Genomic DNA, 57,671 nt, shown 5'->3' with positions numbered 1-57,671 from the left:
AGCAAACAAAGGAAAACTGGCTGTAGTCAATAGGAGGGTTCAAATATGTGGTTTGGGAAGAAAGAAACGCAACTGGATCGAATAAAAAACAAGCTGCATCAAGCCAAGCGTAAAGACACAGCTTTCTCGGAGTTTGGAGCATCCTCACATCAATACAGGGTTAATAGGAAGTTTACAGCAAAAAAGCTTGCGGACTGGCAAGCCCACAATCAGGTAACACTTCCTGAGCCTTACGCACAGTTTTTAACGAAAGTCGGAAACGGAGGCGCAGGGCCCTATTATGGGATTTATTCGATCGAAAAGGCAGCTTCTTATACCGATTGCCAGGCACTCCTTGCAAAATCCGTTCTGCATCCTGGAATGACCAAAGAGGAATGGAACCTTCTGACGGAACCCCTGACCAATGATGAGGACATTCCCGCAACGGAATACGATGATGTCTGTAATAAGGTGCTGGGCGGTATGTTGTGCATAGGCACCCAGGGCTGCGAATACGATATGTATCTCGTACTTGAAGGGGAACACAGGGGGAGAATTGTGTACACCTCCGAATTCATTCCCGATCATCCCTTTTTCTTTGTCTACGAAGATAGCTTTCTGGACTGGTATGAGCGCTGGCTGGATGAAATTATTCTAGATTATGAAAGTGGTTGGTTTGGCAGCCGAATGCCGGGTGATGAGAATGCGCTGATCCAGATTTATCAGAGCGCTCCAAACGAAGAAATCCAAGTTAAAGCGCTTGATGGAATGTTCAAGTTTAAGAAAATCTCTCAGCCAACCCTCGGTTTTTTGAAAAATATTGCGGAGCAAAGCCCAAAAAATCGGACCATAGCCATTCAGCTAATCTGCAAAACTTCTTTTAACGCGGGTAGAAAATATCTTCTGAATCTGTTGCAATCGGATGGGCAGGAGGATTTTCTACAAGCTGTAAAGATTCTGCACGCTTCCAGTAAAACTGTGGATTTAACGGAATTTATTCCAGTGATCTTGCAAAGGCTTGACAGGATTGACGACCCAGAAACGTTGCATTATGCAGAGGATATCTTGAAAGAATGCGGTGCGATTACCCTATGAACTACTTTGCCAGATGACATTTCGATAAAGTTGAATCGTGAGCCGACTGGCAAAGATATAAGGGTTTAAGCTTTTTTGAGCGCCCAAAATGGAGGGAAGCAAAATGAGCCAAAAGCATGGAGAAATAGACCTGATCGAGGAGTTGCGTTCTGAACTCATCGGTTATTGTTATCGGATGATGGGATCCATTTTTGAGGCGGAAGATGCGGTGCAGGATACCATGCTCCGCGTCTGGCAGAACTGGGACCAGATCCGTCAGCATTCTTCCCGTAAAGCTTGGATGTATCGGATTGCTACCAATGTTTGTTTGGATAGGCTAAGGAATGCAAAGCGCCGGGCACTTCCGATGGATCTCTCAGAACCAGCTGCTATTATTATGGAACCAAGGGACAGTATGGCTCGAAATTCTTGGGTATGGCCCGCCCCCGATACCGCTTACGACCCGGTCAATATAGTGATAAGCAGAGAAACCATTCGATTATCTTTTATAGCGATCATGCAATTATTGCCACCTCGGCAACGCGCCGTACTGATCCTGCTTGATGTCTTCCGATGGTCTGCTAATGAGGTAGCGGATGCGATGGGGATGACCGCCGCAGCCGTCAACAGCGCTTTGCAACGAGCACGGGCGACGATCGCTCAATCGAATCTTCGGTCCGATGATTTACAAGGGGGGGATGTCCAGGCAGATCAACAACTGCTTGCACGATATATGGAAGCTTTCGAGCAGTACGACATCGAAGCGTTGTTAGCATTGTTCCACGAGAACGGCAGCTTATCGATGCCGCCATTTACGATGTGGGTTCGTGGCAGCTCGAATCTATCGTCCTTTTACAATACAACACGCAGCCATTGTCTGGATTCCCGGTTATTGCCGATCCGGGCTAACGGGAATAGTCCCGCTTTTGCTCAGTATGTACCCAACGGACGAGATGGGTTGCTGACTCCTTGGAGCATTCAGATCCTCGAGGTAAAGCATGACAAGATTGCTCATATCCATCATTTTATTGATTCTGAATTATTTGTTCGATTTGGATTGCCGACAGGTTTGGACGCAAATCAGGATTTTTTCAATATATACCGATGATTTTAAGTTGGCCGGATCGTCTATACTTATGAATCACAATCGAATCAAAACTCGAGGAGGAACAATCTTATGACGGTAAAACTTACCCCTTATATTACTTTGGAGGGACGCGTAAAGGAAGCCATTCAGTTTTATGAACAAGCCTTAGATGCAGAAATTCTCTCCATGGTTACTTACGGTGATATGCCGGACATGCCCAATACGTTCACTGATGATCTGAGGAGTCTTGTAGCGCACGCCAAGTTAAAAGTCGGTGTAACGGAACTTATGTTTTCGGATGCTCCAGGCGGATCACCTATTGAAAACGGGAAACGGGTAACCATTTGTATTACTTCGAACGAAGTAGAAAAATCAAAACGTATTTTTGAAGCTTTGCGGCAAGGAGGGCAAGTCAATATGCCGTTTAGAGAAGAACCTTTCAGCCCTGGATTTGGTGATGTAACCGATAAATTCGGCGTGACCTTTCAAATTTATACTGAGCTTGAACACTAATCACCGACAAAGAGTTGCCCATAATGTTGGTGCGACTCTTTTTTATTGCTAGCATTTCATCTGTTGAAGAAGTCAAAAAAGATGGTATGAAATAATATCATGAGAGCAGGTGGTAAATTGAATTTTCGTTTACTCACGTTAATATTACTATTCACTTCCGTATTTTTTATATCAAATGGACAAGATGCTAGCGCTTTGTCCTGTGTTGAGGTGGGAAGCCCCCAAGAAGCGTTAGAGGAATATAGTGGAGCTGTTTACGGTGAAGTGATACAAATAAGGGTCGATTTGAAGCAAGAGGGATTTACGGGGTCAAAAGAGAAAATTAGATACATATTAGTAGATGTTGAACGAAGTTGGAAGACTGAAGTTGACTCTCAAATTATACTCGCAACGGACTACACTTGGGGTTTTGATTTCAAAGAAGGCAATAAATACTTAATATACATTAGCGAAGTGGCTGGCGAATTAAGCAGTAGTCCGTGCAGTTCTACTATTGAAATGAATAACCTTAACCAAGCAACAGAACTATTCGGTGAAGGATTTCGACCAAAACAACAAGTAAACTTAGAACACAAGATGTGGTTTATGTTTGAGCAGGATATTGATTTATATATCGTAGTTGCAATAGTAATTGTGGCGATTTCCTTCTTTTTCATGAGAGCAAGCAAGAAAAAGGGCTAAGTGTAATCTCGTTGCGCTAACGGGACACGATAGTTAAATATAAAGGGACCACATATTCTAATGACAAATATGCAGAACCCTCTATCGGATACTATAGTTTTCTTGCTTTAATTACAAAAGTTACAGGAAGCATCTTTGCTTTTTTTGCAAAATCACTGTTATCGTCCCGCGATTGCATAATCTCATCATCAGATTGCTCAATCATTTGCTCAATTACAAATCCCGCTTTTGAGAGCGCATTCACATAGGTTGATAGTTTACGGTCCGATAATGTTAGCGTATCTTCATCAAGTGATACCGAATACCAAGATTCATCAAAATAACATTTTTTAAAAGCAAGTATATTATTTTCTGCAACAACACATTTGTGTATAGGATGAGACCAACTGAAGATGAATACGCCGTCTTTTTTTAGGTAAGAAGCGATCCGGCAAAAAGTACCCTCTAGATCGGTGGTCCAGCCTATGGCATAAATCGAACAAACGAAGTCAAAATAATCTTCCGGTATTCCACATTCTTCTTCCATGGGAGAACAGATCAGTGTTGCTGAAAGACCGCACGACGTCAAATGGTGTTTTGTCTTTTCGATTTGTTTTTCTGATAAATCCATACCCCATAGTTCAGATGCTTTACGGTCCCCCAGATACTGCAAGGATTGACCGCTTCCACAGCCTATTTCCAGTATCTTTTTTCCTGAGACATCGCCAAAAAGGTGGCATTTTTCTTCTGAGACAAATGCTCCATAGAGAGGCAGCGCGGTTGCTCCTAAGACTTCATTTCCTTTTGTATCCCAAAAGATGCTGTTTGTTTTATGTATAGAATTCTTGTCCATGTCGACCGAGATGGCACTGCCAACCTCGCCAGCGCCAATAATGTTTGTTCTATAATCAGAATTTTTGTCCATGCCGTTACCCTCCCCCAATATAAATAATATGAGCCTAAACATTTATCCCGACTTGCGCGTTATCCCAATAACACATATCAAACACGAACACTCTGCGCTATTTGATCCCAAAATAATGTATCATTTTCCAATGAACAAATCTACCTAAAATCTCCCATCTAGCATCCATTTGATCTTGCAGACATGACCGACCCATCCTGTTGAAATATTGTTGCAAATACAACAAAACTAAGGTACTATTTTTTTACTGCGTACGGAAAATAAAATACTAGTGAGGTTGCAAATATGAAGGATATTTTACGTGAGGTTGGAATGATTGCAAGGGCTTTGGATTCTGTAAGTAATATAGAATTTAAAAAATATGACCTTACAAAAGGTCAGTACTTATATCTCGTACGAATATGCGAAAATCCAGGGATAATTCAAGAAAAGTTAGCCGAAATGATAAAGGTAGACCGAACAACAGCTGCTCGTGCTATAAAAAAACTGGAGATTAATGGATTTATTGAAAAGAATGATGATCCATATAACCAGAAAATTAAAAAACTAATTCCTACAGAGAAAGGGATGACGGTATACCCTGATATAAAAAGGGAAAACGATTATTCTAATAGGGTCGCACTATCTGGATTTTCCGAAAGTGAAGTAGAAATGATGCTAAACCTGCTTGAAAGAGTCAGAAAAAATGTAGAAAAAGACTGGGAGTTCGTAAAAAAGGGAAACAAGAGAAATTATTGATTCGTAAAAGGAGGATGAAAAATGACTATATATATAAAAAAGTGCACATTTGAAGATCTAGAATTACTTCAAGAAATTAGTGTTGAAACATTTAATGAGACCTTTAAGAATCAAAACTCACGTAATAATATGAAAGCCTACTTGGAAAAAGCATTTAACTTACAACAATTAGAAAAAGAATTATCATATACCTCTTCAGAATTCTATTTTATTTATTTATATTCGGAAATTGCTGGGTATTTAAAGCTAAACACTAGTGAAGATCAAACTGAAATAATGGATAATGTTTCGCTTGAAATCGAGAGGATTTATATAAAGAAAAAATTTTATAAAAAGGGGCTTGGTAAATATCTAATATATAAAGCTATAGAAATAGCGATAGAACGTAATAAAGAAAAAATATGGCTAGGGGTTTGGGAAAAAAACGAAAGCGCAATTACCTTTTATAAAAAAATGGGATTTGTCCAAACAGGAGCCCACTCTTTTTATATGGGCGATGAAGAACAAATAGATTTTATTATAACCAAAACACTCATATAGAACAAACAAGAGAGGAATTGAGGAGAAAACCATGTATAATCCTTCAGACTTAAAAGAAGCAGCGGAGCGGGAATATTACCACAAGTGGAGGAAGTCATTAAGAATGCTACGGAAGATGGAGGGTTCGGCAATTAATTAAACTCCCTCAATATGATTTAGTATTCTTCCCGTTAGCGTCAACAAAGAGAACAGCCCACAGGCTGTTCTCTTTCGCTGTCTGCCTTAGAAGCACGTGAACGAGCGAATCCGTTTCAAATCGATGCCGAAGTACGCCCAGAAGAAACCGAACCATCTGAACCCTGCAATAGAATTACGCCCGACGAATACCGGGAAGAACCAAAATTGCTCGCCGTTGTTCTGCCAAATGTATGTGTTGCGGAACAGGCAGCGTCTGATCCCGCCGGGGTCGATGGCAAATGTGGTGGCCGACATTTGCGGTACGAATTGTGGTGGAGGAGCCGTCGGCGCTTGAATGCCTCCCGGTGCACCTCCCGGAGTCCCCGGAAATCCTCCGGGAAATCCACCTGGAAACCCCGGTCCTCCCGGCACGCCAGGTCCGCCCGGGAATCCCGGAAATCCTCCGCCGGTTCCCGGTGTTGGAAATAATCCCATATGTGATCGCTCCTTTCAATGAGTAGGCATAATCATCATATGCATTCGTGGAAAGGGCGCCTGGGCGAATGCCAATAAAAAATCCCCGCCCAGCCGATGCATCAAGTGGGAGCGGAATGCGTGGTGGGCTTCTAGGATTCAAACAAACCTTAGAATGCATTCTAGGAGTTCAGAAAATGTTGTAAAGTAAGGTCGGGGGGGGGACATCTTTTTGGTGCATGTCGTTTCCACATATGCCGTAGGCACATCCATCGACCGACTTTGAGATAAATTGATAAAATACATGATGTTTCCTTGTTATGGTAAAATTGCAATATACTCTTTAGTGAAGGTGATAACGTGGAAGGTACTGTTAATATATTGGGGATTCCTTTTTCCAAACTGACCCTTGATGAAACGACAAATCAACTGACTGAACATATCCAAAAAGAAACATCTAAATTGTTTCACTTGATTACAGCGAATCCCGAGATAACGATAGCTAATCAAACGGATAAACATCTTCAAGAAATCATAAGTGAGGCTGATTTGGTTACACCTGATGGAATAGGAATTGTTCTTGCTTCCAAAAGGAAAGGTGAACCTATTCAAGAAAGAGTTACAGGGTATGATCTGCTACTTCGTCTGTTAGACAAGGGGAACACACTTGGATGGAGTTTTTATTTCCTTGGGACAGATGAAGTTACAAGCAGAAAAGCTGTAGAGGTAATAGGCAAACTTTATCCTAATATAACAATCTCAGGTCGAAAAAATGGTTTCTTTACAGAAGAAGAAGAATTTAATATTCTTCATGAAATTCAGCAAACTAAGCCAAATATTCTGATTTTGGCTATGGGAGCCCCATATTCTGATAAATGGATTTATAAGCACAAACGAACACTTATCGATGTTAAGGTTGTTTTTGGAGTAGGTGGAAGTTTGGACGTAATAGCAGGGAAGGTAAAACCTACACCAACGTTTTGGAAGAAATTAAATTTAGAGTGGCTACATAGATTACTTACCGTTCCCGTTGCTAAAGGACAAAAATCAAGGTGGCGTAGACAGTCAGCCTTACCCAAATTCGTATATAGGGCAATTATTAAGCGTAATATATAAACAGACAAGATAGCAAGTTAGATAAAATAGAAGTTCTATATAAGAAACCACTCCAATGTTGAAGGAGTGGTTTTGTGATTATATGCTGATGAGCATCCGGAACGAAGCTGCCGACACGAACGGCAGCTCTATTACGTTAACGGGCTGGATAGCTGTAAAGATTGCTTGGATACGGAGGTTTCGCAGATACTTGATATTCCGAAGGATACGCTTCGGTACTATGACCGTATTGGAATCGTATCGCCGTCCCGGGAACAAAATTCTTACCGCAGGTATTCAAAGGACGACCTCGTCGATTTGATAAATATTCAAATCATGCAGTATGCGGACTTTTCTCTAGAAGAAATCAAGGGGAAGTTTCAGTTCCACAGAATGCAGAGTGTAGATCCTGCTTATTACCAGAAGGTCGCTGAATTCCTTGTTGCCAAAAAAGCAGAAATGAGCAAGAAAATTGCACATCTTGAAAAGGTCAGTCAGTTGCTCGACGTAGCAGTTGAAACGCTAAGGGACTTTAATTATGAAAGTGACCAGCGGCTGGCAGTGTTCGTTCGGGAGATTTACCGGGATCTTCACAAGAAGGATTCTGGAATAACTAAGGAGGATTGTGATGGAAATCAAAATTAAGAATTATTATTATCTGATTGCTGGCGTTCTTGCGATACTGTTTGCCGTTACACACGCTTGGAACGGGCAATCCGCTGTACTACCAATGCTCTTTGTTAATGATATAGCTATGGATACGCGGATAATAATTAGGTATGTCTGGCACATTATTACCACAGAAAATCTGGTCTTCGGTATTGTATTCATTATCCTGTCCTTTCAAAGCGACCGATCGAAGATCCAGTCTGCTGCATGGACGATCGCGTCACTTCTGCTCGTTCGTCTGATGGTCATTCTCGGCGTAACGGCTTTTTATGATGTTTCGTCACTTACGGATACGTTAATCGATTCGATTGCCATCCTAATCTATGTTGCTTTCATCATATTGGGTATAAGAATGAAGAAAAAAGAGTTCGGAGGTCAATAGCCACAAACCATTAGGAAGGTTTGAAACAATACGCTAACAGGAACGCTAGTTGAATCTATCAGTCTAAAACCTTCTAATAGAAGGTTTTAGACTGATTTTAAGCGAATCATTTAGAGTTCATTCCCCATTAGCCCTTACAAATGAGGATATGTGAGTTAGCAGTCAGAGGCTGAGAAAGATAGTTGTACTGACCGCAAGGCTTTGAACTAACAGACAGAATAGTTGAATAATCCCTCGCAAGCATACTGTGGTAAAATATACTAAATATGGTGGTGAAAATAATTGAAAAACAGCGGTTTTCAGTTATTGGCAAAAAGATCAGCAATCTTGCAAAGTTAGATACCGAAGGAAACAATTGTTGGGATTTGGGGAGCAATGAGTGATGTCAGTGGAAATTTTGATAGATGGAAAGAAGAAGGGAAATATTTAGCAGGATGCGAAGTTAAAGACAATGAAACCTCTCCTAATATTGTTCAGAGGCTTTGCGATCCCCTAGATACGGCAAGGATTGACCGCTTCCACAGCCTATTTCCAGCATCTTTTTTCCTGAGACATCGCCCAAAAGTTGCAATTTTTCTTCTGAGACAAATGCTCCATAGAGTTTTCTATTATACTTATTAAAAGGAACAAAAATTATCCTAGGAGTGTGTCATGTTTATGGAACCATACAAGCTTCTATCTGTGCTCCTATCACGAATAGAAGAAAATGTTTCTGGTACTAGGGAGACAGAATATCTGGCCGATCTCCAGATCTCCATTGTTCATTTGCGTCGACTCTTCAAGTTCGCTTTCGGCGTGCCGCTACAAAGCTATATCCGCTCACGAAAGCTGGCCGCCAGCTTGGAGAATTTGATACTAACCGAGAAACGGGTCCTCGACATTGCTATCGAATGCGGTTATGAACATGAGCAAACCTACATACGCGCGTTTAAACGGGAATATGGGCTTACGCCTGGCGAATGCAGACATTCCGGTAGAAACATTCACGTAACCCCTCCTCTTCATCTGTTTCCAAAGTACAATGTTTGCGGAAATGTGGTGTACGGGCCGCATATGGTTATGATTCCATCCTTTCATTTAATCGGGCGAATGCATCGAATTGAGATCGCTGAAGCGCTGACAAAAGCACCCGAAGCTGCCAAGCAGTTTTGGTGGAACAAGCGGCATAACGTGTCTAATCCAGTAGAACCCAATATCTATTACGGTCTAACGAGGATACCTGATCCATCTCTTAGTTGGACGTACTATCTACCCTCTATGCGCGTAAAAAATCTGAATGATATTCCTGATGGCTATACAGGCGACACCGTCCCTGCTTCCTTGTGCGTCGGCTTTCGCTATATTGGGAACCATCATTACGAAGAGATTGACGAACTACGCGCAGAGGCGCTATATAAGGCTATCGATAGGCTTTCAGAGGAGAATAAAGGGAGATATGAGCTTCTTAATAGAGAATTATTTTTAGAAAAAATCGATACGGAAGCGTATGATGGCCAATATTGTCAAATGGAATGGTTTGCCCCTATTAGAGTGAGGTACACTTAAAATGATCAAAAAAGTCCATTGAGCGTGACGCTATTGTGGTACGTTTTTATTGATAGTAACAAAAATAAATGCTGTGTGAAAAGGGGCTAGTATGAATTATAACGAGGTTGTTTCAATCGAAGATACCTATTTACTTACAGTAGTATCGGAGTTGTTCGGATTAGATGGCTATGAAATCCAGCTGATTCCGGCACATGACGGAGGGCGGAATGTCGTATATACCTGTGAGAAAGAGGGGAGCAATTCAAAAATACTTAGAATCGCTTTCTTACCTGACAGGAGCCGGGAAGATTTCCTAGGCGAGGTGGAATATATTCGGTATTTATTTGAGCATGGAGGCAGTGTCTCAAATGTAATCAGCTCCCGGAAGGGGAATCTGCTCGAGGAAATCAACTACAATAACAACACCCTTTTTATCTGCCTGTTTGAAAAGGCTAAGGGGAAAATGCTTGTAGAAAGTAATTACCGCTACCGGGAAGGAGTTCCAATTACCGAATATTATTATAATTGCGGTAAAGTCCTGGGAAAAATGCACCAAATATCGAAAGGGTATATGCCTGTCCGTCGCCGGTATAGTTTTTTTGACAAATACAATGCCGAATATATTGATAAACTGATACCCGGATCCTTATCTCTGCTAAAGGAGAAGCTGGTAGAGCTGCTTAAAACCTTAGAAGGATTGGACAGAAACCAGGAGAATTTCGGTATGATCCATTTTGATTATAATGATGGGAATTATTCGATAGATTTTGATACCGGGCAAATAACCGTATATGATTTCGATAATTCGTGTTTCGGTTGGTATATGTTTGACCTGGCAAGTCTCTGGACACACGGAGTGGGCTGGATACAATTTGAACCAGATGCCGGTAAACGCAAAAAATTTATGGATGATTATTTTGAGACAGTCCTCGCGGGATACAGATCCGAGACCAAGATCGAAAATTCGATGTTGGATAAATTGCCCTTATTTATCAAAGTAACCCTTATGGAAAATATTGTTGATGCATTCGAGGTAATGCAAAACACCGGTGAGGAACCGGACTGTGACGAGGAACTGTCGTATCTCATAAAATGTTTGGAAGACGATATCCCGTATAAGGGATTTTTCCATGAAATTTACTCTTGTAAAGAAACCTTTGAGTATGAAAAACGAGATATATAGTCTTATCGTAGCATCCTTTGACTGAACGGGCAGGTTAATTCAATAGTGAGTCTAGCATCTCTCCTGAAATTAGGATATTATTGGAACAATTATTTGTGAGGAGAGATGCAGATGTCGGACATACAGGCAATTGTATTAGACTTGGACGGAACATTGCTCTGCAGTGACAAATCCATATCACCAAGAAATTATGAGACTGTTAAAAGATGTTATGATTCTGGAATTCATATTATTGTTGCCACGGCGCGACCGCCTAGAGCGGCTAATCAATTTGTAAATAATTTTCCTTTTGTAGACTACTTGGTTTATTACAATGGTGCTCTAATAACGTGCAAGTCTAAGCAAACTCAGCGGCACATTAGTATCCCAAATGAGATTAGTCAACAGATTAACAAATTCATTGAGTTACATGCTCCTCAATCGTTAATTTCATACGAGGATAATGATTCATGGTATGCGTGTACACCAGTTCCCGACTCCCAGCGTGCTCAATTCGGTCTCCGTTCGAATGATCCGAAACCCCAGGTTAAGGATAATGATTTTATTAGTTCACTCTCCCCAACCAAAATATTGGTTCAAGGTTACAGCACATGGAGGAATATTATAGAGCAATTCGGCGACCATGTGAACGTAATCGCAACCGATGGAGGGGTATTAGTTCAAATCATGCAAAAATCAGCATCAAAGGAAGAAGCCGTACAATGGGTACTTAATGATATCGGAGTGAAGTCAGAAAATGTAATGGTATTCGGAGATGACTTTAACGATTTAGGACTATTCCAAATGTGCGGATTTCCGATCGCAATGGAGAACGCGATAATTGAACTAAAAAATTGTGCAGCCCACGTAACTGATTCAAATGATAACGATGGTGTTGCTCTTGCTCTTGAGAGATTAGTGGTGTAATCACTTGCTGATAATCATTAAGCTATCGGATACAATAGTACAATCAAATAAACCCAGTCTAACACTTTATTTTTCGTGTTCTGACTGGGTTTATTTGATTAGAGTTTACAACTTTACTTTCTCTGAGCACTACAATTTTTGCAAGCAAATGTGCGTAGGCGCATAAGGGAGTTAAATCCGGTGGTTTATGATATTTCTAGCATATTCATTTTAGGCCTTTAGGGGGTAGTGATGCTATGAAAACCAAAGGGTTTGTGATCCCACATGAACACGGCGCGTGGGCGATGGTCAGTGTTCCTTTTCTATTCGGGATGATGGCTGGGCAACCGCAATGGCTGCACTTGCCGTTATTTATGGGGTGGTTATTCCTATATTTATCTTCGTATCCATTTCTTCAATTATTAAAAAGGACTACTAACCGTGAGCATTGGTTGAGATGGGGACTGATTTACGGAGCGATTTCTCTTCTTTGCTTGATTCCGTCAGTAATTCTTAACCCGTCATTATTTTATTTCGGACCCTTGCTGCTAGGACTGCTGATGATCAATATTTGGCATACCAAACATAAGTCCGAGCGAGCGATGCTGAATAATATTTGTGCCATACTAATCTTCTCTGTTGGAGGACCGGCAGCCTACTTACTAAGTGGGGGAGGCTGGGATCGAACGATGGCTTTGATCATGTTGTTCAGTTTCTTACACTTCATGGGCAGTGTGTTTTTTGTGAAATCCGTATTTCGTGAACGAAAGAACCTGCGTTGGATTAACTATTCACGAATATATCATGTTGTTGTGCTCATCATTCCTTTTATAGTGGGACTTCCATGGTTGTTCATTGCATTTATATTCTCTACGGTACGGTCTTTCATTTTCGCGGGTGAAATCGTGAGGCCTTGGAAAGTGGGGATTATTGAAATTATCGGTGCTGTGCAGTTTTTAGTGCTTTCTGTTGCAATCATTCAACAATGATTGATATACATAAATTGATGGGCCCATGCATTTGAGCATGGGTCTTTCTGCTGTATATATAGGACTTTCCCTAATAGGAACCCACCGCGCGCTATTTGATAATGGATGTATAAGAATAGGCAATTATTTGATCCCCCAAATCCTTGTCATTCTACCGAAGGAGTGGTCATATCCAATGAAGGGAAAGTTTGGACTAAAGTTCTTTAAACCTTTAGAAAGCTATTCGGATAACTGGTCTGTGCTCGAAGAGAAAAGCAGAGATTGGGAGGATATGTACCGAAAGCGCTGGTCTCACGATAAAGTGGTGCGGACGACTCACGGAGTAAACTGCACGGGCTCGTGCAGCTGGAAGGTATTCGTGAAGAATGGAATTATAACCTGGGAAAATCAACAGATCGATTATCCCTCCTGTGGACCGGATATGCCTGAATTCGAACCCCGCGGCTGTCCTCGCGGCGCTTCATTTTCCTGGTATGAATACAGCCCTCTTCGTGTGAAATATCCATATATGCGGGGGCGGTTATGGCGGTTATGGAAACAGGCCTTAAGCGATACCGCAGACCCTATTGCAGCTTGGGCAAGTATTGTTGAAGATCCTGAGAAAGCTACCTCCTATAAAAAAGCACGCGGCAAAGGCGGTCATGTACGCGTATCCTGGCAGGATGCAAACGCATTAATTGCAGCCCAATTAATTTATACGATTCGCAAATATGGACCTGATCGGATTGCCGGTTTCACACCTATTCCTGCCATGTCTATGATTAGCTACGCGTCAGGTGCACGTTTTTTAACTCTAATAGGCGGACAGATGCTCAGTTTTTATGATTGGTATGCGGACTTACCGCCAGCCTCCCCGCAAATTTGGGGCGAGCAAACGGATGTGCCCGAATCCAGTGACTGGTATAATGCCGGTTATATCATGATGTGGGGCTCAAATGTGCCGCTAACACGTACACCGGATGCGCATTTTATGACTGAGGTTCGTTATAAGGGGACAAAGGTTGTCTCCATTGCACCGGATTATGCCGAAAACGTAAAGTTTGCGGACAATTGGCTGGCCCCGAATCCCGGGACGGATGCAGCAATTGCCCAGGCGATGACGCATGTCATTCTTAATGAATTCTATAAAGAGCGTCAGGAGCCTATGTTCCTGAACTACGCAAAACAATATACAGATATGCCTTTTCTTATCTTGTTGGAGGAATATGAGGGAGATTACAAGGCAGGTCGCTTCTTACGGGCAAGTGACCTTGGAGGTACCTCACAGCATGCAGAGTGGAAGCCCGTCATTTTTGATGAAGCAACAAGTGAGATTACGATTCCGAACGGAACGGTCGGCCAACGCTGGGAAAAGGATAAGAAATGGAATCTCATCTTGGAGCGTGAGGACGGCTCAGTAATTCAACCAGCCATGTCTGTTGAGGCCCACGATTCGGATTGGCAGACCATTATCTTTCCTTTCTTTGATAACTCTGCTAACGGAACCTTCAAACGTCCCATTCCAGCTAAAAAGGTAGTCATGGCGGACGGTTCAGAGCGACTAGTTGCCACCGTCTTTGATCTTATGATGAGCCAATACGGTGTGGCACGGACGGGTAGTGATCTGGAGGCAAAAAGCTACCAAGATGAAGCCTCTTTCTACACCCCAGCTTGGCAAGAAAAAATAACAGGTGTCAAGCCATCAATAGTCGTGCAAATCGCTCGTGAATTTGCCCAAAATGCGCTGGATACCGGCGGTCGCTCGATGATCATCATGGGTGCTGGGATCAACCACTGGTTCAACAGTGACACCATCTATCGCTCGATCCTTAACTTGGTTATCCTTACAGCTTCACAAGGGGTTAATGGCGGTGGCTGGGCGCATTATGTAGGTCAAGAAAAGTGCCGTCCGATTGAAGGCTGGTCCACAGTAGCCTTTGCCAAAGACTGGCAGGGACCGCCGCGTCAGCAGAATGCCACTTCGTTTTTCTACTTTGCTACGGATCAATGGAAGTATGAAGAGATGGGTGCCGATTCTTTGAAATCGCCAACGGGGGGGGACATTCGGTACCAACATCCGGCAGATTATAATGTGCTAGCTGCTCGCTTAGGCTGGCTCCCATCCTATCCGCAGTTTAATAAGAACAGCCTAGTTTTTGCGGAGGAAGCTGCGCAGCAAGGAAAGACGACCAACGAGGAGATTGTAAAACTTACGCTGGAGCAAATCACCTCCGGTGATACTCGCTTCGCCGTTGAAGACCCGGACGCACCGGAAAACTTCCCGCGTTCCCTATTTGTATGGCGTTCAAATCTCATATCAAGCTCTGCCAAAGGACAGGAATATTTCATGAAGCATTTGCTGGGTGCGGCAGATGGATTGTTGTCTAATCCAAACGAGGATGAAAAACCGGAGGAAATCATCTGGCGTGACAATGTCGAAGGGAAGCTGGATCTGCTGGTCGCACTGGATTTCCGGATGACCTCCACACCGATGTACGCAGATATTGTATTACCTGCGGCTACCTGGTATGAGAAAACAGATCTGTCATCTACGGATATGCACCCCTTTGTGCATCCTTTTAATCCGGCGATAGATCCTCTTTGGGAGTCACGTTCGGACTGGGATATTTATCGCGGTCTTTCACAAACCTTTTCGGAACTAGCTAAAACCTATCTTCCGGGCATTTATAAGGATCTAGTTACTACACCTTTAGGGCATGACTCTGTGAGTGAAATTTCTCAACCCTACGGCGAAGTAAAGGATTGGCGGAAGGGTGAAATAGAAGCCGTTCCCGGGAAAACAATGCCTCATTTGTCGATAGTAGAACGGGATTATACGAAAATTTACGATAAATATGTAACACTAGGCCCTCTTCTTGCTACAGGCAAGGTGGGTGCTCACGGGGTCAGCTTTTCGGTAGCAGAGGAGTATGAGGAGTTAAAGAAAATTAACGGAACCTATTTCGATGAAACGATCAAAAATGGGCTGCCAAAACTTCATACGGCTCGTCAGGTTGCCGATGCCATTCTGAATATATCCTCGGCTACGAACGGAAAGGTGTCGCAACGAGCTTGGGAATCAGCAGAACAGGACACAGGGGTGGCTCTAAAAGACATATCAGCTGACCGCGCAGCCGAAAGGATTACGTTCCAAAGCATCACTGCTCAGCCGCGTGAAGTCATACCAACACCTGTCTTTAGCGGTTCCAATAAAATGGGCAGACGTTACTCACCGTTTACCACGAATATTGAAAGGTTGGTACCTTTCCGAACCTTAACAGGTAGACAACATTTTTATGTGGATCATGAGATTTTTCTGCAATTTGGAGAAGCATTACCTGTGTACAAACCGACACTTCCACCCATGGTATTCGGGCCGCGGGACAAACAAATTATTGGAGGCCAAGATTCGCTTGTCCTTCGTTATTTAACACCGCATGGGAAGTGGAATATTCACAGTACTTATCAGGATAATCTGCATATGCTTACTCTTTTCCGCGGAGGACCAACGGTCTGGATCAATAATGACGATGCTGCAGCCCATGCTATTGAGGATAATGATTGGCTAGAGGTGTACAACCGTAATGGGGTAGTGACTGCACGAGCGGTAGTGAGTCATCGTATGCCAAAAGGAACCATGTTCATGTACCATGCGCAGGATAAGCACATTAACGTACCAGGGTCTGAGATTACGAACGATCGCGGGGGAAGCCATAACGCACCAACGAAGATCCATGTCAAGCCTACTCAGATGGTAGGGGGATATGCACAGCTTAGCTATGGATTTAACTATTACGGTCCAATCGGGAATCAACGGGATGTTTATGTAGCTGTCCGCAAAATGAAGGAGGTGAACTGGCTTGAAGATTAAAGCACAAGTAGCTATGGTAATGAATCTGGATAAATGCATCGGCTGCCATACGTGTAGTGTGACCTGTAAAAGCACATGGACCAATCGTTCGGGTGCCGAGTATATGTGGTTCAATAACGTGGAGACCAAACCGGGTATAGGATATCCAGTTCGCTGGGAGGATCAGGAGAAGTATAAAGGCGGATGGACGCTCAAAAAAGGCAAGCTGGAGTTGAAGTCGGGAACTAAGTTATCAAAAATCGCATTAGGCAAAATATTTCACAACCCGGACATGCCGGAAATGAAGGACTATTATGAGCCTTGGACTTATAACTATGAACATCTAACCCAATCCGGGGAGAAAAAACATCAGCCAGTGGCTCGTCCCAAGTCTGTCATTACGGGAGATACCATGGATTTGAAATGGGGTCCTAACTGGGAGGACGATCTGGCGGGTGGTCACGTAACCGGACCGAAAGACCCGAATATCGAGAAGATTGAAGAGGAAATCGTCTTTAATTTCGAGCAGACTTTTATGATGTATTTACCGCGTCTTTGTGAGCATTGCTTAAATCCAAGTTGTGTAGCTTCATGCCCATCAGGTGCCATGTATAAGCGTGACGAAGATGGAATCGTATTAGTGGATCAAGAGGCGTGCCGGGGCTGGCGCTATTGTATGACAGGATGTCCGTACAAAAAAGTCTATTTCAACTGGCAAACCAATAAGGCGGAGAAATGCACCTTCTGTTTCCCGCGGATTGAGGCTGGACTTCCTACCGTTTGCTCCGAAACCTGCACAGGACGCATTCGTTATCTCGGTGTGCTTTTATACGATGCTGATAAAGTATTAGAAGCTGCATCAACGCCGGATGAGAAAGATTTGTATCAAGCCCAGTTAGACCTGTTCCTTGATCCGAGTGATCCTGCTGTCATCGAGCAAGCGCGTAAGGATGGAATATCGGAGGAATGGATCGAATCCGCTCAAAACTCACCTGTCTATAAATTAGCTATTGAATATAAGCTCGCTTTCCCGCTTCATCCTGAATATCGCACACTGCCTATGGTCTGGTATGTGCCGCCGCTTAGCCCGATCATGAATTACTTCGAAGGCAAGGATTCGATCGAGAACCCGGATATGATCTTTCCGGCGATAGAAGAGATGCGTCTACCGGTTCAGTACTTAGCCAATTTACTGACCGCAGGAGACACCGTTACAGTGAAGGAAGCCCTTCAAAAAATGGCAATGATGCGTTCCTATATGCGTGCCAAATCTTCCGGGAAACCCTTTGATGCAAATCGTTTGGTAAGAGTAGGTCTAACTGCACATCAGATTGAGCAGATGTACCGTCTGTTGGCCATTGCTAAATATGAGGACCGATTTGTCATTCCAACCTCGCATAAAGAGAATCATATGGATGTTTACCGTGCACAAGGCTCTGAAGGCTTTGGACTGGAATGCAACGGCTGTGGGCCTGTAAGTCCGACGGTTGGCAAAAGCGGTCAAGAGCTTTATGAAGAAAATTTCTATGGGGGAATATGGCGTGATTAATCTCGAGAAGCTGTATGAGCGTAAACGTGTGTTCGGATTCTTCGTGCAGCACTTAACCTATCCCGACAAGCTTGACTATCACCCCTCTGTTCTGGAGGAGTATATAGATTCTTCTAACCCTGTATATGAATATATAAAAAGGTTTTGGGATCGTATGCATCAATACAGCATGGAGGAAATCGAAGAAATGTATGTGCATACCTTTGACTTTCAGAAGAAATCAACCTTGTATATGACCTATTCTAAACTGGAAGAAGCTAAGGAACGCGGGCAAATGCTTGCGAATATCAAATCAGTCTACCAAACCTATGGGCTTCATATGGCGAATGATGAGTTGTCTGACTATCTGCCGTTGATGTGCGAGTTTCTATACGCTGTGGATTGGAGAGGTGACCCACGGGCACAAGAGAGTCTGGGACTGATCCTGGCAGTCATGGAGGACGGGACCTATCATCTTCTTAAAGCTTTGCAGCAGTTTGATAGTCCTTATTATGATTTGATAAAAGCACTTCGTGAAACCTTCAAGGCTTGTGTAAGGCAGGAGGCATCTATTCATGAGCATGGTTGATCAATTCCTATGGGTGATATTCCCCTATATGTGTATGGTTGTATTTGTGGTAGGTCATATCTATCGCTATCGTGTAGATCAATTCAGCTGGACAGCTAAATCTAGCGAATTCATAGAGAAAAAACAGTTGAGAATCGGTAGCATGATGTTCCATCTAGGGGTTATGCCGGTCATCGCCGGACATATCGTCGGGCTGGGGATTCCAAAGTCGTGGATGCATGCGATAGGTGTAACGGATCATATGTATCATTTTGGAGCCCAGTATATTGGAGCTATATTTGGTTTTCTAACGCTCGGTGGTATGGTCATTCTTACGTCCCGCCGTTTCACCCATAAGGGGGTACGTAGGCTAAGCTCTGTATCGGATCGACTAGTTAATGTATTGCTGCTCTTTATCGTATTAATGGGCTTGTACAGTACTATTTTCGCCGGTAAAAGTGTAGAGCCCGCTTTTGATTATCGCTCCACCATATCGGTCTGGTTTCGTGATTTATTAATTCTACGTCCTGATCCCCTATATATGCTGCAGGTACCGATTACCTTTAAGATTCATATTTTGTCCGGGTTTCTGATCTTTGCCCTGTGGCCTTTCACCAGACTCGTACATGTATGGAGTGTTCCATTGAATTATGTGGGTAGAAGTTATATTCTGTATAGAAAGAATCGTAAACATTAAGGGTAGAAGAAGAAGGCAATGGCTGCCTTCTTTTCTTCATCCAAGGGAGCCCAGGATATGAATGATGAGCCGAGGTATAATTACCAGAAGGAGATTAACAACCTTCGAAGCCAATTTGGCTTGGACTTTGTGTCAGTTGCATTAGTGCAGCCTGCTGAGGATCGGTTTGTCCTAACTTGGCAATTCGTTTCCGGAAATATTAACAATCGATATAAACGGATTGTACTTCAATCAGGCAGAGGGATCGCCGGTGTAGTATTCAAAACGGGGAAACCCCTGCTTATGAAGAATGTAAATATGGATATCGGAGCCAAAGACTTATTTAATTACCCCATTATAGTGGCGGAACGACTTCAAAGCTTGGGAGCACTCCCCCTATGGAGCTATAACCGCGTAATGGGTGTACTGTTATTCGGCTTTCGTCAGGAGAATGCCTTAACCGAGGCTTTGTTTCATTTGATCCAAGAGGAGATTGGCCCCGAATTTGGTTCCCTGTATGCAAAGGAGAGGGTAATAGAATGATCCCACTCACCGATGATAGGTTGACTATATTGTTAGGTAAAATGTATGAAAATAGCATTGAAGCAATCTTTTTTATTGATAGGGATGGTAAGGTTCTGGCTATGAATCCGGCTGCTGAAAACATACTTGATACCGATGTAATCGAAAGGATGTACCGAAAAGAAGAAAACTCACTTTGTCAGTCCTGCCAAGGTTATATGAGCGAACAAGAGGCAATGTCCTGCTGCAATTGTTATTTGGTAAACTCGAAGGAAGACTTCTCCTCTTTCCAGGTTTATTTAAAGACACGGAATCAGGGGGTTGTTCCTTATGCAGCCAGTTGTCATATGATTGATGAGACTAGCGGAACCCGTATTTTCATGCTGCTTAATCTAACCAAGCAATTTCAGACACAGGAAAAGTTATACCAGTCGAAGATGCTGAAATATATTATTAAGGCTCAGGAAGATGAACGCAAACGCATTTCTCGGGAGCTGCATGATAGTGTGGCTCAAGAATTGCTTAGTTCACTGGTTGATTTGCGTGTCATCAAATATATGAACGTCAATGAGGATGTTCTGCGGAAAATACAGCAAACCGAGATTTCCATTACAAGGCTGCTCGATGATATCCGCCATTTGTCTGTTGAGCTGCGTCCGGCTTCGTTAGATGATCTGGGTCTAGAAGCAGCCTTCCGTTCACACTTCAAAGGTATCGAAAAGAATTACGGAGTACTCATTGATTTCTCAGCAGAACTATCAGCTGCCCGTTATAGCAGTGAAGTTGAAACAGTAGTGTACCGAGTTTGTCAGGAAGCCGTGTTGAATGCGCTTAAGTATGCAGACACAGATCAGGTCTATGTTAAATTATTTGAACAGAACGGATATCTACAGCTAATTGTACGGGATGAGGGGGGCGGCTTTATTCTGGATTCCGGTGAAGTGAAAGGTACCGGGCTGGGTCTATATGGAATGCGGGAACGGTCGGAATTAGTGAATGGCCAGTTGACTCTAATGTCTGATATCGGGAAGGGAACTACCATTCAACTATACATTCCGCTGGCAGAGGTTAGAACCCGGGAGGAAGCCCTTCAATGAGAATCGTTATTGTGGATGATCATGCTGTTGTTCGGAGCGGATTTTCAATGATACTAAACTATCAGGCGGATATGGAGGTTGTGGCGACTGCTGCGGACGGCAGGGAAGCCTACCTGATGGTAGGAAAGCACCACCCAGATATCCTGTTAATGGATTTAAGTATGCCCCCTGGTGAAAGCGGACTGATCGCTACGGGAAAAATAAGCAGTGATTATCCCGAGACCAAAATCATCATTCTAACGATGTATGATGATGAAGAGTATTTGTTTCATGTACTTAAGAGCGGCGCTTCAGGGTATGTATTGAAAAATGCACCGGACGAGGAGCTGCTTTCTGCTATACGTATGGTGTATAAAGGCGGGACTTATATTCATCCGCAAATGGCAACCTCATTGGTCAAAGATTATATCAAGAAGGATCAGGGAAGCAACGAGAACGATCCTTATAAAATTCTATCCACGCGTGAAACGGAAATTCTGCCTCTAATCGCTAAAGGTTATGGGAATAAGGAAATCGCTGAAAAGCTGTTTGTATCGGTAAAAACGGTTGAAGCACACAAAGCCAAAATTATGGAGAAGCTTCAATTGAAAAGCCGTCCAGAACTTGTAGAATATGCCCTTCGAAAAAAACTGTTTGATTTCTAAATGAGATATAGGGGTTCCCTCATGAGAATTAAGGGGGAATCCCTATTATTTTTTGGGAAGATTCATCTAAAATAGAGTTGGGGGATCCACATAGTTGTCATTCACTATACTGGGAAAAGGTGATTCTGGATGATAAGGAAGCTACAGTTACCGCTTCAAACGTTGAATCTAATCGTAGGTTTTATGGTATGGGTTATTATTTCAGCGCTGCTTCCGTTTATTCGGGAGGATATCCAAATTCCGGCGGAGAGGCTTGCGATGGTCACAGCTATTCCTGTCGTCTTAGGATCGATTTTAAGAATACCGCTTGGTTATTACGCTAACATTTTAGGGGCACGGATTATTTTTTCAGCAAGCTTTATCCTACTGCTATTTCCGGTGTTTTATATTAGCGTAGCTTCTTCCTATATGGACTTAATTATTGGCGGATTGTTTCTGGGGATTGGTGGTGCCGTATTTTCCGTTGGTGTAACTTCGCTGCCCAAATATTACCCCAAGGAAAAGCTCGGCTTAGTAAACGGGATTTACGGTATAGGCAACATTGGTACGGCGATTACGACCTTTTCTGCACCACTTATTGCTACACAAATAGGGTGGTCAACGACCGTGAAGCTTTATCTTGTACTATTGCTTATTTTTGCAGGGTTGAACATCTTTTTGGGTGACCGGCATGAGACGAAAGTTACAACACCTATTGTTGAACAAATAAAAGCCGTTTATAAAAATGATAAGCTCTGGTTCCTATCGATATTCTATTTTATTACGTTCGGATCGTTCGTAGCTTTTACTGTATATTTACCGAACTTCCTGGTCTCGCATTTTGAACTTGAAAAAGTGGATGCAGGGATTCGGACGGCTGGTTTTATAGCTGTAGCTACCTTCCTCAGGCCAATTGGCGGCTGGCTAGCCGATAAGTTGAAACCGCTATTTTTACTAATGGGTGTATTTATGGGTCTAACACTCGCGGGAATTGTGTTGGCTTTCTCACCTTCCATTGGACTGTATACGGTCGGCAGCTTAACTATTGCCATGTGTGCTGGCTTAGGAAACGGTATTATTTTCAAGCTCGTTCCTCTGTATTTAAATAAACAGGCAGGGATCGCGAATGGAATTGTCTCGATGATGGGCGGCTTGGGCGGATTTTTCCCACCTCTGATGCTAGCTTTGATTTATTCTATAACAGGCCAATATTCCATTGGTTTCATGGCATTGTCCCAAGTCTCATTTGCCAGCTTTGTGCTTGTGATATGGTTGTATTATCATGAGAAATTAGCTCTATCGTCCGAAGTCTTCCGCTCTACGGGCCAAGGGATTTTGGTGACGGATGCGAGCGGGAAAATAAATGCTGTCAATCCTGCCTTCACACAGTTAACAGGGTATTCTGAGCAAGAGATCATCGGGCAAAATCCGAGCGTACTTCAATCTGGGAAACAAGCTCAGGCCTTTTATGAAGAGATGTGGAAGGTCATTAAACAGCAAGGGAGTTGGCAGGGGGAGATCTGGAACCGTAGAAAAAGCGGGGAAGAGTACCTGGAGCTATTAACCATAAATGCTGTGAAGGATGCTACAGGAGAAGTGATAAGATATGTAGGAACCTTTAGTGATATCTCCTTCCAAAGGAGTGGAGCATAGAATCTAAAAGATGCTCAGCGTAATACCAACTGGAGGGATTAGGTCGTGGGAACAGAGATATTGAAGGATCAGCTACAGCGTCCGATTCGTGATTTGCGCATTTCAGTCACAGACCGCTGTAATTTACGCTGCCAATACTGTATGCCTAAGGAAATATTCGGGGATGATTATGCTTTTTTACCTGAAAAGGAGCAGTTGACCTTTGATGAGATTACGCGTCTGGCAGATTTATTTGCTTCACTCGGGGGGAAGAAGATTCGCCTGACTGGCGGTGAGCCTCTAATGCGTCGCAATCTGGCGGAGCTGGTGCAGAGGCTCGTTCAATTAGAAGGAATAGACGACATTGGATTAACGACCAATGGGATGCTGCTGAATGCACAAGCACAGGATTTATATTATGCAGGCTTGCGCCGGTTAAACATTAGTTTGGATGCACTGGATGCCAAAGTTTTAGCGGCAATCAATGGCCGAGGAGTTAAGCCTTCGGTCATTCTGGATAATATAGAATATGCGCGAAGCATTGGATTTCAAATTAAAGTGAATATGGTGGTACGAAGGGGGATGAACGAGCAAGAAATCCTGCCGATGGCTACCTTTTTTAAGGAGTATGGAGTCACACTCTGTTTCATTGAATTCATGGATGTTGGGAACGACAATGGATGGAACCTCGAGAGTGTAGTTTCGAAGCAAGAGATCTTTGATCATCTGCAAGCGGAATACACCCTAGAACCCGTAGAGCAGAATTATTATGGGGAAGTGGCAAAACGTTACCGCTACAAAGGCAGTAAGTCTGAGATAGGCTTCATCACGTCGGTGTCCGAATCGTTTTGTTCAACGTGTACGCGTGCTAGGTTGTCCTCTGATGGTAAGATGTTTACTTGTTTATTTGCTGAACAGGGCTTTGATTTGCGTGATTTAATTCGAGGTGGAGCCTCTGATTCGGAGGTGCTGGCAACCATTCGCCAGGTATGGGAACAACGTGCAGACCGATATTCGGATGAGCGGGCCACACACACGGATAAATCTCGCAATAAGATAGGAATGTCTTATATCGGGGGTTAACAGTATAGCTCTTCTTTTGAGTAAGACTTAGTTGTTGTGAATGGACGCTCCGCGAACGGAGCGTCCTCTTGGAAACCGACGTAATTCTTACTCTAAAAGAGAGGGGGTGTCCCAGCTGCCATTTTGTATGGCTTCTTGGACACCCCCTTATTACTTTAGTGGTGATTAAATGATTAGTTGCTGGCCGAACCTAACTGCTGATCTATGGCAGCACTCAAACTCTCGTAGGAAGAGTCCTTCAGAAGAACGCCGTTAACCATGAATTGAGGGGTGCCGTTCACACCGAATGATCCGGCGATCTTGAAATCCTCTTTCACGTCGTACATATAAGTTTGGTTCTTAAGGTCCTTCTCGAACTGAGCATAGTCGATGCCATCGATATTGTTCTTGACGAATTTCAGAATGAATTTTTCAGTTGCCCAAATTTCACTCTCATCACCCTGATTGGCATACAGCTTATGAACATAATCCCAGAACTTCTCATTGCTTTGCTTATAAATAGCCTCACCCGCACTGGCAGCCAGATAGGAGTCACGATCCAGGAAGGCGAAGTTCATGAAGAAAAACTCTACTTTACCTGTGTCTACATAATCTTTGATGAATTGATCCATATACTTCTCTGTCCATTTCTTGCAGGAAGGGCATTTGAAATCGGCAAACTCAATCACTTTTATAGTGGCGGTATTGCTGCCGAGATGAGGTTGCTTTTCATATTTCAGACCATCTACAACAATTTTACCTTCTACCTCGGTGTAATTCGGTAAATTGTCCAGGGCAGAGGTATCACTACCCGCTCTGTCTTTGATGAGGATAAGTCCACCAATCAGAATAACGACGACTAGTGCAGCTATAAGCATCGGAACAGCATATTTATTCTTGGAACTTGTCTTTGAATTAAAGCTTCTCTTCATAATATTTCCTCCTGCGCAATGATATCTACTGAACTCAAACAGTATAATCATTCAAACGCAAGATGAATATGCCATTTCTTACAAAAGTCTTATTAATTATCCGTGGTGCTTGTGCTGCTGCTGTGCAGATGACCGGATAACAGGTGGAACCTCGCTGATGGATGAAATCGTTAATACGGATTGCTGCATTTCACGTTGCAATTCGATTAAATTGTAAAGCCATTCATTTTGCTGCTTCAAATAAATGCTGTTAATCCCTGCCGTAACTGCAGGTAGTACATCGGTACGCAGGGAATTGCCGATCATCCAAGTGCGTTTACGGTCAAATTTATGACGTGTTAAAATCTCCTCAAGAGATTCTACATTTTTATGCTGGCGGATAAATATACGATCATCAAAATAGGCGTCCAGCTTCATTTGTTCAATTTTGCGCTGCTGGATCGTGTCGTCCCCACCCGTGTACAAAAATAGGTGATGACCTTCCTGCTTCAAGGTATCCAAGGTTTCTACCATGCCAGGATAAGCCTCAATTTCCTGATCGTATACACTCAGACCCAGCTTCATTAGCTGCTGCTCCTGAAAATTCTCAGCAGGACGATTATATTTAGTGCAGAAAAAGCGGTATGTCGCAATTAGAGATTTAGGGAAATTGTCACTGGCTAAGCCGCTCATACTAACGGTTTCTACATCAATCTCCACTTGCTTGCTGCGGAGTTCTGCGGTGGTTGGACCAAAATCCGCGAACCAGTCGGTCATCATCTCGAAATATTGGCCCAGAATGAGGTCAAAATATTTGTTGCAGTGGACCAATGTGTCGTCCAGGTCGAAGATTACTTGTTGAGTCAAATATTTCATATCGCTCACTCCTTATCTATATCTATAGCTGTACTTATTCATATTATAAACGAATATACGATTCGAGGAACATTTGCAACTCCGATGCCCCGTCTGGACGGATACTGAACCGTTCATTGTGTTCATCTCGCAAATGGATACGCAGCAGCCCGGCTACCCGGAGCATCATCAGATGATGCATCAGCATATCACCGGATTGATTCAGCTCCGATTGCATTTCCCATAGCGATTTCGGTTCATGGGCCACATACCGCAATAATTTGAGTCGGTTAGGGTCGGATAGCGCCTTGGTCATACGCAGTAGCACCGTTGGAGGCTCATCCTCATTCTCAACGGGGACATCAACAGGATACTGGATTAGCATTAGTGTTTTGTAGAAGCAATAGGTATTAATGGGGCGGTTATGTACGGTGGGCAACAGAACAATAGTCTGCAGGTCCGGAATATCTTCAATAACAACACCGCCTGAGGCATACTCTATCAAGGCTATTGGATCCATCTTACTTTGAAGCATCTTTTTCTCGGCTGCGTCTTCAATTAATAAGGGGAGAATCTGGTTCTCCACATGACGGAAATATTGTTCATGCCACAGTCGCAGCAGCGGGCTGTAGCTGCTCTTGATTCGATAGCATTCCTCTAACGAAAAGTCTGGCAGAAAAGGAACTAATCTCTGATACCATTCATCTATAGAAGCCGACTCCAGCTCGTCCAGGAATTCAAGCACGTTCGATGCAGGTCCGCCGCTGTATGCACAGGCATACAACACATCGTAATCATTGAAGGGCCAATCCGCTGCTTGAAGCAGTGCGGCAACCTTTTGAGGGGGAATTCGGCTCTCTACGTCACGGACCCAATCGGGTCCAATATCGAGATTAGAGATCCATTTCCTTGTTACGTATAACATGAAGCTGTCGATCAGCTCATACACCGGTGAGACATCGATTTTCAATTCGTATTTCATGAAGCATACATTCCTCCCAGGAAATCTGTCACTTCTATATATTATCTCTTGTTTTGAAGGAGGTTGTCCACTATAATGTTGGGTGTTTGCCAATAGATCTAGAGAGTCTAACCATTGTATAACCTAGGGGGATACCATTCGTGTCAGGTCTTACTTCTTCAACTACGAACCAGAATAGTAAAATGCATTATCTTATTCTTATCACCGTTATTGTATCGGCAGGTCTAAGTCAAGGACTGTTGCTTCCGGTTCTCTCCATTCTTTTGGAGCAGCAAGGGGTTTCGTCTTCTCTCAACGGCTTGAACGCCGCTTCATTATATATCGGTTCTTTCGCTATGACTCTGATTGCAGAACGTTTATTGGGTGCCATTGGTTTCAAAAAACTGATTGCCTCCGGGCTCAGCCTTGTTCTGATCTGTTTGCTGCTATTCCCGGTGCTATCCGGGATCAAAGTCTGGTTTATCCTTCGCCTGTTGGTAGGTGTTGGGGACTCAGCTATTAACTATGCTGCCCAGTTATGGGTACTGCTAATGACACCTCCGGAACATCGCGGACGTAATCTATCTTTGTATGGGATGTCTTACGGACTTGGATTCAGTCTCGGGCCGGTCGGAATTAGTCTGCTCCGCTTTGGTCAATCGGTTCCGTTTATCGTCTTAGCTTTTTTATTTCTATTAGTACTCGTGCTTACTGCAACTAAATTGCCTCATTCCCGTCCGGATAAAGTAGAAGGCGGGGAAGGACAGGCGAAGCGCTTTGGACGAAGCTACAGTCTAGCTTGGTATGCCTTAATTCCAGCACTCTTATACGGATATATGGAAGCAACCTTGAATAGCAACTTTCCTGTCTACGGACTGCGAATCGGATATAGTGAGAATCAGATTGCAGCGTTGCTGCCTTTTGCGGGAATCGGCGGTTTACTGCTGCAGCTTCCGCTTGGTTTGTGGAGTGACCGATTCGGTCGCAAAAAAATTCTGATGTTGTCTGGAGTTGTCGGAGGTCTCGCCTTCACACTGCTGCCTTTGGCTAAGGATAACTTTTCATTAACTTTTCTGCTCCTTATGTTTGCCGGAGGATTCGTGGGCTCTTTCTTCTCATTAGGACTGGCCTATGCGGCCGATATTTTGCCGCGGAACCTGCTTCCGGCAGCTAATGTGGTGTCTTCTTTTCATTATAGTGCCGGAAGTATAGTCGGTCCTGGTATCGGCGGCTTGCTGCTGGAATATGGCTGGGGCGGCGGTGTTTTTGGACTCATGGGAGTTTTATACATTATGTTCGGCTTGATGGGGTTATTATTCTCGCCACGCCTAAAGATTTGAGGTAAGATAAGAACGAGTGCTCGCATGGAATTTGATCTCACTTTCCAATACACTATATAAGTAGAGATTAGGATAGGGGAGACGAAGTAATGATTAAAGTTGAACATCTAGCAAAAGCCGTAGGAGAAGATAAAAACCCAGTTTTGAAGGATATTAGCTTTCAACTGGAAGAAGGAGAGCTTGTCGCCTTATTAGGGGGAAGTGGTAGCGGTAAGTCTACGTTGCTCCGTTGTTTGGCCCTTCGGGAGAAATGGGATAGCGGAACCTTTAAGGTGGATGGTGTGAATATTCTGGGTAAAATCATTGGAGGCAAGCGAAAGATACGCCGTGAATGGGCATATTTAGAGCAGAATGCTGAACTAAACCCAAACCGTACTGCGCTCAAAAATGTATTGGTCGGCCAATCCGCACAGACGCCGATTTGGCGTATGGTTACCGGTATGGTTCGTTCAGATGATTATATGGGTGCCATGGATGAGCTTGATGCACTAGGCCTGCTGGATAAGGCCAAGCTGAAAACAAGCCAGTTGAGCGGTGGTGAGCGGCAGCGTGTAGCCATTGCCCGTGCATTGACCCATGGAGCCAAAGTGATTTTGGCGGATGAACCAGTGACAGGTTTAGATCCGAAATCGGCTGAGAAAGTCATGGATTCGCTGCGTAACCTTTGTAAGGAAACAGGATTAACTATTGTGACAGTTCTGCCCTTGGAACTAGCTGAACGTTATGCTTCTCGTCTCTGGGTATTGGAAGACGGTAAGATCAAGCATGATGTGAAAGGCCGCCGTCTAACTTCTCAGGAACGGGTTAATCTTTAAATCTCGAACCATGGAAAAGAGGGATCAAATTGAAATTACGAGGTATGCGGCATTTACTGACAGTACTACTCGCAATGTCTGTGCTATCAGGCTGCACTTCCTTTATAAGTGATCCTGTTTCCCGGATGACAATGCCGGAACTTTCCGAGGATAAGGCAACACTTATGACCGCTATTAATACATTGAAGCCGGTAGGCTCCTTATTAATACGACCTACTAATGATGATGACAGCTCCATTTTCACCGAGGATTTGAATGACGATGGAGTACCGGAAACGATAGTCTTTTATCAGACCCCCGGGGAAGCGGTACAGATTCATGGAATGATCCTTGAGAATCAGGGAAGCACGTGGGTGAAGAAGCTTGTATTCGACGGAGAGGGAACGGTTCTGGAATCTGTCGTGTTGAAGGATTTAACTAATGATGGGAAGCTGGATATTGTGGCGGGATTTTCCCGAGGGGATGAAGGTCTTCAAAAGGGGCTAGTTGTCTATAGCTACTCAGGATCTTCACTTGGAGAAGTACTTCAGCTGTCTTACACGAAGTATGTCATAGATGATTTGAACGGGGACGGCATTGAAGATATTACTGCAGTTTCACTGAAACGCAATGAGATAGCAACGGTTACGACCTATCAATATGCTGATGGTTTCCAACAGCTCGATAAACTGGATACACTAGATCCGTATATAAATAATTATTACAACATTGTCGCAGGAAAAGTAGCTGAAGATAAAGAAGGTATCGTTCTGGATGCTGCTGTAAATGCACATTCCGCTTCAAGCTATATTGTAGTGATGGAGAATAACAAGCTGCGCGTAGTGGTTGGCGGGAATGATCGAACCTTTAGGGATCGCCGGATTCTAAGTCAGGACATTGATGGTGACGGAATTATAGAGATCGGTATTCTGGAGGCACCCAAAGGCTGGGAATATTTCGATCCGAACGTAATCCCTTACTTTACTTCGTATTACAAGTGGGATGGAAAGACCGACATCATTTTTTCAATGCAGCAGTATCGTGATCCATCTGACCGTTTTTATATCGATTTTCCTCCGGAATGGTATGGAAAGGTTACATTAGATACGAAATCCATCCAAGATGAATACCTCAAATTCATGATGTCCGATTCAGGTGAGACGGTGGCGGAGGTGTCCTTCTTCTCGCTGAATGAATGGGAACGGGTGAAGGATAAGGGTTGGGAACTATGGGGTAAGGACACCGACAAGGTTATCGGTTATCGCGGAAAGCTTGAGCAGACTATTAGCGGGGAGAAAAAAGCAAAAAATGCTGCCCCCATGGAGAGGAAGGGAATAGATGAGTAAAGTATTAATCCTGGAGGATGAGGATTCCATCCGCAGTTTTATTGTGATTAATCTTAAGCGCAACGGTTTTGAGGTGCTGGAGGCTGCTGATGGAAATGAAGCCTTGCACAAGCTTACAACAGTCCCTGATATTGATATTGCACTGTTGGATGTAATGGTTCCTGGAATCGATGGCTTCGAAGTGTGCAGACGCATACGGGAGACGAATGAACGCCTTGGCATTATTTTTCTGACAGCTAAAGTGCAAGAACAAGATAAGGTATACGCTCTTTCTGTGGGAGCAGACGATCATATCAGTAAACCGTTCAGTCCTACGGAACTAATCGCCCGTATCCAATCGCTGCTGCGCCGGGTTAATGTTCATCGAGAGCAATCGGCTAAAGTAACTTTCCAATCGGGGCCGTATACACTTGACCTTATATCCAAGCAGTTCAAGCGGAACGGGGAAGCTATAGAACTTACACCTACAGAATTTTCATTGGTTCAATATTTCCTTGAGAAAGAAAATACTCCGCTAAGTCGTGACCTGCTGCTGGATCATGTATGGGGCAAAGAATATATGGGTGATCCGAAGATCGTTGATGTGAACATTCGCCGTCTACGCCAAAAGATTGAGAACAATCCTTCAGATCCGGAGTTTTTACAAACCGTATGGGGGCACGGTTATAAGTGGAAAGGCCAAGGACAATGATTAAGAAGGGGATGCGCAGACAGATCGTCCTGCACTACATTCTTGTGGTCTTCTTGGCGCTTCTCCTGGTGGAAGTTATTTTTTTGTTGGCTATCCGTACCTATTATTACGAAAGCATATACAGTACAATAACTACCCATATCAGTACAGCAGAGGGATATTTCCATAAATATCAGCTCTCTGGGGAGAACGTTCCCTTACAAGAGGTGCTTGATAGCTTTACGCTTTCCAATACAGAACTGCAAGTGCTGACACTTGATGGGAATATGATTACCAGTTCTACAGGCTTTCAGCCAGATCGGTCTATAACTACAAGCGATGTGCCCGAAGCAGCAGGGGGCGGCATAGGTCGATGGGTAGGCAGACAGCCAGGAACCAACGAGAGTGTGATGGCGGTTTCTAAGGTACTGCAAATTCATGGCAAGGATACCTTCGTGCTGAGATATTTAACCTCTGTGGCGGGAATTAACGCTGATTTACTAAATCTCTCCTTACTGTCAGTGGGAATTGGTGGTGCTGTTCTCGCAATCGTAGTTATATTCAGTTTTGGCTTGGCAAATTCTATAGTAAAGCCTCTTAATAACATTACTGCCGTATCAGCACAGATGGCTAAAGGCAGGTTCAATACAAGAATTAAGGGGAATTACAAATACGAGATTGGCGATTTGGCCTCGACGCTCAATTACATGGCCCAAGAAATTGTCCGCAGTAACCAAATCAAAGATGATTTCATCTCGTCCATATCACATGAGCTTCGAACTCCCCTTACCAGTATAAAAGGATGGAGTGAGACTTTAATTTCCGGAGGTTATGATCCCGAAGAAACGAAGCTGGGAATGGGTATTATCTCTAAAGAGAGCGACCGGCTGATTGGTTTAGTGGAAGAGATTCTTGATTTCGCGAAACTGCAGCAGAATGAGATGAAGCTGTCCATGGGTACGGTTAACGTCAAAGAGTTACTTCAGGAGACTATTCTTAACGTGTGGGCGAAGGCCGAGAAGAGAAGGATCCATCTGCGGTTGGAGAGTGAAGAGAGCATCTTTGTAAAAGGGGATGCCAATCGGTTGAAGCAGGTTTTTCTTAACTTGGTCGATAATGCCGTGAAGTTCTCTCATGAGGATTCAATTATTGGTCTATCCGCAAAGCGATTCTCGGAGACTGAGGCCATTATGACCGTGCGAGATGCCGGAATAGGGATCAGTGAAGAGCATCTTTCGAGAGTACGGGATCGTTTTTTTCAGGTCGATGCGCTTAATGGAGGAACTGGCCTGGGGTTGGCAATTTCACAGCAGTTGGTTGAGCTCCATAATGGCCGCCTAGAAATGAACAGTGAGCTTGGTAAGGGAACAGAGGTCATCGTCATTCTCCCATTGGTGGATGTCCCACCGGTGATAACCCCAACTGAAGATTAAATGATATCTACAACTAAAAAGAGGGGGCAGTGATATGGAGTTAAATACTGCTGCTGAACTTAACCGCTTCTCTCAGAGCCCGATAACTATTGTTCGCGGTGAACCTAGCCGGGCGGGTGAAATTTTATTGCTTCTGCAGGATGCAGCGAGATGGATGGAAAGTAAAGGAATCAAACAATGGACACCCGGCCAGTTTAACGAAGCGGACATCGTCGGTTATTTTGAGGATAGAGAGGTCTACCTTGCGTTAGAGAAAGATGAGATTATCGGACTTTTTACTCTGCAGTTCACGGATCCCCAGTATTGGGGCCCAAGGAATGATGATTCGTATGCCTATTTGCATCGGTTGACCGTTGCAAGATCCTATCGGGGATCCGGGCTGGGCAGTAAAATGCTATATTTTGCAGCCGACTTGGCGATCGAAAGAGGCCTTAAAGGTCTGAGATTTGATACTGTGGCCCATAACGTGAAGCTTAACAGGTATTATCAAAGTCTGGGTTTTCATTTTATGGGTTCCAACGATATGGGCGGAGGGCGACTGGTAAACCTGTATGAGAAGTTTAAGGATACCGGTGATGCAGATGAGATTATACTTCAATATTTTGGCGAGGCTGATTTTGAGTATTTAAAAAGCTGGGCGGATTCACCAGAGTTCTTGAAGCAGTGGGCCGGCCCGTCCTTGTCATTCCCTATTGAGGATCAAGAGTTGATTAAGTACATCACTAACGCTAATCACTCAGTAGATTCTAACCTCTTAATCTATAGCGCCGTACATAAAGCTTCCGGTCAAGTGATAGGCCACATCAGTCTTGCCGCGATTGACCGAGACAACCGTTCCGCAAGGGTGGGGAGAGTTGTAATCGATCCGGAATATCGGGGCCGGGGTATAGGTCTTAGAATGATGCAGGAGATGCTGCGTATTGCGTTTCAAGCGCTGGAACTGCACAGGGTATCCCTTGGTGTATTCGACTTCAATACTTCGGCACTGAAATCCTATGAAGCAGCAGGATTTCGTCGTGAGGGCCTCCAGCGAGAGGCGGCAAGGTTCACCGGTGGTTATGTGGATTGTATCGAGTTGAGTATGCTGGATAGAGAGTGGGCACAAATTTACAAATCCTAACTATAATATACTTAACAGTGTACATCCAGACACAATGGCGGCCGCCACAGCTTTTTCCACAAGCGTTCTATCCTCTCTGCTACTTTCAGTGGATTTTATTTTAAAATATTACCAAAAAAGTAAAAAACTAGCCAGTGTCCATTAACCCGGAGACTGGCTAGTTTTTTAAATTCAACATACTGTGAACTGCAAAAGGTGTCTTACTCGTGAAAAGTAGTGAAAAGGAACGAAAGGGAAATCTGGATACAAATTTATTCAAGGGCTTCAGTTATGAAGGAAGACCTTCAGCACGCAGGCGTTCGGCTTTATCATAGATATCCTGCAATAGACGTGAAGGCTGTGTCCGAACTACAGGTTTGGCGACAACAATCTCATGAGGTCCAACAACCACTATCTGATCTGCACTACCCTTAATTATGGCACCGTCCTTAATCACTGCACCTTCACCGATAATAGCATTTTCGATTTGAACCCCGCGTCCAATGCGTACTCCCGGCATAACTACACTATGTTTGACTGTGGACATTTTCCCGATCTCAACGCCTCCGAATACAACGGAATGCTTTAGGCTTCCCTCTGAAATACAATGTTCGTTCACCAATGAACTGTTAGCCGGGCTCTGCGCTCTCGGCTTGTGAACAGCTAGTTTATCTCTTCGAGCACGACTATACATCGGCCAGCGTGCGTTATCTAACTGCCAACCATTATTTGACTGCAACAAGTCCATATGTGCTTCCCATAAGCTGCTTACGGTACCCACATCACGCCAGTAGCCCTTGAAGCGGTAAGCGAATAGGTCATCTTTGCCATCAAGCATGTATGGAATAACATCCTTGCCGAAATCATGGCTTGACTTTGAATCAGCGGCATCTCTTAACAAATGTTCCTTCAAGTAATCCCAGCGGAAAATGTATATTCCCATAGAAGCTAGGTTACTCTCCGGCACTTTAGGCTTCTCGGTGAAGTCGGAAATCTTTAGGTTACCGTCGACATTCATGACACCGAAGCGGCTGGCTTCTTCCCATGGTACCTCCAAAACGGAGATGGTGGCCTTAGCATTTTTTTGGATATGGTAATCCAGCATTTGGCGATAGTCCATATGATAGATGTGATCAGCGGACAATATAAGTACATGCTCTGGATTGCGGCTGTCAACAAATTGAATATTCTTATAAATAGCATCGGCAGTTCCCGAATAAGTTTCCTTACCTTCCATTCCGGCAGGAAGAAGGGTTACCCCTTTATTAGGATTTCCACCATGGAGACCCCAAGGCTCACCTTCACCTATGTGGCTATGAAGTGAGTCTGCTTTGTATTGAGTTAGAACGCCTACAGTGTCAATCTTTGAATTGACACAATTACTGAGAGGAAAGTCAATGATTCTATACTGACCTCCGAATGGGACTGCAGGCTTTGCCATGTTGGAAGTTAAGGGAGCTAATCTTCGTCCTTCTCCCCCTGCCAAAAGCATGGCGATGCAATCTTGTTTACTCATTTGTTGTCCCTCCCATTTTTTTGTCAATGCTTGTAAATAACCGGACTTCATCCACTTGAAACGACATAGGTGAAATATATTGATATACATCAAGAAAAATTACATTAATTATTTTCTTGATGCAAAAAAAATTTCTTTCACGTCAAATCATTTTCAAATGGGACTGTTTGGGGTAATGTAATAGGTGCATCCTATATATTAAGGTGGTGATGAATTGGCAGAGCGACTAAGTACAGGAACTATTCCGTCCCCTGATGATATTTACTTATTTCATGAGGGTACCCATTATCGCAGCTACAACCTTTTGGGAGCGCACATAGCCGTGGAAGAAGGCATCCCCGGTGTGCGCTTTACCGTGTGGGCTCCTCAGGCGACATATGTAGGACTAGCTGGTGATCATAATGGCTGGGACGGAAGTCATGAAGTGGATTCATTATATAAGATACCCGAATCAGGATTTTGGAGTCGTTTTTTTCCGGGTATGGGTGTGGGAATTTTTTACAAGTATAGAATAATTGCAGCAGACGGTTCCAGTTTTTTAAAAGCAGATCCTTATGCATTCAAGTCAGAAGTTCGTCCGGCTACTGCGTCGGTTGTGGCAAATATAAGCGGGTATCGCTGGGGTGACGGGGCGTGGCGCCGTAAGAACAAATCTCCATATAACAAACCCCTCAACATTTACGAAATGCATTTTGGAACATGGCGTCAAAAAGAGGATGGAGAGTATTATACGTATAAGGAAATGAGCGAACTGCTAATTCCTTATTTACTTGAGATGAATTATACACATGTGGAATTTATGCCTCTTGCTGAACATCCTTATGATTTGTCATGGGGTTATCAGGGAACGGGCTATTACGCTGCGACCAGTCGTTACGGTGAACCGCAGGAGCTTATGTATTTAATTGATTGCTGTCACCAGGCAGGAATCGGTGTCATTCTGGATTGGGTTCCGGCCCATTTTGCCAAGGATGCCCATGGGCTTCGTATGTTTGATGGTTCTCCCGTATACGAATATGCTGACCCTTTGCTGGCAGAGAGACCGGGATGGGGAACGCTGTCGTTTGATTTCAGTAAGCCTGAGATTGCATCTTTCTTAATTTCCAATGCTCTATTCTGGTTCGATTTGTTCCACATTGACGGAATGCGAGTGGATGCTGTCACCAGTATGCTTAGGCTGGATTTTGAGAAAAATGAAAATCAGTACCGACGTAATAATAACGGTGGGCTCGAGAATCTGGAAGCCATTACATTTCTGCAAAACCTCAACAAGACCATTTTCGAAAACTATCCGCAGGCTTTGATGATGGCAGAAGAATCCAGTGCTTGGCCAGGAGTAACCTCTCCGGTACATGAGGGTGGTCTCGGGTTCAATTACAAATGGAACATGGGCTGGATGAACGACACCCTGGGGTACATAGAACATGATTTCGGGGCGAGACCTTACCATCATAATTTGCTAACTTTCCCCATTTGCTATGCTTATTCAGAGAATTACACCCTGCCTTTGTCTCATGATGAGGTAGTTCATGGCAAGCTATCTTTACTAAATAAGATGCCGGGGAGTTACGAGCAGAAATTTGCGGGTCTTCGTCAACTGCTAGGATATCAAATCACACATCCCGGCAAAAAGCTGCTCTTTATGGGCGGTGAATTTGGTCAATTTATCGAATGGAAAGATCAGGAGGGGTTGGATTGGCTTCTCTTGAATTATGAAAGTCACCGCCAGATGCGGTCCTTTACGGCAGATCTGAATAAGCTGTATCTGTCCGAAAAAGCTTTATGGGAACTGGATCATGACTTGGGTGGATATCAATGGATTAACGCGGATGATAACGGGCAAAGTGTAGTTTCTTTTATCCGTAAAGGTAAGAAGCCTGTTGATACGCTGTTGATTATTATCAATTTCCAACCCATTGAACATGCTCAATATCGGATTGGAGTTCCAACTGCTGGAACCTATGAAGAGATTTTCACTTCTGAAAACACCGCTTATGGTGGTACTGGAATTCTCAATGCTCCGCTGAAGAGCGAAAAGTTGGAATGGCACAATCAATTGAACAGTTTGGAAATTACTCTACCGCCGCTTAGCTTTCTGGTACTGAAAAAAGTCGGGCGCAAGCGGAAAAACGAAGTTACGGAGCCGATTTAAATCATAATTTTATAGACAAGGGGGAATTTGAATGAAGGTTTTATTCGCCGCAGCTGAAGCACATCCGTTTATCAAGACGGGCGGGCTGGCGGATGTGATTGGAGCGTTGCCCAAAGCACTGAAGAGTGCGGGAGTAGACGTTAGAGTAATTTTACCGAAATATCGGGGAATTCATGAGAAATTCAAATCGCAAATGGAGCATGTAGCCGTTGTGGATGTACCGGTGGGCTGGCGCAACCAATATTGTGGAATTGAACGTATCGTCTTGGACGGGATTCCGATTTATTTTATCGATAATGAGTATTATTTTGGCGCTCGTGATGGAATTTACGGATATATGGATGACGGTGAGAGGTTTGCTTTTTACAACCGTGCTGTTCTGGAATGTTTGCCTGCTATTGATTTCCAACCGGATGTACTGCATTGCCATGACTGGCATGCTGCGGTTATTCCTATGCTGTTGCAAGGCCATTACCGCCATGACCCTTTCTACACGAACATGCGAACCGTATTCACCATTCATAATTTGCTGTATCAAGGCGTTTTTCCTTATGAAGTGCTGGACGGGCTTCTGGGCTTGGATAGCAGTTATTTTGGCGGGGTTGAATATTACGGTAACGTGAATTATATGAAGGGCGGTATCGTCCACAGCGATCACGTCACTACTGTTAGTCCAACCTATGCTGAAGAAATACGCACCCCTTACTACGGTTATGGACTTGAGGGATTGCTTAGCTCCCGATCTGATCATTTGAGCGGAATTGTGAACGGAATCGATACCAAGAGCTATAATCCGGCAAATGACTCTCAAATTTTCAGCAAATATCGTTCTAATCTGGCTAAGAAGACAGAGAACAAAATTGGACTGCAAAAGGAACTGGGACTCCCAATCGCCCCGCACATTCCTATGGTAGCGATGGTTACTCGACTTGTAGATTCCAAAGGCCTTGATCTGATTACCCGTATCCTAGACGAGCTGTTGTATTATGACGACATACAGTTTGTGCTGCTTGGAACCGGAGATGAGATTTATGAGCGCTGGTTCCGTGAAGCGGCTTGGCGTTATCCTACAAAGCTTTCTTCCCAAATTTTGTTCAATGATGCCTTATCACGCAAAATGTACGCTGCCAGCGATCTGTTCTTAATGCCCTCCAAGTTTGAGCCCTGCGGGATTAGCCAACTGCTAGCCCTGCGTTATGGTAGCATACCTGTTGTGAGGGAAACGGGAGGTTTGAACGATACCGTACAAGCCTATGACGAGCTGACAGGCGAGGGGAATGGTTTTACCTTTACCGATTATAATGCGCATGACATGATGTTTACTCTACGTCGTGCGGTTGCGTTATACCATAAACCGGAACATTGGAAGCGAGTGACCAAGAACGCTTTCTCCGGTGATTACAGCTGGAACGTATCTGCACAGCAGTATATTGATATTTACAAGAAAATTACGATTTAACACTGTTGTGAGAGGACGCTCCGCAAACGGAACGTTGCGTAAGTAGCTTGTTGTCTCCAGATGTATTGAATTACACTTAGCAGTGTACATCCGGAGACAGCTTATGCTTTCGAAGCTAGTTATCCTTCGGAAAACTTTCGGGCGAGCGCTAACGCTTTTCCGCAATCGTTCCGTCCTCTTCGCTGATTTTTGCGGAATCCATCCTTCTCAAAAAAGCATAGATACCTCTCTTTGGTAGAATGGAAGAACGAGTTACCATTCAAAAGGAGGGGTATCTTTCTGTATTTTTATGTACCAGGGACCAACTTTGCTTGCCTATGGTTACCCGTAAAATCATCGCATTCGCATCATGAGTTAAACTGTCATGGCTTCATTAAGCTAACGAGCAGGATAGTTGATAAACTTACGAATATTTAACTATTTCCACGCCTGCACGTTGTCTTATTTTGGGCTTTAATATTAAAGGATTATATAAGGGAGGATTTACGGAATGGATGAAAAAGATGTATGGGTCAAACCTGAAAGCTTTGTTTCAGCATTTCGATGCACTACTCAAAAATATGCAGAAACTTTTTATAAAAAAGGGGAAATTAAATTTGGTACACCAAGCTCTTGGGTTAAATATGCATTTGAAAAAGGTGAAGGGCGAGGAGACAAATTCGAAGGAACAATGGCAACATGCCATATATTTGATATTGATCGTTTAAAGGAATTGAATCAGAAATATAATAAATATACTGATTTTTAATTACTGATTAAGATGAGTTTGAAAAAAGAGTTATCAATGCTCTCATGGCATTAGGACTAAAAAGAGAAGAGATAATCATTGCACGCGTTACCTATTTTGATTTTGAAAAATACGGAGAAGCAGGTTGGTGGGATTTTGGACAGAGACCACCTATGGAATTAACAGTTAAGCATATTCGGTTTAAAAATCAAAGTAGAAGATATTGCTACGGTAAGTAATAAATATCTTCATGGAGGTATGTCGGTGGAAATAACTGTGGATGTGGAAAAATTATTGGATTAAAAATTATTTTTAGTCCAGTAAAACCAATTATCTATAAATCTTACGTACCAGTCCTTGAAGTTGACGAAAGTTAACTGAGAACGATAGCTCAATACAGAAGTAAATTGAGGCTGCCGCGGAATCTAACCGGAAGACTTCGATCAATTAAATGAGCAAAATAAAAGAACCCGGTCATTTAGGCCGGGTTTGGTGCTTACATAATATTTTACTGGGCCTATCAGCTTTACAGCGAATTATTTTTGCACTCTAGGTTTTCCTTGATCGTTCGGGTCATTAGACCGTGATGGGCTACTCTTTGGCTTGTTTTTCTCGGACTTTGTTTTAGTGCTCATTCTTTATTCACCTCCTGTGTTAACCATAAATAATATTTCTCCAAAACGTTATCCTTATTAAAATATGTATGTTGTCCTGGAATACTGGTGAAGTGTGGGCCTAAGTTTAATTTCAAGTTTAAACGTGTTCACTCCTGCAGCTATTTGGACGCTGGCCGGGAGACGCGCCACCATCGCGCTACAGCGGAGTCTAAGACTTTATTTATCAAGTCTTGATTCGCCACTGCTTTTATATATGGGATCAGTCTAAAACTTATTTTTGAATAGCTGAAGATTTTTCAACAAAAAACCGCGTTAAATCAATGATTCTACTCTAACACTTTATTTTCACTGAACAATAGTTCCAATTATAGTAAAATCTAATCAAATAAACCCAGAGGTGAATGAATGTTTAATCCCAAGGTCTTCTTCTATTAGTTGTGTCGAAGTGATGGCTAGGTAAGCCGAATTTATCCCGGCACAACGGGGATGAAGATTGCAAAAAAATGATTGGAAAATTCAAAAGAAACATAAAGACCCAAGGAAAGAGAAACTTAAAGAGTTTCGTAAAGGAATTAAAGCTGTTCATTATCACAAAGAAAGCACAGTAGCAAGAAAAGATGATTACCGCAAATATAGAGCACAAATGAAACAATTGATGCAAAATGAACAATATGAACTTCTACGTGACTATCAACGAACAAGCGGATGGATTACTTGGTGAGCAAACAATATACATTCAGAGAAATGGAAGCCCATTATTCAATGGGCTTCCATTTCTCAACTAGCGGGCAGATGATTAGCAATCCATAGAAACAACCCAAGTTGAATTATACTAAAATGTAGTTAATGTATAATGTAGATATCCCTCATGAATAAATAAAGGAGAACTGAAAATGAGAAAACTCGTTCTATTTCTGCACGCATCGCTTGACGGTTTTGTAGAAGGGCCGAACGGTGAAATGGATATTGGCTGGGTTTCCTACGATGCTGATTTGGAGAAACACGCGAAAGAAATTCTGAGTACTGCCGATACTGTCATTTGGGGACGTGGGACTTATCAGATGATGCACAGTTACTGGCCATCTGTACCTTCGAACCCATCAGCTTCGCAGCATGAACGGAATCATGCCGAGTGGATCGAAAAGACAGCCAAAATCGTTTTTTCCACGACGCTGGAGAAAGTCGAATGGAACAATTCCAGACTGGTGAAAGAAGATGTCGAGGAAGAGATCAAGAACCTCAAACAGCAGCCAGGCAAGGATATGGTCATACTCGGCAGTCCTAGGTTCGCACACTACCTTATGCGGCTTGATTTAATAGATGAGTATAAAATTACGGTTTCTCCCGTCCTGATCGGCAAAGGGTTACCGTTATTCCAAGGTCTCAGGGAGAAGATCAATCTTAAACTTATCGAAAACAAGACATTTGATTCTGGAGCCATAGGTCTCGTTTACCAGACGGTTAGATGCCCGTTGTCTCCTAAAGTAGATTACGCTAACGGGAAACGCTAGTTAAACAACACAGCGGTAGTCTATAACTTTACTTTCTCGTTAATAGCTGCCACCGTTTGAAATATTGAGGTCAGTCTAATACTTATTTCCCAGTACCTGAACCTTTTGAAACTCTGAAACTGCATCAGTACAACAACTGTAGTCTAATACTTTATTTTCTTGGGACAGCTAAAACAGGCCGCTGGAAATCAAAAATGAAAACTAGCCAGTCTCCAACAATCTGGAGGCTGGCTAGTTTTGTAGCTTTTACAGCTATGAATTACCGCCGAACCCAGCGGAGAGGACGGAACGATTGCGAAAAAGCGGCAGCGGTCGCCCGAAAGTTTTCCGAAGGAAAACTAGCTTCGAAAGCATAAACTGTGTCCGGATTTATACCGTTAAGGTAAAATTTAAAAAATCTGGACTGGGCAGCGATTGTAGCAACGTTCCGTTCGCGGAGCGGCCGCTCATAACACCGATCTCACCGTTCACAGAGCGTCGCTCAGAGCGTACGGCACAAAATCCGGTACCCATAGGGATCAAGCGGAATATTCATAATGCCGTCCTGAGGGATAACAGGCTCTCCGGTAAGGGAGTCTTGCCAATCATCTGTCTCCATAGGGTGGCTCAGTGTACGAGGCTCGGGTGTATTGTTCATCCAAATGGTAAAGTGGATTACCTCATCTGCGCGTTCATAGACGATACAGGAATCATCATCGTAAGCTTGAAGAATACGGAAACGGCCCTCGCGAAGCGCATTGTTCTTTTTGCGTAAGGCAATCATAATTCGGTAGAAATCGTAGAGTTCACGGTCCTGCTTATCCGGATTCCATTCCATACATTTGCGGCAGTCTGGATCTTCATACCCGGTAAGACCCATCTCATCCCCGTAGTAAATACATGGAGTTCCCATGAAGGTGAACAAAAATACAACCGCCAGCTTTAACCTCCGTTTATCTTCTCCAAGACAGGTAAGGAGGCGCGGGGTATCGTGACTGCTCAACAGGTTAAAGACCACCTCATTGGTCTGCTGCGGGTATCTCATAAGCAAAGCGCCGATACGGTTTCCAAAGGTTCCGCTGCTAATTCCGCCGTTGAAGAACTCCAGCACCGTCCCGGAGAAGGGGTAATTCATCACCGAATCAAATTGGTCACCAAGCAACCATGTAAGGGAATCACTCCATACTTCTCCGACAATATAGGCATCCGGGTTTGCGGATTTTACAACTTTTCGAAAATCGCGCCAGAAATGGTGATCCACCTCATTGGCTACATCCAGTCGCCATCCATCCACCTTTATTTCCCGAATCCAATATTCAGCAACTTCCAGAAGATAGTTTTTGACCTCTGAATTGGCGGTATTAAATTTTGGCATATTACTGAAAAAGCCAAAGGTGTCATAGGTAGGGATACCCTCGACAACTTCAGCCGGGAAAGAATTAATATGGAACCAATCCCTGTATTCCGAATTCTCTCCATTCTTCAAAACATCTTCAAAGGGTGGGAATTTATCACTGCAATGATTAAATACCGCATCGAGCATCACACGAATTCCCTTACTGTGGCATTCTTCAACTAACCGTTTCAACAGTGCATTATCGCCAAAGTGAGGATCGACCCTTTTATAGTCAACGATATCGTATTTATGATTGGAAGGTGAGACGAACACGGGAGTGAAATAGATGGCATTAATACCTAGCTCCAGCAGGTCATCTAGATGATCCAGTACACCTTGCAGGTCTCCTCCAAAAAAATTGTCCAATTTAGGAATTCCGCCCCAGGGCTCGGTTCCGTCAGGATCTATAGAAGGATTTCCTTTAGCAAAGCGATCCGGCATAATTTGATAGAAAACAGCTTCCTTCGCCCACGCAGGTACCTTAAATAAATCGATTTCGTGGATATAAGGAAACTCAAAATAATGAATGGGGGGAGGGGGACATTCGTAACGTGTGCCGTTATCCAATAAGTATATACTTTCAGGACCTGTACTTAAGCGAAAAGTGTAGCACAAACGTTTGTACTTCGGCCGGACGGCACACTCCCAGTAATCGAAACAATCATCAGTTGCGGCCTTCTCCATCATCACCTCGAAATAGGTGTGCTCCCAGTCGTATTTATCACCGGTTAATGCTACTACGCAGTCGACATCGTCTTTTTTAGTGCGGACACGCAAATGTATAGTTTCTGTATCGTAAGCATAGGCCCATTTATCTCGAGGCACATGGTACAAAGCTTCCAAAAGCATGACAGCACCTCCTTTTTAATAAAACGGCATAAGTATGACTTAGGCCAACCTGTTATTTAACATACTTTTTACCCTTTAGTTCAACTGGATGAATCAAAACAGCTACTATTTCTATATTATCCTTTTAGGATATGCTGTCATTCATATTTATGTAATATTTGTTTCAAAATTTATTACACTTAATAAGAGCGATTATTATGGTGACCTTTAGGAATGGACCGGGGAGGAGCTACCAGCATGTTCAATTTAAATATCGGATATGGGTAGGGTCGAATTGCAGAGAGTCTAATAATTGACAGGGTTTGTCACAAAAATGCCTTTGCATATTCATGCGATGTGATTTATAATAAATCGGTCAACCAGGCAAATTATAGAGTAAAAAAGAGAATAGGGGAGATATAAGAATGAACAAATGGGGTAAAATATCATTAGGAATGCTGCTATCGGTAGGCTTGCTTACCGGCTGTGGCCAAAATAAGAATGACAATAATGCGGCAACTGCGGGTAATACAGACGCACCAGCAACTGTAAAGACACTCACAATGGGAACAAGCGCTGATTTTCCTCCTTATGAATTTCATAAGGTTGTTGGCGGCAAAGATACAATCGTTGGTTTTGATATTGATATCGCTAAAGATATTGCTGCCGATATGGGTGCAGAGCTAGTTATTAAAGATTTGCCGTTTGAATCCTTGCTGAATGAGCTGTCAAGCGGGAAGATTGATATGGTTATCTCCGGTCTTAGTCCGACTGAAGAACGCAGAAAAGCCGTTGATCTTTCGGATATATATTACAAAGCACAGCAAGCCGTTGTAGTGCGTGAAGCAGACAAAGACAAATTCGCAACCATGGATACACTTAAGGGTGCTAAAATCGGTGTTCAAGCGGGTTCCATTCAAGAGGATATCGCTAAAGGCATCGAAGGCGCACAATTGACATCCCTCACTAAAATATCTGAAATCGTGCTTCAACTTCAAACCAACCGTGTAGATGCTTCCATTATGGAAGGGCCTGTTGCCAAATCTTTTGTGAAGAATGTAAAAGGCTTGGTAATCACCGATGCTACACCAGAGGTTGAAGATGACGGTTACGTAATCGGCATTAAGAAGGGAAATAAGGATCTTCTTGAGCAAGTGAATAAGACGCTTACCCGTCTTAACTCGGAAGGCAAGATTGATGAGTATGTTGCAGCGGCAAGTGCATTGGCCGAGAGCAAATAAGCAGACTCAATAGGCACTAACAAGAAAAAAAGCCTGTAGACTTTAGCAGGATGTTTAACCCTTCAGAAAATGGCGGTAACCCGCTGTTTTCTATTTTTTTGGAGATCGGAGGTAACGTTTAATGAATATTTTTAATATGGCTTATGAATATCGAAACTTTTTTCTATCGGGTTTACAGTACACTTTGCTTTTAGCGGTGTTAGGCGTGTTCTTCGGTTTTGTGCTCGGGATCGCCATTGCATTGCTGCGTATGTCCAAATGGTGGCCGGTTCGTTTTATTGCTACAGCCTGGGTGGAGTTTCTGCGTGGGACGCCAATGCTGGTCCAGCTCTTTCTGATCCATTATGGTCTCGCAACATTCGGTATTGAATTTTCCGCGATGGAATCCGGAGCGATTACGTTGTCCATCAACAGCTCGGCTTATCTAGCCGAAATTTTCCGTGCAGGGATTCAAGGCGTGGATCGCGGACAAGTAGAAGCAGCACGTTCCTTAGGGATGAGACAGGGAATGACCATGCGTTATATCGTTCTTCCCCAAGCACTCAAAAGCGTACTGCCAGCAATCGGTAATGAATTTATTACTATAATTAAGGAATCATCCATCGTATCTTTTATCGGGGTCATGGATCTGATGTTCCAATCACGGTCTGTATCGACGATTACTTATGACGGATTTACTCCGCTTGTAATCATTGCATTTATGTACTTTGTTTTGACATTTACATTGTCCAAAATTCTTGGCAGATTGGAAAGGAGGTTAAATACAGATGATCGAGGTTAAAAACTTACAAAAGCACTTTGGAAAGCTGGAAATCCTTAAAGGCATCGATTTGGAAGTCCAAAAAGGTGAGGTTGTCGTTGTTATTGGACCCAGCGGGTCGGGTAAAAGTACTTTTCTGCGTTGTCTGAACCTTCTGGAGCAGCCTACTGGCGGTGATATTAGTTTTGAAGGCCAATCTATTACAGCTAAGAAGCATGATATCAACATCACTCGAGAGAAAATGGGCATGGTGTTCCAGCAATTTAACCTGTTCCCTCACAAAACCGTACTGCAAAACATTATGTTAGCTCCGGTTAAAGTAAAGAAGATCCAACCAAGCGAAGCAGAGAAAATAGCAATGGAACTACTTAGAACAGTGGGACTTGAGGATAAAAAAGATGCATACCCTTCTCAGCTGTCCGGTGGACAAAAGCAGCGGATCGCGATTGCTCGGGCGCTTGCGATGCAGCCCCATGTGATGCTGTTCGATGAACCTACGTCAGCACTTGACCCGGAAATGGTCGGCGAAGTTCTCGAGGTTATGAAAAAGCTGGCTGAAGACGGAATGACGATGATTATTGTTACGCATGAGATGGGCTTTGCTCGTGAGGTAGGAGATCGTATCCTTTTCATGGACGGCGGAGTCATCGTAGAGCAGGGCACTCCTGCGGAAGTATTCGGAAATCCGAAGAATATACGGACACAGGACTTCTTAAGTAAGGTTCTGTAATCATAGTGATTGAAACGGCCCTCGGTGACCATTCCCGGAGGCCGTTTCATTTATGCATATGAACCATGTATAATAGATGGTCAATCGACTTAATAAAGGAGTACATACATTAATGGGAGATAACCTCTGCCGAATTGGCATAATTGATATCGGATCCAACTCCATTCGCCTTGTGATATATGATACGACACCGGAAGGTGGATATAAAATAATCAAGGAATGTAAGAGCTCAGCCCGTCTGAGTGAGAAGATTACCAAAGAGGGACGACTCGAGCAGAAGGACATGAAAACTGTAGTCCCGGTTCTAATGCAATTTAAAGAAGTATGCCAGGCTTTTGGGGTTGATAAAGTAAGAGCCGGGGCAACTGCAGCGATTCGTAATGCGGCTAACTCCGAAGAGATTATTACCTATTTATCAGAAGCTTCATCCATTCCTATTGAAGTAATCAGTGGGTATCAGGAAGCCTACTTTGGATTTCTTGGGGTCATTAACACCTTTGATATTGAGGATGGCTTTGTCATAGATATTGGCGGAGGGAGTACGGAGATTACCTTATTCCGCGGACGCCGCTATGAACATAGTATTTCCCTTTCCTTTGGAGCAGTGAATACCAATGTTATGTTTGGACTTGGCGGTAATTGGAATGCGGATCAGGTCCGCAAGCTCCAAGCTTATGTAATCGGACGATTAGTGGAGCATTCCTGGCTGAATACCGGTACAGGGTTACCTTTGTTTGGGCTTGGGGGTACGCTTCGCTCATTGGGTAAGCTAGATCAGAAGCAGCGGGAATATTCATTGCCGAACTCGCACGGGTATACCATGTCCAGTGAAACTATTGAACGCTTTATGAGTCTCTTGCCTGAAATGCCCTTTGAGAAGCGTAAGGATCTGGATGGCTTGTCTAAAAGCCGGGCGGATATCATCGTGTCGGGGTTAATCATCTTTCAAACGGTATATCAATATATTGGAGCGAGCAGTGCAATAATCAGCGGAGAGGGTCTCCGCGAAGGGATGCTGCATGATTTGCTCAAGCCTGAGGCTCCGGTGCGTGACAGTGCACTAGAGTACAGTCTGGGAACTATTCTAAGCTTCGATATCCATGCCTCCAAACGTCATTTAGATCATGTATGCAAGCTGGCTAACCGTCTTTTTGGCTCGTTGAAAAATGGAGGTAATACAGAGGAGCAGGAGATGTTGATTTACATCTCTATTATGCTGCATCGGACCGGTTCCAATATTAATTATTACCAATCCAAACGCCATACTCGTTATTGGTTGATGAATTCACCTATACGTGGGCTATCCCATCGCCAGCTTATCCTGTGTGCTTTGATCGCCTCTTATAGCACAAAAAGCCGGAAGCAGAAATTGTCCATGACGCACAAGGACATTTTGCTGGCTTCCGACGAAGAGTGGATTCATAAGCTAGGGACACTGGTCCAACTAAGTATCGCACTGGATGGCAGTGAGACCGGTGTTGTAACTGATCTAGAAGCTCATTTACGCGGTAATAATCTAGACATTAACCTCAAGGGCGTTCACGGCCCGCTACTTGGTGTAGAAGACATTGAGAACGCCCTGAAGGCCTTTAAGAATGTTTGGGATTTGAAAGTAAAACTCGATTTCCCTTCCAATACCTAACATCCATTGCAGCAAACTGGCTCCGGAAAGGGGCCTTTTTGTCGTCCGGACGTTCATAATTTCCGTTGAATTGAAGGAAACTTGACTTCACATTGTCTTTGAGAGATAGTTCCAGGATCTTAACAATTTGTTTGCGGATATCACTATTCAACACGGGGCACATCAGTTCAATCCGGCGGGTAAGATTGCGTGTCATCCAGTCTGCACTGGATAAGTACACCTCAGGTTTGCCCCCGTTCTCAAAATAATATATACGTGAATGCTCCAAGAATCGGTCTACAATACTTCGCACGGAAATTCGCTCGCTTAAGCCTGGGATACCCGGACGCAGACAGCAAACCCCGCGAATAATCAAGTCAATATCAACACCGGCCTGAGCCGCGCTGTACAGATCGTCAATGACCGGTTGATTGGAGAGTGAGTTCATCTTGGCGATGATCCGTGCGGGTCTCCCTGCGGCAGCATGTGCGGCTTCACGATGCATTAACCTTTGTAAGGAGAGGCTCATGTTGGTAGGTGCAACTATGAAGGAATTCCAGTCGTAATTTGCGGAATAGCCTGTCATTTGATTAAACAGCTCTGAAGCATCCAATCCAATTTGATGCTCAGAGGTGAACAGACTGAGGTCTGTATAAGCTTTGGCTGTACTATCGTTATAGTTTCCAGTGCCTACATGAACATACCGGCGCAATTCCGGGCCTTCCTGGCGAACAATAAGTGTTATTTTGGCATGAGTTTTAAGTCCGACCAAACCATAGACTACGTGACACCCGGATTGCTCCAGCTTGCGTGCCCAAGCAATATTTCGTTCCTCGTCGAATCGGGCCTTCAGCTCTACAACTACCGTAACCTGCTTCCCGGATTCGGCAGCATTGGCGAGAGCCGTGATAAGAGGCGATTTGCCGCTAACACGATAAAGTGTCATTTTGATTGCCATAACCTGTTCATCCTCGGAGGCCTGTGTAATAAAATCGGTCATGGCATCAAAGGATTCATAAGGGTGATAAACAAGTACATCCCGTTCACGCAGAACCTCAAAGAAATCTTCATTTTCATCGAACTCAGCAGGGTAGGCAGGCTCAATTGTAGGGAAATTCAGATAGCTGAACCCTTTAAGACTTCCGGCGAAATTCCTTAGAAACCCGAGATCAAGCGGACCTTCTACTTCAAATACGAAATCATCAATTTCAAATTCAGCCTGAAGCTGCTCAAGCGCATACGGATGGATACCCTTTTGTACCTCCAAACGGGCAGGAACACCTCTCCGTCGTTTGCGCAATTCCTTTTCAATTTCCTCCAGCAGGTCCTCGGCACCTTCCTCGTCAATCGTGAGGTCCGAATTTCGAGTTAATCGAAATTCATTAACAGCTACCGGCTCATAGCCGCTAAATAGCGTTTGAATATGCTGCCTGATTACATCCTCAATAAAAACAAATTGCCTTTTCTTACTATTGGAACGATGAGGAAGCGGAATACACCGCGGCAGGTTGGACGGAATTTGCAGGATTGCAAAATATGGTTCCTCTTCGTGATTATTTTTACTAAGGAGCACGACAGCCAGATAGATAAACTGGCTATGCACGAGCGGGAAGGGTCTGCTCTGATCAACGGCCATTGGAGTTAGAACAGGGAAAATAATATCCCGGTAGTATTGTTCCGCAGCCAGTTCCTGAGCTTGTGTAAGATCCTCATAATTGACGAATACGATACCTTCCTTATGCAATTGCCGAGAAATGTCCTTAAAAATGCGATATTGATCGGCAATGATTTTGGTGACACGTTTAATAAGACGTTTGTAAAGACCGGATGGAGTATAGCCTGTGAAATCCATTTTTGTATAGCCTGCACGGATCTGATCCTGAATTCCAGCTACGCGAACACTGATGAACTCATCTAAATTACTCGACACAATCGCCAGGAATCGAGCTCGCTCTAACAGTGGATTATCCTGGTCCTGCGCCTCTGCAAGCACACGTCTGTTAAATTCTATCCAGCTTAAGTCCCTGTTTAAATAAGCGGTTGCCGGGGTGCTGTGGTTTATATTTTTTTTCTCTTCTTCGTTCATAGACCCTCCAAAGTTGGTTCATTATCTTTATGTTTCTATAGTATTCTACCATTCTACTATTTACTGAAGAAAGATTTGTTAACGGAATGTTAAAATTCAGCGAAAAATAAATTTAAATCTGCAGTTATTGCGAAATGGTAACAATTTCTTGAGCATAAGTTACAAAGTTGTGATATATTCAGTGTTGTCGTTAACTATACATAGAAGGTTCAAGGAGGATTACTTTAAAGTATGAAAATTAAATTTTCAGTATTTAAGTCACTCGCAACCGTTCTTGGAATAAGTGTGCTGCTGCATGCCGCACCCGCACAAGCGGATGGAATTCATATCGCTACTGAAGGAAACACCTTTTATACCCTTTCTAAGCAGTACGGTGTGAACATGAACCAACTCATGAAATCCAATCCTAAGGTTCAGCCCCTTAATATCTATCCGGGATTGAAGCTGATTATTCCGGGCAAAGCCAAGGTGGCAACTTCAGTACAGACAGAGGTTGTTAAACCTAAGGTGATAACTGCCAGTCTAAGTGTAGAGCCGAAGAGCAAGACAGTCCAAGCCTGGGGCAAAGAATTTAGCTATGAAAAAACAATACAGGTCAAAGCTACAGCGTATTCATCAGCGGCCAGCGAAAACGGCAAATGGGGACCCGTGGACTACTTTGGAAATCCTCTTAAGCTTGGGACTATCGCTGTTGACCCGGATGTGATTCCTCTAGGCACCAAGGTTCTGGTCACCGCCCATTCGCACCCTGGACTGCCTAAGAAGGCTTTCCTGGCGACTGCAACGGATATGGGTAGCGCAATTAAAGGTAACCGAATTGATATCTTCATACCCGGCAGTCAAAGCTTTGTGTCAGAGTTCGGTTTTCAATATGTACAATTGTACGTGATTCAATAATAAAACAATATTTCATGTCTTAGAAAGAGCCCCTACGTTGTTCCTACGTTGTGGGGCTTTTTTATTTGCTTTTGGAAACATGAAGTAATTGAGGAACCGTAACGAACGTGTAGCCACGTTGCCTCATTTTGGCAATCACCTCAGGCAAGGCTTGAATAGACCCTTCCAGGTGGCTTCCTTGGCCCCCACCCCCGTGTTGAAGAATGATAGCCCCCTTACCGGCAGTAGAAAGGATATTGGCTTTAACCTCCCCCTTGGGTAGACCCTTCCAATCTTGAGAGTCCACGTTCCAATTCACGACTTTATACCCCTGTGATTTGGCCCATTTCAACTGTTGTTCCGTAATTTCCCCATAAGGCGGCCGGATCAACTTGGGCTTATAACCGGCAATATTCTGAATGATATTCTCGGTACGTAAAATTTGAACCTTGAATTCTTTCATCCTAAGCTTTCGGAACTGGGGGTGATTATACGAGTGATTGCCGATAATATGTCCTTCTCGGACCATTCGGGCTACCAGTTCAGGATGTTTCTTAGCACGACTGCCGACAACAAAAAAAGTGGCTCTTACATGATTCCTGCGCAGAACATCAAGCAGCTGCGGGGTGAACCTTGGATCGGGAACATCATCAAATGTGAGGGCTACGGATTTGATCCGCGGGCCCCCAGTTTTGATTGTCTCCGGATATTTGCGAATTAGCTGACTCATGGTGAGTCTCTTTTTATTCAACTTGTTCTGTTGTTTCGAGATGAGTACAGAACCTTTGCCGGTTACGGGTATGGCCTCTGAAGAAGGGGCTGGAAAGCCCGATATTATAAAGCTGAGTAAGAGTAACAAGGCTACCTTTTTCACGAGCCTAATGGACATCCCCATACCTCCTTGATGATTCATAAATGGACCTTTTTATTCCGTTGGTATCCCCAAACCTGAATGGAAATATGCCTCACTCAGATCTCCTGCAAAGCATTTCTAGATATCATTAATGCGTGTATACTATGGAACAGGAGTATTTTTCTTAAGACACTATGCAGAATGGGAAGGGTGCAGCAAGATGACGGATTTATTCACCCCTTATGAATTGAAGGGAATGAGATTGAAGAACCGTGTGGTCATGCCTCCGATGTGTCAGTATGCAGTAGAGAATCAGGATGGAATCCCAAATGACTGGCATTATGTTCACTATGTGAGCCGAGCTGTTGGGGGTACAGGCCTTATCATTGTGGAGATGACAGGTATACATCCGGACGGGCGTATCACCAATAATGATACTGGGATTTGGAGCGACAACCATATAGAGTCCTATCGCAAAATCACAGCGGGTGTACACGCCAATGGTTCCAAAATCGGCATCCAATTGGGACATGCAGGACGTAAAGCGCAGGATGCCGAACCGCCAGCAGCACCCTCAGCAATCCCTTTTGACGAACGTTCCAAGATGCCGGCGGCACTAACGGCCCAAGGGATTGAAGAATTAATAGAAGATTTCCGGCAGGCGGCAAGAAGGGCTGTTGAGGCAGGTTTTGACACTGTAGAGATTCATGGGGCTCACGGTTACCTTATTCACCAGTTCCATTCCCCTTTAACAAATACAAGAAATGATGAATACGGGGCCGACCTGGCACTCTTTGGTGAGCAGGTAATTACGGCAGTCAAAGAGGAACTTCCTGCTGACATGCCCTTATTAATGAGAGTATCGGCTAAGGAGTATGTCGACGGTGGATACGGGACTGAATACGCTCTTGGTATCTGCCGCCGCTATAAGGCAGCGGGTGTTGATATGTTCCATGTGTCATCAGGTGGTGAAGGACCTATAGGTTCCAACGGGGGTCCAAATGCAGGCTCTGCCTATCAAGTGGGTCTAGCGGAATATATTCGGAGCGGACTGCAGGTTCCAGTTATAGCCGTGGGAAGACTTGAATCTTATCAAGAGGCACAGTCCATTGTAAATGAGGAACAAGCAGAGCTTGTAGCCATTGGACGAGGAATGCTAAGCGATCCCTACTGGACCTTGCATGCTCAGGAAGCTCTCGGTGGTGTCCATAACGTACCTAAACCTTACGAACGAGGCATTTGGAGAAGGAAGTAGGATCTTCTCCCTGTGAACTAAGTCACAGATTTTAAGCTCCTTCTAAGGCATGGTTAATAAGATTAAATTTGAAGGAGCTTGATAACGTGGGAACGGTGATTAGTAACGAGCGGCTGACAGATGGAGTGTATCGCCTCAGTGTTGAGGGAGGAAATGGAGGCAATATCGGGCAGTTCTACATGCTGCGTGCGTGGGGAGCCTATCCGCTTTTGTCAAGACCTATTAGCATAAACCTAGTGAACGACAATAGCATTGATTTTTTATACCATGTTGTAGGTGAAGGAACAGAGTTGTTATCCGAATTAAAACCGGGTGATGCGATCGGGCTGGAAGGTCCTTTCGGCAACGGCTTTCCTGCTGTAGAAGGAAGAATTGCTCTTGTAGGCGGCGGGATTGGGATTGCACCTCTTTTATATTGTGCGCGGGAACTTCCAAGCTGTGATGTCTATTTGGGATTTAGCCGTGAACCTTTTCAGATCGAAGATTTCCGCTCCCACACCGATAAGCTAACGGTGGATGTAGGTGGATTAATATTAGACAGCGTGGATTTTTCGGAGTATGACCATGTCTTTGTGTGCGGACCACATCCTATGCTGAAGGCAGCCCAGTTAAAGAGTATCGCAGCGGAGTCGGCAGGGAGTAGAACGAATGTATATCTGTCCATGGAGAATCGTATGGCCTGCGGTATAGGGGCCTGCTTGGTGTGCAGTGTTTCTTGCCGCGACGGTCAGCGTAAAGCATGTACGGATGGTCCGGTCTTTTTGGCCGAGGAGGTGGTCTTCCATGATTAATTTGAGCGCGAATATTGGACAAGTCCATTTTAAAAATCCTATTGTGATGGCCTCTGGAACCTTTGGGTTCGGACGGGAATATGGCAAGCTGTATGATGTGTCCAAGCTTGGAGGGATCTCCGGTAAAGGACTAACTTTAAATCCCAAAGCTGGGAATCCCGGAACTCGAGTATATGAAACTGCTTCAGGAATGCTCAATAGTGTTGGACTTGAGAATCCTGGTGTTGCTGCCTTTCTGGAGAAGGAATGCCCTTACTGGGAGACTCTTGATACGGTTAGAATGGTTAACCTGGGCGGTAATACAATGGATGATTATGTTCGCGGTGCGGAATTGATCCAGCAGGACGCCGATGCGAGAATGCTTGCCGGTAATAAGGCCGTGGATATGATTGAGTTGAATATTTCTTGTCCTAATGTTAAAGAGGGCGGCATTGCTTTTGGGGTCAAGACCTGTGCTGCGCAGGAAGTAGTCCGTGCCGTGCGCGGGGCAACTAAGCTGCCGCTGGCCGTTAAGTTGTCACCAAATGCGGAAGATATCGCAGATATGGCCTTCATGTGTCAGGAGGAAGGTGCAGATGCTATCTCGCTTATTAATACTATTTCCGGAATGAAAATAGATGTGCGCCGCAGAAGCAGTGTATTCAATAATTTGTATGCGGGTCTATCCGGGCCAGCCATCAAGCCGGTCGCATTAAGGATGGTTCACCAAGTTGCCAAAAGAGTAACTATTCCAGTAATCGGTATGGGCGGGATTACTTCTGCAACGGATATTATTGAATTTATTATGGCCGGTGCTACGGTAGTGCAGGTTGGGACTTATAACTTCATGAATTTACGGGCAGGTAACGAGCTTGTTGAGGAGCTTGAGCAATTTATGATTCAGGAAAATATTCGTTCTTTGGATGAAATTCGCGGAATTGTGTGAAATTCGGTTAATATAATGGGGAGGGGGATCAACCTTTGACTACTCCGTATGTTCACCAGGATGATATTGAATTGTCCGCAACGGTTGTAGGCCGGGATCTTTTACTTCTGATTACCGGAGGTGTCCGGCATATCGGTGCAACTAGCACTGCCTATATCGCAGGAGACCGTATCGAGGTGTTAACCTCCGCCGTGCCTCACCATAAAGAGCACACCCTCACGGAGACGATAGCAATGAGAGTAGCTGGTGCTACACGTCGGACAGTGACTGTTGTAATGGGAATTCATTATGATAATCTCTCTAAAGAGGGTATTATGGAAGTCGTTAAAATTGTCGAGGATAAGGTTAATCTATATTTGTTGCAACAAATTTGAAACGGGTTGAACCTTTCTGCGTAAAAGATAACAAATAAGGAATTCAAACTATCTTTTGGAGGAATGAACAATGTCGATTTTTAAAAGATTGCGTGATTTAACCATGTCTAACGTTAACTCGATTATTGACAAAGCAGAAGATCCGATTAAGATGACTGACCAATACATCCGTGATATGACAGAGGATTTGGAGGATGCCGAGAAAGCGGTAGCAGCCCAAATTGCCATTGAAAAAAAATTCAAGCAGCTCTATGAAGAACAAGAGGCGCTTGCAAATAAACGTAATCAGCAGGCACATGCTGCTGCTCAAGCAGGCAATGCCGATCTCGCACGCCGTGCGCTGGAGGAGAAAAAGTCAGCTGAAGTTAAACTTGCCGAGTACAAGACTAGCTTCGAGCAAAACAAAGCTTCAGCAGATAATCTTCGCGGCAAGCTTGAAGAGATGCGTAAACAGCTTACCCAAATGAAGAATAAACGCGAGACACTAGTTGCCCGTTATAATGCTGCTAAGGCACAAACGGAAATTAACAAGGCGATGAGTGGATTTAGCTCTGATTCAGCTTCTGCGGGACTGAAACGTATGGAAGACAAGATGCTGCAGGCTGAGGCACAGGCAGAAGCCAGCAACGAGATGAGCTCAGGCAGCAAATCACTGGACGATGAGTTCGAGAAATTGAGCAAGGATTCGGAAGTTGAAGATGAGCTTGCAGCTTTGATGAAACAATACGACAAGCAATAACATATATCTACTGCTAATAGCAGCTTTAGATTTACAGGCGAAGAAGAGACAGCAGTTACGTCTTTTCTTCGCCTTATCTATGCAGGTAAACCTGCCAACTGGAGGTTAAAACAGTGGATTTCCAACTTCTAGTATCCATGACAGTCTGGACAGTATGTGGCGCGGTACTGTTGTTTGTGTTGATGTATGTTGACTCCGTATTTACCCGATATCACGATTTAGAGGAAATAAAGAATGGCAATATGGCGGTGACTACTCGCTTCGTGCTGAAGTTATTGGCACAGGCTTACATATTATCGTCCTCGATCTCCGCCTCATCCAGGCTCAATGAAGCATTGATTGTCTCCTTGGTATCCTTTTTTCTTTTGCTCGTATTAGAGAGAACGGTTCGTTTATTGTTGTGGAAATGGGGTAGGATGAATCTGGATCACGGGACCCAGCAAGGCAAGATTGGATACGGCTTAGTTGCAGGCTCACTGCATATCGCCGGGGCGTTAATTATTTCCTCTTTTTTATAAATGTGTGTCGACAAAAGCTTATAGGAAGGTTGATGAAAAATGAGTATGTGGAAACGTATCGGAAATCTATTTTCCAAGTCTGAGCCTCCCGCTGTAGAGAAAAGTATGCTGCAATTGGCACCTGGAGACATCTGCGAAGTATCTCTGGTTACGTATGAGGTGACAGGACGTACCCATAATCGGGGACGGAATGCGGTTGTTCTAACTCTTCGCGACGGAATACACATTTCTTATCTGCATATAGAAGAACGGGAACAGCTGCAATATGGATTGTACAAACCGATAGACGGACGTCTGGATAATCCGGCGGCGGTGCCGGCTACACTTGAACTTGATGATCAGGTGTTTTATTTGGAAGAGGAATATGAAGGTCATGTGGCTGTAGTAGGTCAGACTCCATTTATGAACGGCGGGGATCAGCATGTATGGCAATATCAGACGGATGAATTTCGCCTGCTGCGAATAGAATGGCAGAACGGACGGTTTATGCTGTATGAAGGCGAGAAAGTGATCCCGGGGGATGTAAAGGTGATTCGGGCTTCTTAATTTGAAATTTATGGAACTTCCTTGATGGTGATGTGTAGATCTTTTAAGAAGATTGATTTAGGAGGGAAAGACGATGCCCGACAAGAAAGAACAACCCATGGATACAAAATCGTTTGCTAAAAACGTGGTGAAAGGTTTCACTATAGGCTCAGTGTTTGATCCAGACATGACGGAGAACGAAGCAAACCGAAATCCAGAGTTTACGACAAAAGAGGTAATTGATCATATTACCGGAAAAGAAAAACTTTCAGCTAAAGAACTAGAAGAGCTTAAAAAAGCAACAAAATATGTAAACTTTTTATAAAGGTAAAGGGGTTATAATACGAAGCCCATCTGATGAAGGCGATCAGCGGGGCTTTTCTTTTCGCATTAGAATGACAAAAAACAA

At 43.8% G+C, this 57,671-nt stretch carries 57 protein-coding genes and 1 pseudogene; 49 read left to right on the top strand and 9 right to left on the bottom strand.

Annotated features, from left to right (window positions below):
* Nucleotides 1–45: 45 nt before the first annotated feature.
* The 4 genes and pseudogenes from PWYN_RS21200 to PWYN_RS21185 form a co-directional block, all read left to right on the top strand.
* A pseudogene (locus PWYN_RS21200) lies at nt 46–1,071 on the top strand (SMI1/KNR4 family protein); the annotation flags it as partial.
* A 106-nt stretch (nt 1,072–1,177) separates the two neighbouring features.
* Entirely contained in the window at nt 1,178–2,161 is a 984-nt protein-coding gene (locus tag PWYN_RS21195; RefSeq protein ID WP_036655974.1) for a sigma-70 family RNA polymerase sigma factor, read from the top strand.
* A gap of 69 nt (nt 2,162–2,230) precedes the next feature.
* Entirely contained in the window at nt 2,231–2,653 is a 423-nt protein-coding gene (locus tag PWYN_RS21190; protein WP_036655972.1) for a VOC family protein, read from the top strand.
* A 117-nt stretch (nt 2,654–2,770) separates the two neighbouring features.
* A complete protein-coding gene (locus tag PWYN_RS21185) occupies nt 2,771–3,334 on the top strand; it encodes a hypothetical protein (protein WP_036655969.1) in 564 nt (187 codons plus the stop codon).
* Nucleotides 3,335–3,425: 91 nt separating this feature from the next.
* Here the strand turns inward: PWYN_RS21185 and PWYN_RS21180 are convergent, their stop codons facing one another.
* Nucleotides 3,426–4,238 (bottom strand): class I SAM-dependent methyltransferase, encoded by an 813-nt coding sequence (locus PWYN_RS21180; RefSeq protein WP_036655965.1) that lies wholly within the window; start codon nt 4,236–4,238, stop codon nt 3,426–3,428.
* Nucleotides 4,239–4,523: 285 nt separating this feature from the next.
* Between PWYN_RS21180 and PWYN_RS21175 the strand changes: the two genes are divergently transcribed.
* Together PWYN_RS21175 and paiA are read left to right on the top strand one after the other, a co-directional pair.
* Entirely contained in the window at nt 4,524–4,976 is a 453-nt protein-coding gene (locus PWYN_RS21175; protein ID WP_036655961.1) for a MarR family winged helix-turn-helix transcriptional regulator, read from the top strand.
* A 21-nt stretch (nt 4,977–4,997) separates the two neighbouring features.
* Nucleotides 4,998–5,516 carry a spermidine/spermine N(1)-acetyltransferase gene (gene paiA / locus PWYN_RS21170; protein ID WP_036655958.1) on the top strand — a complete coding sequence of 173 codons (519 nt, stop codon included), beginning with the start codon at nt 4,998–5,000 and terminating at the stop codon, nt 5,514–5,516.
* A 222-nt stretch (nt 5,517–5,738) separates the two neighbouring features.
* Here paiA and PWYN_RS21165 read toward each other — a convergent pair whose 3' ends face one another.
* Nucleotides 5,739–6,128 (bottom strand): hypothetical protein, encoded by a 390-nt coding sequence (locus PWYN_RS21165; protein WP_036655956.1) that lies wholly within the window; start codon nt 6,126–6,128, stop codon nt 5,739–5,741.
* A gap of 339 nt (nt 6,129–6,467) precedes the next feature.
* Here PWYN_RS21165 and PWYN_RS21160 point away from each other — a divergent pair, with 339 nt between their 5' ends.
* From PWYN_RS21160 to moaA, 18 genes are all read left to right on the top strand, one after another.
* Entirely contained in the window at nt 6,468–7,223 is a 756-nt protein-coding gene (locus PWYN_RS21160; protein ID WP_036655953.1) for a WecB/TagA/CpsF family glycosyltransferase, read from the top strand.
* Between the two features lie 82 nt (nt 7,224–7,305).
* Nucleotides 7,306–7,524 carry a hypothetical protein gene (locus tag PWYN_RS30115; RefSeq protein WP_240479872.1) on the top strand — a complete coding sequence of 73 codons (219 nt, stop codon included), beginning with the start codon at nt 7,306–7,308 and terminating at the stop codon, nt 7,522–7,524.
* Nucleotides 7,419–7,847 (top strand): MerR family transcriptional regulator, encoded by a 429-nt coding sequence (locus PWYN_RS21155; protein WP_240479857.1) that lies wholly within the window; start codon nt 7,419–7,421, stop codon nt 7,845–7,847. The genes PWYN_RS30115 and PWYN_RS21155 overlap by 106 nt, the downstream gene beginning before the upstream one ends.
* Entirely contained in the window at nt 7,831–8,253 is a 423-nt protein-coding gene (locus PWYN_RS21150) for a hypothetical protein (protein WP_205622782.1), read from the top strand. The genes PWYN_RS21155 and PWYN_RS21150 overlap by 17 nt, the downstream gene beginning before the upstream one ends.
* A gap of 375 nt (nt 8,254–8,628) precedes the next feature.
* Nucleotides 8,629–8,874, top strand: coding sequence for a hypothetical protein (locus PWYN_RS30730; protein ID WP_205622781.1), 246 nt, complete (start codon nt 8,629–8,631; stop codon nt 8,872–8,874).
* Nucleotides 8,875–8,910: 36 nt separating this feature from the next.
* Nucleotides 8,911–9,798: a helix-turn-helix domain-containing protein gene (locus PWYN_RS21145; protein ID WP_169744140.1), complete on the top strand. Its 888-nt coding sequence runs from the start codon at nt 8,911–8,913 to the stop codon at nt 9,796–9,798.
* Between the two features lie 91 nt (nt 9,799–9,889).
* Nucleotides 9,890–10,963 (top strand): phosphotransferase enzyme family protein, encoded by a 1,074-nt coding sequence (locus PWYN_RS21140; protein ID WP_084146854.1) that lies wholly within the window; start codon nt 9,890–9,892, stop codon nt 10,961–10,963.
* Nucleotides 10,964–11,074: 111 nt separating this feature from the next.
* Nucleotides 11,075–11,869 carry a Cof-type HAD-IIB family hydrolase gene (locus tag PWYN_RS21135; RefSeq protein ID WP_169744139.1) on the top strand — a complete coding sequence of 265 codons (795 nt, stop codon included), beginning with the start codon at nt 11,075–11,077 and terminating at the stop codon, nt 11,867–11,869.
* A gap of 236 nt (nt 11,870–12,105) precedes the next feature.
* Nucleotides 12,106–12,837 (top strand): YwiC-like family protein, encoded by a 732-nt coding sequence (locus PWYN_RS21130; protein WP_036655947.1) that lies wholly within the window; start codon nt 12,106–12,108, stop codon nt 12,835–12,837.
* Between the two features lie 175 nt (nt 12,838–13,012).
* Nucleotides 13,013–16,687 (top strand): nitrate reductase subunit alpha, encoded by a 3,675-nt coding sequence (locus PWYN_RS21125; protein WP_036655945.1) that lies wholly within the window; start codon nt 13,013–13,015, stop codon nt 16,685–16,687.
* Entirely contained in the window at nt 16,677–18,215 is a 1,539-nt protein-coding gene (gene narH, locus PWYN_RS21120) for a nitrate reductase subunit beta (RefSeq protein ID WP_036655943.1), read from the top strand. The genes PWYN_RS21125 and narH overlap by 11 nt, the downstream gene beginning before the upstream one ends.
* Nucleotides 18,208–18,783 carry a nitrate reductase molybdenum cofactor assembly chaperone gene (narJ, locus tag PWYN_RS21115; protein ID WP_036655941.1) on the top strand — a complete coding sequence of 192 codons (576 nt, stop codon included), beginning with the start codon at nt 18,208–18,210 and terminating at the stop codon, nt 18,781–18,783. Before narH ends, narJ begins: the two co-directional genes overlap by 8 nt.
* Complete coding sequence (gene narI / locus PWYN_RS21110) at nt 18,770–19,459, top strand: respiratory nitrate reductase subunit gamma (RefSeq protein WP_036655939.1); 690 nt, start codon at nt 18,770–18,772, stop codon at nt 19,457–19,459. The genes narJ and narI overlap by 14 nt, the downstream gene beginning before the upstream one ends.
* Nucleotides 19,460–19,477: 18 nt before the next feature.
* Nucleotides 19,478–19,981, top strand: a complete 504-nt coding sequence (locus PWYN_RS21105; protein ID WP_240479805.1) for a GAF domain-containing protein — start codon at nt 19,478–19,480, stop codon at nt 19,979–19,981.
* On the top strand, nt 19,978–21,057 hold the full coding sequence (locus PWYN_RS21100) for a sensor histidine kinase (RefSeq protein ID WP_036655937.1): 1,080 nt from the start codon (nt 19,978–19,980) through the stop codon (nt 21,055–21,057). Before PWYN_RS21105 ends, PWYN_RS21100 begins: the two co-directional genes overlap by 4 nt.
* Nucleotides 21,054–21,701 carry a response regulator transcription factor gene (locus PWYN_RS21095; RefSeq protein ID WP_036655935.1) on the top strand — a complete coding sequence of 216 codons (648 nt, stop codon included), beginning with the start codon at nt 21,054–21,056 and terminating at the stop codon, nt 21,699–21,701. The genes PWYN_RS21100 and PWYN_RS21095 overlap by 4 nt, the downstream gene beginning before the upstream one ends.
* A gap of 129 nt (nt 21,702–21,830) precedes the next feature.
* Nucleotides 21,831–23,333 carry a nitrate/nitrite transporter gene (locus tag PWYN_RS21090; RefSeq protein WP_036655933.1) on the top strand — a complete coding sequence of 501 codons (1,503 nt, stop codon included), beginning with the start codon at nt 21,831–21,833 and terminating at the stop codon, nt 23,331–23,333.
* Nucleotides 23,334–23,378: 45 nt separating this feature from the next.
* Nucleotides 23,379–24,395: a GTP 3',8-cyclase MoaA gene (moaA, locus tag PWYN_RS21085; protein ID WP_036655930.1), complete on the top strand. Its 1,017-nt coding sequence runs from the start codon at nt 23,379–23,381 to the stop codon at nt 24,393–24,395.
* A gap of 173 nt (nt 24,396–24,568) precedes the next feature.
* Here moaA and PWYN_RS21080 read toward each other — a convergent pair whose 3' ends face one another.
* The 3 genes from PWYN_RS21080 to PWYN_RS21070 all read right to left on the bottom strand — a co-directional run bounded on the left by PWYN_RS21080 (nt 24,569) and on the right by PWYN_RS21070 (nt 27,122).
* On the bottom strand, nt 24,569–25,306 hold the full coding sequence (locus PWYN_RS21080; protein ID WP_036655927.1) for a DsbA family protein: 738 nt from the start codon (nt 25,304–25,306) through the stop codon (nt 24,569–24,571).
* Between the two features lie 96 nt (nt 25,307–25,402).
* A complete protein-coding gene (locus tag PWYN_RS21075) occupies nt 25,403–26,161 on the bottom strand; it encodes an HAD family hydrolase (RefSeq protein WP_036655925.1) in 759 nt (252 codons plus the stop codon).
* Nucleotides 26,162–26,204: 43 nt separating this feature from the next.
* Nucleotides 26,205–27,122 (bottom strand): ArsR/SmtB family transcription factor, encoded by a 918-nt coding sequence (locus PWYN_RS21070; RefSeq protein WP_036655923.1) that lies wholly within the window; start codon nt 27,120–27,122, stop codon nt 26,205–26,207.
* A 182-nt stretch (nt 27,123–27,304) separates the two neighbouring features.
* On the opposite strand from PWYN_RS21070, the gene PWYN_RS21065 reads away from it, so the two are divergent.
* The 6 genes from PWYN_RS21065 (at nt 27,305) to PWYN_RS28300 (ending at nt 33,804) form a co-directional block, all read left to right on the top strand.
* On the top strand, nt 27,305–28,441 hold the full coding sequence (locus PWYN_RS21065) for an MFS transporter (RefSeq protein ID WP_036659039.1): 1,137 nt from the start codon (nt 27,305–27,307) through the stop codon (nt 28,439–28,441).
* A gap of 89 nt (nt 28,442–28,530) precedes the next feature.
* Nucleotides 28,531–29,256 carry a phosphonate ABC transporter ATP-binding protein gene (locus PWYN_RS21060; protein ID WP_036655920.1) on the top strand — a complete coding sequence of 242 codons (726 nt, stop codon included), beginning with the start codon at nt 28,531–28,533 and terminating at the stop codon, nt 29,254–29,256.
* Nucleotides 29,257–29,285: 29 nt separating this feature from the next.
* Nucleotides 29,286–30,581 carry a hypothetical protein gene (locus tag PWYN_RS21055; RefSeq protein ID WP_036655917.1) on the top strand — a complete coding sequence of 432 codons (1,296 nt, stop codon included), beginning with the start codon at nt 29,286–29,288 and terminating at the stop codon, nt 30,579–30,581.
* Nucleotides 30,574–31,272, top strand: a complete 699-nt coding sequence (locus PWYN_RS21050) for a response regulator transcription factor (RefSeq protein WP_036655916.1) — start codon at nt 30,574–30,576, stop codon at nt 31,270–31,272. The genes PWYN_RS21055 and PWYN_RS21050 overlap by 8 nt, the downstream gene beginning before the upstream one ends.
* Nucleotides 31,269–32,684, top strand: coding sequence for a sensor histidine kinase (locus PWYN_RS21045; protein WP_036655913.1), 1,416 nt, complete (start codon nt 31,269–31,271; stop codon nt 32,682–32,684). The genes PWYN_RS21050 and PWYN_RS21045 overlap by 4 nt, the downstream gene beginning before the upstream one ends.
* A gap of 34 nt (nt 32,685–32,718) precedes the next feature.
* Nucleotides 32,719–33,804: a GNAT family N-acetyltransferase gene (locus tag PWYN_RS28300; protein ID WP_052088244.1), complete on the top strand. Its 1,086-nt coding sequence runs from the start codon at nt 32,719–32,721 to the stop codon at nt 33,802–33,804.
* Between the two features lie 268 nt (nt 33,805–34,072).
* Here PWYN_RS28300 and PWYN_RS21030 read toward each other — a convergent pair whose 3' ends face one another.
* Nucleotides 34,073–35,299, bottom strand: coding sequence for a glucose-1-phosphate adenylyltransferase (locus tag PWYN_RS21030; RefSeq protein WP_036655912.1), 1,227 nt, complete (start codon nt 35,297–35,299; stop codon nt 34,073–34,075).
* A gap of 214 nt (nt 35,300–35,513) precedes the next feature.
* On the opposite strand from PWYN_RS21030, the gene glgB reads away from it, so the two are divergent.
* The 6 genes from glgB to PWYN_RS21005 all read left to right on the top strand — a co-directional run bounded on the left by glgB (nt 35,514) and on the right by PWYN_RS21005 (nt 41,765).
* Entirely contained in the window at nt 35,514–37,451 is a 1,938-nt protein-coding gene (gene glgB, locus PWYN_RS21025; protein ID WP_036655909.1) for a 1,4-alpha-glucan branching protein GlgB, read from the top strand.
* Nucleotides 37,452–37,482: 31 nt separating this feature from the next.
* The gene (glgA, locus tag PWYN_RS21020) at nt 37,483–38,910 is read left to right on the top strand and encodes a glycogen synthase GlgA (RefSeq protein ID WP_036655906.1); all 1,428 of its coding nucleotides are present in this window, start codon (nt 37,483–37,485) and stop codon (nt 38,908–38,910) included.
* 490 nt (nt 38,911–39,400) lie between these two features.
* Nucleotides 39,401–39,658, top strand: a complete 258-nt coding sequence (locus PWYN_RS21015) for a hypothetical protein (protein WP_036655904.1) — start codon at nt 39,401–39,403, stop codon at nt 39,656–39,658.
* A gap of 44 nt (nt 39,659–39,702) precedes the next feature.
* Nucleotides 39,703–39,876: a hypothetical protein gene (locus tag PWYN_RS29385; RefSeq protein WP_157261232.1), complete on the top strand. Its 174-nt coding sequence runs from the start codon at nt 39,703–39,705 to the stop codon at nt 39,874–39,876.
* Nucleotides 39,877–40,747: 871 nt separating this feature from the next.
* The gene (locus tag PWYN_RS21010) at nt 40,748–40,975 is read left to right on the top strand and encodes a hypothetical protein (protein ID WP_240479804.1); all 228 of its coding nucleotides are present in this window, start codon (nt 40,748–40,750) and stop codon (nt 40,973–40,975) included.
* Between the two features lie 172 nt (nt 40,976–41,147).
* Nucleotides 41,148–41,765: a dihydrofolate reductase family protein gene (locus PWYN_RS21005; protein WP_052088242.1), complete on the top strand. Its 618-nt coding sequence runs from the start codon at nt 41,148–41,150 to the stop codon at nt 41,763–41,765.
* Between the two features lie 481 nt (nt 41,766–42,246).
* Here PWYN_RS21005 and PWYN_RS21000 read toward each other — a convergent pair whose 3' ends face one another.
* Nucleotides 42,247–43,989, bottom strand: a complete 1,743-nt coding sequence (locus PWYN_RS21000; RefSeq protein ID WP_036655902.1) for an alpha-glycosidase — start codon at nt 43,987–43,989, stop codon at nt 42,247–42,249.
* A gap of 404 nt (nt 43,990–44,393) precedes the next feature.
* Here PWYN_RS21000 and PWYN_RS20995 point away from each other — a divergent pair, with 404 nt between their 5' ends.
* The 4 genes from PWYN_RS20995 to PWYN_RS20980 all read left to right on the top strand — a co-directional run bounded on the left by PWYN_RS20995 (nt 44,394) and on the right by PWYN_RS20980 (nt 48,341).
* On the top strand, nt 44,394–45,209 hold the full coding sequence (locus PWYN_RS20995; RefSeq protein WP_036655899.1) for a transporter substrate-binding domain-containing protein: 816 nt from the start codon (nt 44,394–44,396) through the stop codon (nt 45,207–45,209).
* A gap of 121 nt (nt 45,210–45,330) precedes the next feature.
* Complete coding sequence (locus PWYN_RS20990) at nt 45,331–45,990, top strand: amino acid ABC transporter permease (RefSeq protein ID WP_036655896.1); 660 nt, start codon at nt 45,331–45,333, stop codon at nt 45,988–45,990.
* Nucleotides 45,977–46,699, top strand: coding sequence for an amino acid ABC transporter ATP-binding protein (locus tag PWYN_RS20985; RefSeq protein WP_036655894.1), 723 nt, complete (start codon nt 45,977–45,979; stop codon nt 46,697–46,699). The genes PWYN_RS20990 and PWYN_RS20985 overlap by 14 nt, the downstream gene beginning before the upstream one ends.
* A gap of 112 nt (nt 46,700–46,811) precedes the next feature.
* Entirely contained in the window at nt 46,812–48,341 is a 1,530-nt protein-coding gene (locus PWYN_RS20980; RefSeq protein WP_036655892.1) for a Ppx/GppA phosphatase family protein, read from the top strand.
* Here the strand turns inward: PWYN_RS20980 and ppk1 are convergent.
* Complete coding sequence (gene ppk1 / locus PWYN_RS20975) at nt 48,289–50,406, bottom strand: polyphosphate kinase 1 (RefSeq protein ID WP_052088240.1); 2,118 nt, start codon at nt 50,404–50,406, stop codon at nt 48,289–48,291. The genes PWYN_RS20980 and ppk1 overlap by 53 nt on opposite strands.
* A gap of 231 nt (nt 50,407–50,637) precedes the next feature.
* Between ppk1 and PWYN_RS20970 the strand changes: the two genes are divergently transcribed.
* A complete protein-coding gene (locus tag PWYN_RS20970; protein ID WP_036655889.1) occupies nt 50,638–51,303 on the top strand; it encodes a 3D domain-containing protein in 666 nt (221 codons plus the stop codon).
* 61 nt (nt 51,304–51,364) lie between these two features.
* Here PWYN_RS20970 and PWYN_RS20965 read toward each other — a convergent pair whose 3' ends face one another.
* Complete coding sequence (locus tag PWYN_RS20965) at nt 51,365–52,171, bottom strand: polysaccharide deacetylase family protein (protein WP_036655886.1); 807 nt, start codon at nt 52,169–52,171, stop codon at nt 51,365–51,367.
* A gap of 184 nt (nt 52,172–52,355) precedes the next feature.
* Between PWYN_RS20965 and PWYN_RS20960 the strand changes: the two genes are divergently transcribed.
* The 8 genes from PWYN_RS20960 to PWYN_RS20925 all read left to right on the top strand — a co-directional run bounded on the left by PWYN_RS20960 (nt 52,356) and on the right by PWYN_RS20925 (nt 57,587).
* A complete protein-coding gene (locus PWYN_RS20960) occupies nt 52,356–53,390 on the top strand; it encodes an NADH:flavin oxidoreductase/NADH oxidase (protein ID WP_036655884.1) in 1,035 nt (344 codons plus the stop codon).
* 86 nt (nt 53,391–53,476) lie between these two features.
* Complete coding sequence (locus PWYN_RS20955) at nt 53,477–54,181, top strand: dihydroorotate dehydrogenase electron transfer subunit (RefSeq protein ID WP_036655881.1); 705 nt, start codon at nt 53,477–53,479, stop codon at nt 54,179–54,181.
* Complete coding sequence (locus PWYN_RS20950; protein ID WP_036655879.1) at nt 54,174–55,106, top strand: dihydroorotate dehydrogenase; 933 nt, start codon at nt 54,174–54,176, stop codon at nt 55,104–55,106. The genes PWYN_RS20955 and PWYN_RS20950 overlap by 8 nt, the downstream gene beginning before the upstream one ends.
* A gap of 35 nt (nt 55,107–55,141) precedes the next feature.
* A complete protein-coding gene (gene lpdD / locus PWYN_RS20945) occupies nt 55,142–55,480 on the top strand; it encodes a prenylated flavin chaperone LpdD (protein ID WP_036655877.1) in 339 nt (112 codons plus the stop codon).
* A gap of 70 nt (nt 55,481–55,550) precedes the next feature.
* Entirely contained in the window at nt 55,551–56,219 is a 669-nt protein-coding gene (locus PWYN_RS20940) for a PspA/IM30 family protein (protein WP_036655874.1), read from the top strand.
* 113 nt (nt 56,220–56,332) lie between these two features.
* A complete protein-coding gene (locus PWYN_RS20935) occupies nt 56,333–56,737 on the top strand; it encodes a DUF350 domain-containing protein (protein ID WP_036655872.1) in 405 nt (134 codons plus the stop codon).
* Between the two features lie 39 nt (nt 56,738–56,776).
* Nucleotides 56,777–57,283 (top strand): DUF4178 domain-containing protein, encoded by a 507-nt coding sequence (locus PWYN_RS20930; RefSeq protein WP_036655870.1) that lies wholly within the window; start codon nt 56,777–56,779, stop codon nt 57,281–57,283.
* Nucleotides 57,284–57,356: 73 nt separating this feature from the next.
* On the top strand, nt 57,357–57,587 hold the full coding sequence (locus PWYN_RS20925; RefSeq protein WP_036655868.1) for a class-II aminoacyl-tRNA synthetase family protein: 231 nt from the start codon (nt 57,357–57,359) through the stop codon (nt 57,585–57,587).
* Nucleotides 57,588–57,671 lie beyond the last annotated feature (84 nt).

The organism is Paenibacillus wynnii (assembly GCF_000757885.1).
GTDB lineage: Bacteria > Bacillota > Bacilli > Paenibacillales > Paenibacillaceae > Paenibacillus_AQ > Paenibacillus_AQ wynnii.
This window is presented reverse-complemented; position numbering and strand designations above follow the sequence as displayed.

Excerpts from the sequence above, each read along its gene's own strand:
- PWYN_RS21195 (WP_036655974.1), top strand. The coding sequence starts at position 1,178 with ATGAGCCAAAAGCATGGAGAAATAGACCTGATCGAGGAGTTGCGTTCT.
- PWYN_RS21190 (WP_036655972.1), top strand. The coding sequence starts at position 2,231 with ATGACGGTAAAACTTACCCCTTATATTACTTTGGAGGGACGCGTAAAG.
- PWYN_RS21180 (WP_036655965.1), bottom strand. The coding sequence starts at position 4,238 with ATGGACAAAAATTCTGATTATAGAACAAACATTATTGGCGCTGGCGAG.
- PWYN_RS21175 (WP_036655961.1), top strand. The coding sequence starts at position 4,524 with ATGAAGGATATTTTACGTGAGGTTGGAATGATTGCAAGGGCTTTGGAT.
- paiA (WP_036655958.1), top strand. The coding sequence starts at position 4,998 with ATGACTATATATATAAAAAAGTGCACATTTGAAGATCTAGAATTACTT.
- PWYN_RS21165 (WP_036655956.1), bottom strand. The coding sequence starts at position 6,128 with ATGGGATTATTTCCAACACCGGGAACCGGCGGAGGATTTCCGGGATTC.
- PWYN_RS30115 (WP_240479872.1), top strand. The coding sequence starts at position 7,306 with ATGCTGATGAGCATCCGGAACGAAGCTGCCGACACGAACGGCAGCTCT.
- PWYN_RS21150 (WP_205622782.1), top strand. The coding sequence starts at position 7,831 with ATGGAAATCAAAATTAAGAATTATTATTATCTGATTGCTGGCGTTCTT.
- PWYN_RS30730 (WP_205622781.1), top strand. The coding sequence starts at position 8,629 with ATGAGTGATGTCAGTGGAAATTTTGATAGATGGAAAGAAGAAGGGAAA.
- PWYN_RS21145 (WP_169744140.1), top strand. The coding sequence starts at position 8,911 with ATGGAACCATACAAGCTTCTATCTGTGCTCCTATCACGAATAGAAGAA.
- PWYN_RS21140 (WP_084146854.1), top strand. The coding sequence starts at position 9,890 with ATGAATTATAACGAGGTTGTTTCAATCGAAGATACCTATTTACTTACA.
- PWYN_RS21135 (WP_169744139.1), top strand. The coding sequence starts at position 11,075 with ATGTCGGACATACAGGCAATTGTATTAGACTTGGACGGAACATTGCTC.
- PWYN_RS21130 (WP_036655947.1), top strand. The coding sequence starts at position 12,106 with ATGAAAACCAAAGGGTTTGTGATCCCACATGAACACGGCGCGTGGGCG.
- PWYN_RS21125 (WP_036655945.1), top strand. The coding sequence starts at position 13,013 with ATGAAGGGAAAGTTTGGACTAAAGTTCTTTAAACCTTTAGAAAGCTAT.
- narI (WP_036655939.1), top strand. The coding sequence starts at position 18,770 with ATGAGCATGGTTGATCAATTCCTATGGGTGATATTCCCCTATATGTGT.
- PWYN_RS21105 (WP_240479805.1), top strand. The coding sequence starts at position 19,478 with ATGGCTGCCTTCTTTTCTTCATCCAAGGGAGCCCAGGATATGAATGAT.
- PWYN_RS21100 (WP_036655937.1), top strand. The coding sequence starts at position 19,978 with ATGATCCCACTCACCGATGATAGGTTGACTATATTGTTAGGTAAAATG.
- PWYN_RS21095 (WP_036655935.1), top strand. The coding sequence starts at position 21,054 with ATGAGAATCGTTATTGTGGATGATCATGCTGTTGTTCGGAGCGGATTT.
- PWYN_RS21090 (WP_036655933.1), top strand. The coding sequence starts at position 21,831 with ATGATAAGGAAGCTACAGTTACCGCTTCAAACGTTGAATCTAATCGTA.
- PWYN_RS21080 (WP_036655927.1), bottom strand. The coding sequence starts at position 25,306 with ATGAAGAGAAGCTTTAATTCAAAGACAAGTTCCAAGAATAAATATGCT.
- PWYN_RS21075 (WP_036655925.1), bottom strand. The coding sequence starts at position 26,161 with ATGAAATATTTGACTCAACAAGTAATCTTCGACCTGGACGACACATTG.
- PWYN_RS21070 (WP_036655923.1), bottom strand. The coding sequence starts at position 27,122 with ATGAAATACGAATTGAAAATCGATGTCTCACCGGTGTATGAGCTGATC.
- PWYN_RS21065 (WP_036659039.1), top strand. The coding sequence starts at position 27,305 with ATGCATTATCTTATTCTTATCACCGTTATTGTATCGGCAGGTCTAAGT.
- PWYN_RS21060 (WP_036655920.1), top strand. The coding sequence starts at position 28,531 with ATGATTAAAGTTGAACATCTAGCAAAAGCCGTAGGAGAAGATAAAAAC.
- PWYN_RS21050 (WP_036655916.1), top strand. The coding sequence starts at position 30,574 with ATGAGTAAAGTATTAATCCTGGAGGATGAGGATTCCATCCGCAGTTTT.
- PWYN_RS21045 (WP_036655913.1), top strand. The coding sequence starts at position 31,269 with ATGATTAAGAAGGGGATGCGCAGACAGATCGTCCTGCACTACATTCTT.
- PWYN_RS28300 (WP_052088244.1), top strand. The coding sequence starts at position 32,719 with ATGGAGTTAAATACTGCTGCTGAACTTAACCGCTTCTCTCAGAGCCCG.
- PWYN_RS21030 (WP_036655912.1), bottom strand. The coding sequence starts at position 35,299 with ATGAGTAAACAAGATTGCATCGCCATGCTTTTGGCAGGGGGAGAAGGA.
- glgA (WP_036655906.1), top strand. The coding sequence starts at position 37,483 with ATGAAGGTTTTATTCGCCGCAGCTGAAGCACATCCGTTTATCAAGACG.
- PWYN_RS21015 (WP_036655904.1), top strand. The coding sequence starts at position 39,401 with ATGGATGAAAAAGATGTATGGGTCAAACCTGAAAGCTTTGTTTCAGCA.
- PWYN_RS29385 (WP_157261232.1), top strand. The coding sequence starts at position 39,703 with ATGGCATTAGGACTAAAAAGAGAAGAGATAATCATTGCACGCGTTACC.
- PWYN_RS21005 (WP_052088242.1), top strand. The coding sequence starts at position 41,148 with ATGAGAAAACTCGTTCTATTTCTGCACGCATCGCTTGACGGTTTTGTA.
- PWYN_RS21000 (WP_036655902.1), bottom strand. The coding sequence starts at position 43,989 with ATGCTTTTGGAAGCTTTGTACCATGTGCCTCGAGATAAATGGGCCTAT.
- PWYN_RS20995 (WP_036655899.1), top strand. The coding sequence starts at position 44,394 with ATGAACAAATGGGGTAAAATATCATTAGGAATGCTGCTATCGGTAGGC.
- PWYN_RS20990 (WP_036655896.1), top strand. The coding sequence starts at position 45,331 with ATGAATATTTTTAATATGGCTTATGAATATCGAAACTTTTTTCTATCG.
- PWYN_RS20985 (WP_036655894.1), top strand. The coding sequence starts at position 45,977 with ATGATCGAGGTTAAAAACTTACAAAAGCACTTTGGAAAGCTGGAAATC.
- PWYN_RS20980 (WP_036655892.1), top strand. The coding sequence starts at position 46,812 with ATGGGAGATAACCTCTGCCGAATTGGCATAATTGATATCGGATCCAAC.
- ppk1 (WP_052088240.1), bottom strand. The coding sequence starts at position 50,406 with ATGAACGAAGAAGAGAAAAAAAATATAAACCACAGCACCCCGGCAACC.
- PWYN_RS20970 (WP_036655889.1), top strand. The coding sequence starts at position 50,638 with ATGAAAATTAAATTTTCAGTATTTAAGTCACTCGCAACCGTTCTTGGA.
- PWYN_RS20965 (WP_036655886.1), bottom strand. The coding sequence starts at position 52,171 with ATGTCCATTAGGCTCGTGAAAAAGGTAGCCTTGTTACTCTTACTCAGC.
- PWYN_RS20960 (WP_036655884.1), top strand. The coding sequence starts at position 52,356 with ATGACGGATTTATTCACCCCTTATGAATTGAAGGGAATGAGATTGAAG.
- PWYN_RS20950 (WP_036655879.1), top strand. The coding sequence starts at position 54,174 with ATGATTAATTTGAGCGCGAATATTGGACAAGTCCATTTTAAAAATCCT.
- PWYN_RS20940 (WP_036655874.1), top strand. The coding sequence starts at position 55,551 with ATGTCGATTTTTAAAAGATTGCGTGATTTAACCATGTCTAACGTTAAC.
- PWYN_RS20930 (WP_036655870.1), top strand. The coding sequence starts at position 56,777 with ATGAGTATGTGGAAACGTATCGGAAATCTATTTTCCAAGTCTGAGCCT.
- PWYN_RS20925 (WP_036655868.1), top strand. The coding sequence starts at position 57,357 with ATGCCCGACAAGAAAGAACAACCCATGGATACAAAATCGTTTGCTAAA.